This window comes from Dactylosporangium sp. NPDC006015, assembly GCF_040614215.1.
Taxonomy (GTDB): Bacteria; Actinomycetota; Actinomycetes; order Mycobacteriales; family Micromonosporaceae; genus Dactylosporangium; species Dactylosporangium maewongense.
On the sequence record NZ_JBEXUD010000025.1, the window covers coordinates 1 to 57,671 of the forward strand.

A 57,671-nucleotide genomic window follows, 5' to 3' on the forward strand; every position below is an offset into this window, starting at 1 on the left:
GAAGTCTTGTAGTTGAACGCGTTCGGCCCCCACTGGTAGGCCAGCACCCAGACGTTCTTCGGCGCGAAGTAGAACAGCGTCGGCGCCACCGTGCCCTGGCTCATCCCGGTCTGGGTGGCCGAACCCATGTCCGACCAGTTGGTGAAGAGGCCGAAGCTCATCGAGCCGTACGAGCCTCCACTGGAGACGTTCGACGCGTAGACCAGGTGCTTGCCGTTGTAGACGACATTGGTGAAGTCCTTCAGCGACACCCACCCGTTCTGCGGGTTGGTGAGGGCGCCCGTCGACGTCCACCGGTACGACGACGGCAGCGAGCACGACCCGCCCGGCGACTGCGACGGCGAGGACGGCGGCGGCGAGGTCGGGCCGCCGAGCGAGACGAGCTTGAACTGCTGGTTGGCCTGGCCGTGGCAGTCGTACAGCTGCACCTGCTGACCGTTGCCGGTGCCCCACACGTCCAGGCAGCGCCCGGACTGCACGCCGCTGATCGTGCCGTTGGCGTTGACGTTCCACTGCTGGTTGGTCCCGCCGTTGCAGTCCCAGATGATGATGGCGGTGCCGTTGGCGGTGCCGTTGGCGTTGGCGTCCAGGCACTTGTTGCCGTACACCTGCAGCGCCTTGCCCGACGTGTACGTCCATTGCTGGTTGGACTGGCCGTGGCAGTCGTACAGCTGCACCCGGGTGCCGTTGGTCTGCGTGGCGTTGGGGACGTCGAAGCACCTGCCGGACTGCGTGCCGACGATCTCGTTGGTGCCGCCCGGCGTGCCGGGCGGGGTGCTCCCGGTCGGCGAGGAGGTCGGGCTCGCCGTCGGCGAGGTGGTCGGGCCGGCGGCGTTGAGGGCGTTGAGGACCGAGGTGTAGGCGGCCTTCTTGTTGCCGCCGCCGTCGAACAGCAGCGGGCTCTCGTTGGACCGCCACGAGTCGCTGTCCCGCACGCCCCAGACGGTGATGCCGACGCAGCGGGGCACGTTCATGCATGCCTGGGTCAGCCCGCCGTACTGCGACGTCGAGGAGTTCGTGACGTCGACCTCGGTCAGCGCCACGTCCACCCCGAGCGCCGCGAAGCTCGACAGCGTCGTCTGGAAGTTCCCCGGCAGCGAGCTACCGCCGGTGAAGTGGGTCTGCAGCCCGACACAGTCGATCGGCACCCCCCGGGACTTGAAGTCCTGGATCATCCGGTAGACGCCCTGCGTCTTGCCGTAGGACCAGTTCTCGATGTTGTAGTCGTTGTAGCAGAGCTTGACGGACGGGTCGGCGTTGCGCGCAGTGCGGAACGCCACCTCGATCCAGTCGTTGCCGGTGCCCTGCAGGTTGGACTGCCGGCGGCTGCCGTCCTCGTTGAAGGCCTCGTTCACCACGTCCCAGTAGGCGAGCTTGCCCTTGTAGTGGCCCATCACCCCGTTGATGTGGTCGATCATCGCCTGCCGCAGGTTGCTGCCGGACAGGCTCTGCATCCACCCCGGCTGCTGCCCGTGCCACGCCAGGGTGTGCCCGCGCACCTTCATCCCCCGCTGGGTCGCCCAGTTGTAGATCTGGTCGCCCGAGCTGAAGTTGAACTGCCCCCGCTGCGGCTCCGTCGCATCGGGCTTCATCTCGTTCTCGGCCGTGATCATGTTGAACTCACGGCCGGCGATCGTCGTGTACGTCGAGTCGCCCAGCCGACCGGCCGCGACCGCCGTGCCGAAATACCGGCCCGACTGCGCCGCCGCCGCACCCAGCGTGCTCGCCGCCGCGTCCGCCGCCGGCATCATCACCGCGGCCACGGCGACGGCCACGACACCGACCACACCAGCGGTCAGCGCTCTGATGGCGGACGATCTCTTCCGCCGGCTTCCAGCCACCTCGGTCTCCCTTGCTTCCGGTAATCGATGCACCGCGTGAGCGCTAACATCCCAGACCGGGCGTGACCTTGGCGCCAGCAGCGCCGGCCAATCAGCGAGCGCCTGGCGGAACGTTCGCACCTGAGACCGCGACGCTGCCAGAATCGCCGGCAACATTCAAGTCGAACGACTGCAGAATCGTACCCGAAAATACATATCCCCAGTTGGGACGACCTGCCTGTCGATCCACAGATTGCGTAATTTTCGGCGACGACCCGGCCGCATGGTCACGAATAACAGTTTTCCGGAGCCAATTCCGGGGACCCGAACAGCGGCCACGGTTTTCGAAACAATTGACCCGCCAGACGCATGCACGCAGAATTAAGCAATCGATCAATATCGAATTCCAAGGAGCGCCATGACCGACTCGCACATCGCACCCGGCGGTCGCAGACGACCGGCCGTCGCGGCCGGCGCCCTCGCGGTGGCCGCGGCGCTCGCCGGCACGGTCGTGGCCGCCCGCACCCCGGCTCTCGCGGCGCCGATCATGCCGGGGCAGAGCACACCCATCGTCGGCGCCCAGTCGGGACGGTGCCTGGACGTCAACGGCGCCTCGACCGCCAACGGTGCACAGACGCAGCTGTGGGACTGCACCGGCCGCACCAACCAGCGGTGGACGTACACCTCGGGCAGGCAGCTGACGGTGTTCGGCACCAAGTGCCTGGACGCCTACGGGCGCGGCACCACCAACGGCACGGGGCGACCCACGACCAGCGCAGCGTCTCCGCCTTCAGCCTGGCCGACCGCTCCCGCACGACGGTCGCCGCCGACTACGACGGGCGGCTGTTCAACTCACCCAACGACCTCACCGTCGCCGCCGACGGCACCGTCTACTTCACCGACCCGACCTACCAGCGCGGCAACCGGCCCGATGCCATGAACGGCGTGACCGGCGTCTACCGCGTGCGCGGCGGCCGCGTCGAGCTCGTCGACGGCGGCCTGCGACAGCCCAACGGCATCGCCCTCGCACCGGACGGCCGCACCCTGTACGTCGCCGCCATGGGCACCAACCAGATCTTCCGGTACCCCGTCGGCGCCGACGGCAGCATCGGCGCGCGCACTCTGTTCGCGTCGATGAACGGCCCGGACGGGGTGACGATCGACTGCGCCGGCAACCTCTACTGGGCGTCGAACCCCGACGGCACCGTCCAGGTGTACGCCCCGAGCGGCACGCGGCTGGGCACCATCACCGTCGGCCGCGGCACCACCAACGCGGCCTTCGGCGGCCCCGACGGCCGCACCCTGTTCATCACCTCCGGCACGCCCTCGTCGGGCTCCGGCATCTTCAGCGTGCGCCTCAACCTGCCCGGCAATCCGTACTGACCCGGGCCGCGCCACACGTCACCCAGCGCCGCCCGCGACGTCCGCCAACGCCGCGGGCGGCGGGGCGCCGCACGGCCGACCGGTGGACCCGGCCGGCCGTGCGACCCAGGCAGCGAAAGCCCTCAGCCGCGCAGGCTCCACTGCTGGTTGCTGCCGCCGTTGCAGGACCACAGGATGATCTTCGTGCCGTTGCCGGTGCCGGCCCCGTTGGCGTCCAGGCACAGGCCGGACTGCACGCCGGTGATGGTGCCGTTGGCGTTGAGGTTCCACTGCTGGTTGGCCTGACCGTTGCAGTCCCAGATCACCACGGCCGTGCCGTTGGTCGTGCCCCGGCCGCTGGCGTCCAGGCACTTGGTGCCGAACACCGTCAGCTGCTTGCCCGAGGTGGCGGTGAACCGCTGGTTGGTCCCGCCGTGGCAGTCCCACAGCTGCGCCTGGGTGCCGTTGGCGGGGTTCGTGCCACCGATGTCGACGCACCGGCCGGACGCGCCCCCGGCCATCATCACGTTCTGCTGGCTGCTGCCGCCGCCCTGCTGCCGCACGAGCCACTTCGACTCGGCCGACCGGTTTCCCTGCGCGTCGAGCACGAAGAGCCGGTACTCCCCCGCCGACGCCGGCACGGCGATGGACGTCGCGGTGCCGCCCGCGCTGGTCATCGTCGGACCGGTGACGAAGCTGGTCGTGCCCGACGGGGCCAGCCAGACGGTCCTGGTCGCGTCGCCGGCACTGCGGATCGGGACGGTGGCCGTCGCGCCGGCGACGAAGGTGCTGGCCGGCAGCACGAGGTTCGCGGCCTGACCCGAGGCGACGATGTCGCGGTACGGCTCCTCGATCCCGGCGTTCACCGCGATGCCGTACGCGGCCGCCGGCCACACGTAGTCGGCGGAGACGACGATGTCCTGGACGGTGCTGTTCGGCAGCGTCTTGTTCGAGACCTTGTTGATGGCGCCGTACGTAGCAGTGATGCTCAGGTCGTGCTTGCGGCCCCAGTCGTCGGAGTTGATGAGCCACGTGACGTTCTTGTCGACGCTGAGCACGTTGTCCCTGAAGGTGATGTACGCCGATCCTTCGTCCGGGTGGAGTCCGTACTTGTGACCGGCCGGGACGCCCTCGAGGTAGTTGTTGGTGATGGTGGTGCCCGGCTGGCTGCCCAGCGTGTAGATCGGGGCCGTGTCGCTGAGGCGCTGCACGGTGTCGATGATGTGGTTGTAGCTGATGGTGTTGTTCCGCGCCGTGGTGGTCGGCCGGTTCGGCGCGATCGAGCCCGCCGACCCGTCGAAGTTCCACCAGCCCCAGCCGAGGGTGATGCCCGCCCAGGGCGCCTTCTCGATCCGGTTGTGCTGGATGCTCAGCGTGTCGGCGAAGTACGCGGAGACGGGGCTGTGCCCGTTGAACAGCACGGCGCTGTCGTAGAGGTAGTTGTTCTTGATCTCGATGTTCTTGCTCAGGCCCTCGACCTGGGCGGAGTACTTCTCGCGGTTCGTCGAGGTGCCGTCGCCGATGTACACGTGCTGCGGATGGCCCACCGTGACCGCGGAGCCGGCGATGTCGTTGGTGGCGTTCCCGATCAGCCGGCTGTTCTGCACGTCGTTGACCATGTTGACGCCGTCGGCGCCGGTGTGCTGGATGCGGTTGCGTTCCAGCACGATCCCGTCGGCGTTGTCGATCTGGACGGCACCGGGTGCGACGTCGACGTTGCGGTAGTAGTAGTCGTGGAAGTTGCCCTTCGCGTACGCGGAGGCACCGAGATTGCCCTGCTGCGCCTGCTTGAAGGCGGAGCCGGCGACGTTGAACAGGTTCCAGTCCGAGTGCTCGACGGTGAGCCCGGAGAAGGTGATGTTCCGGACGTGGCTGCTCGTGGACTGACCGGCGACCCGCAGCGCGGTGGTCACGTTGTTCGGCGCGTACACCGGCGCGGTCGTCATGTCCTCGGAACTCGACTTGTAGTAGTACAACACCCGGCTCGTCTTGTCGAAGAAGAACTCGCCGGGCGCGTCCAGGAACTCGTAGGCGTTCATCAGCTTGTGGCTGCCGCCGGCCTGGGCGTCGCCGTTGAACGAACCCTGGGCGATCGCCGCGCCGGGCTGCTGGAACAGCGCCACCCGGTTCGCGCCGTCCGCGCTCGTGGTGACCTGGCGGACCCCCACGATGGCGGTGGTCCAGGTCGTCGCCGTCTCGATCTCGATGTCGTCCTGGTTGCGGGCGACGGCGGGGAAGTCCGCGAGGCTGTACTTGGACCCGTCGCATTCCGAGCCGGACTCCCACGCCCAGGCAGCCTGTCCCGCGCTGACGGTGTAGGTGCCGTAGCACCCGGCCGAGTTGACGGTCTTGGTGGCCATGACCGCCCGCTTGCCGTTCACGTACAGCGACCGCAGCTTGTTGCTCCGGTTGAGCGGTGCCTTCCAGATGTTGCCGCTGTGCTGCGTCCAGCCGGTGACCTGAACGCCGGCCTCCAGCACGGGGCGCTCGTTCTGGTAGGCGGCGTACACGACGCGGTAGCCGTTCGTGCCGGAGTCGCTCGGCGCGAACTCGATGGTGCTGGAGATCGGATAGCTGCCGCCGCGGAGGTACACGTAGATGTCGCCGGTCATGTTCGCGTTGACGGTGCGGACGGCGTCCCGCGCGCGCTGCACGGTCTTGAACGGCGCCGCGATCGTGCCGGCATTGGTGTCGCTACCGTCGGGGGCGACGTAGAACGTCGCCTGCGTGGCGGCCGCGGCCGGTGGCGGGCTTGCGACGGCCGGCAGCAGCACGGCGGCGACGGACACCGCAACCGCCGTGAGCAACCTTCCAGCGGTGGAGAACGCTGACTTCACGTTTCGGTCCCTTCTTCTCTGCCCGTCGGCGGGGCTCGCCGGCCGTTCGTTCGGCGGTGAACGGCGCGCCGGCGGGTGATCGCGTCGGCTGGGGTGCCGGTCGGCGCAGGGCTCTCACAGGGCGGCCCGTCACCTCGGACCGGCGCGCCACCACGCAGAGAGTAAACATCATACGTATGAGGAGCAAGGTCTTGCATGTGTCGATGCTTCCCTCTGCGCGGAATGCGGCCGTGCGCGTCGAAGCCGCCGGGAAAGTTCCGGAACACCGCGCCGGCCCAGGACGGTGCCGCCGCCGGGAACGTCGGCTACGACGGCGGCATCGCACCGGTCCGCCGGGGAGCGCCCGGCACAGGTGACGCGCCCGGGTCATCGGCCGAGCCAGCCTCCGTCGACCGGGATGACGGCGCCGTGCACGTAGCTCGACGCGTCGGAGGCGAGGAACACCGTGACGCCGGCCAGGTCTTCGGCCCGGCCCCAGCGCCCGGCCGGGATCCGCTCCATGATGGCGCGGTTGCGGTCAGGCTGGTCCCGCAGCGCCTGGGTGTTGTCGGTGGCGATGTAGCCGGGTGCGATCGCGTTGACGTTGACGCCACGGCCGGCCCACTCGTTGGCCAGGGCGCGGGTCAGACCGGCGATGCCGGACTTCGCGGCAGCGTAGCCGGGCACCGTGACGCCGCCCTGGAAGCTCAGCATGGACGCGGTGAAGATGATCTTCCCGGCGCCGCGCCGCAGCATTCCCCGGCCGACGTCGCGGGCGAGCACGAACTGGGCGCTGAGATCGACCTCGAGGACGTGGTCCCAGTCCTCGTCGGTGTGCACCTCGGCCGGAGCCCGGCGGATCGTGCCCGCGTTGTTGACCAGGATGTCGACCGTGCAGGCCGGCCCGCTCAGCCACGCCGCGAGCTCGCGGACGGCACCGCGGTCGGACAGGTCGGCGCGGTACGGCGTGAACGACCGGCCTTGGCGCTCGACCCGTTCGGCGATCTCGCTGCCGGTGTCCTCCAGCGCGGCGCTGACGCCGATGATGTCCGCGCCGGCGCCGGCCAGCGCTTCCGCCATCGCCATGCCGATGCCGCGGCGGCATCCGGTCACCACGGCGAGCCTGCCGGTCAGGTCGAACGGGTTCGGGACCGACGGGCTCACGTGTCGCCTCCGCAGTCGACGAGCACCTTGACGTCGCCGCCGGCCTCGAGGGCCTGGAACGCGGCCGCCACGTGCTCCAGCGGCACGATGCGGGAGATGAGCCGTTCGGCCGGCACCTGCCCGCTGTACACGAGGCGGACGGCCTCGTCGTAGTCGTCGCGTTGGTAGACCCGGACGCCGATCATCTCCAGTTCGCGCCAGAAGACGCGGTGCAGGTCGACCTCGCGCGGGGCCGGGTGGATCGCGACGACGACGAGGCGCCCCCGCACGGCAAGGAGTTCCGTGGCCGTTCGTACTCCGGCAGCGGATCCGGACACCTCGAACACCACGTCGGCGCCCGCGCCGCCGGTGGCGTCCCGCACGTGGGCGGCGGGATCGAGCGCCACCGGGTCGACGGTCGGCAGGCCGAGGTCCGCGGCGACGGCACGGCGGTGCGGGTCGAGCTCCAGGACGGTGACCGCGGCGCCGGTGGTCTGGGCGACCTTGGCGATGAGCAGCCCGACCGGGCCGGCTCCGATGACGACCGCGTGCTCACCGGCGCGGAGCCGGGAGCGGCGCACGTCGTGCACCGCCACCGCGGTCGGCTCGATCAAGGCCGCGTGCCGCAGGGGCAGGTCCGCCGGGAGCGGCACCAGGATGCCGGCCGGCACGGTCCAGCACCGTTGCATCGATCCGGTCGAGTCGATGCCCACGAAGTCCAGCCGGTGGCAGATGTGGGTGTGCCCGGCGGCGCACGCGGGGCAGTTCCCGCACCAGTTCAGCGGCATGACCGTCACCGGATCGCCGACGGCGTGCCCGGTGACGCCCTCGCCGAGCGCTGCGATGCGGCCGGACATCTCGTGCCCGATGACCGCGGGCAGGCGCACCCGGTGGTCCATGGCGCCGTGCAGGATGTGCAGGTCGGTGCCGCAGATGCCGGTGTACGCCACGTCGATGCGCACCTGCCCCGGACCGGGTGGCACCGCATCGATGTCCTCGACGACGAACGTGCGGTCGCCCACGTAGCGGGCACTGGGGTTCATGCGTCCTCCTCGCTCAGGTGCCACACCTCGCGCATCGGGGCCCACCAGTGCCCGGAGCCGGGCTCGGCGAGGGATTCCTGACACGGGTCGGTGAGGGTCCACCACTGCTGGGTCTGCGGGTCCGCGGCGATCCTGGCCTGGTCGGCGGCGTGGTCGGCGCCGACGTACTCGTAGTAGCCGAACAGCAGATCGCCGTGCAGGAAGATCGTGTAGTTGCGGATGTTCGCCTGTCGCAGCGTCCGCTGGACGCTGGGCCACACGGCGGCGTGCAGCCGCAGGTACTCGTCCCGGTACTCCGGCCGGAGCCGGATCACGGAGCCGTAGCGTTGCATCTGGGTCCTCTTTCGGATGCGGTGTCGTTGTCCTCGCCGGAGCCGGCACGGCCGGGGTGTCCGACCGCGGCAAACATCTGATGTATCTATAGTGGAGGTCCGCCGGGACGCCTCCCGTGCCGGCGGGTCCAGGACCGGCTCGGAGGAGACGCGGTGGCACTGACCGACGAGGCGATCACCAGGATCCGCACCATGATCCAGAGTGGTGAGCTGCCGCCGGGTTCGCGGCTGCCCCCGGAGCAGCAGCTCGCCGCACAGATGGGGCTGTCGCGCAGCGGGGTGCGGGAGGCGGTGAAGGTGCTCGAGTCGGCCCGCGTGCTCGACGTGCGCCGCGGGGACGGCACCTACGTGACGAGCCTCGCGCCGCGGCTGCTGCTGGAGGGTCTCGGCGTCGCGGTCGAACTGCTGCGCGACGACACCCTGCTGGAGGTCATGGAGGTGCGGCGCATGCTGGAGCCGGTGGCGACCGGTATGGCGGCATTGCGCATGTCCGAGGATGACCTCGACGAGCTCGCGCAGATCCTCGAGGACATGCGCGGCGCCGCCGGCGACGCGGAGAAGCTCATCGGGTTCGACACGGCGTTCCACCGCACCGTGGTCGCGGCGACCGGCAACGAGACGCTGACCTCGCTGCTGGACGGGCTGTCGAGCCGCACCCTGCGGGCCCGGGTGTGGCGCGGGCTGATCGAGGGTAACTCGGCGCACAAGACGATCGACGAGCATCACGCCATCTACCTCGCGCTGCGGTCCCGGGATCAGCTGCTCGCCCACGCCAGCGCGTTGCTGCACGTCAACACCTCCGAGGCGTGGCTGCGCGCGGTGCTGTCCGCTCCGATCGGCGACGGCCGGTAGCAGGACGCGGCGCGGCAGGCGGCCCGCGACGGCGCCGCGGGTCATGCCGGCGCGCCGGACCGCCGTGCGGGCCGCAGCCGCCCGGCCAGTCCGTAGGTTCGCATCGCCGTCCCGGCGAAGATCTCGGCGTGGTCCCCCGGCGACAGCGCAGGCAACGCTTCGCGGAGGGCGGCGAGCACGCCGCGGTAGTCGGCGACCAGCAGGCACACCGGCCAGTCCGAGCCGAACATCAGCCGCCCGGGGCCGAAGCGCTCCACCGCGACGGCGACGAACGGGCGCAGCGCCTCGACCTTCCACCCGGGCCCGGCCTCGGTGACCATCCCCGACAGCTTGCAGGTGACATTGGGATTGGCAGCCAGGGCAGCGAACGGTCCCCGCCACCGCCGCAGTCCCTCCGCACCGTCGTCGATGCGCGGCTTACCCAAGTGGTCGAGCACGAAGCGGAGCTGTGGCACCGCTCGCGCCGCGCGTGCGGCGCTCGGCAGTTGGTCGGCCCGGATCACCAGGTCGAAGACCAGACCCGCCGCGCCTATCTGGGCAAGGCCGCGCCGCACGGCGGGCCGGTCGAGGTAGTCGGGGTCGTCCTCACCCTGCACCTGCGCGCGCAGCCCGACCAGCAGCTCGCCGCCACGCAGCCGGCGGTACCGCCGGATGGTCGCCGCCACACCGGTTGCCGCCACGTCGATCCACGCCACGACCCCGGCGATCGCCGGGGTGTCGGCGGCGTGTCCCAGGAACTGCGCGGCCTCGCCGGGGTGGCAACGGCCGCCCTCGACGAGGACGGTGCCGGCGACACCGGCCGCGGCGAGCTCGGCGGTCAGGTCGGCGGGTGTGAACGGCCGCCGGATGGCTTCCAGGCCCGGCTCGTCGAGCCAGTGATAGCCCTGTTCGGGCTGCCACAAGTGGTGGTGGGCGTCGAGGATCACGTCGCCTCCGTGGTCGTGGTGGATGCGGGCGTCAGGCGACGGTGGTAAGCGGCTGCGCCTCCGCGGCCCATTCCGGGCCGTCCGGGAAGCGGAACGCGGCCAGCGACGCGGGGACGATCTGCGCGCTCATGCCCGGCGCCGTCGGTGCCAGGTAACGGCCGCCGCTGATGCGCACCGGGTCGACGAAGTGCTCGTGCAGGTGGTCCACGTACTCGATGGCCCTGTCCTCGGTGCTGCCGCTGACGGCGACGAAGTCGAACATCGCCAGGTGCTGCACCAGCTCGCACAGTCCCACGCCGCCGGCGTGCGGGCAGACCGGCACCCCGAACTTCTGCGCGAGCAGCAGGATCGCCAGGTTCTCGTTGACGCCGGCGACCCGGCACGCGTCGATCTGCACCACGTCGATCGCGCCGGCCTGCAGCAGCTGCTTGAACATCACGGCGTTGTGGCCGTGTTCGCCGGTGGCGACCTTGACCGGCGCGACCGCTCTGCGGACCGCGGCGTGGCCCAGCACGTCGTCCGGTGACGTCGGCTCCTCGATCCAGTACGGGTCGAAGGCGCTGAGCTCGCGCATCCATCCGATGGCGTCGGGCACGCCCCAGATCTGGTTGGCGTCCACCGCGATGCGGATCTCCGGACCGACGGCCTGCCGGGCGATGCCCATCCGGCGCACGTCGTCGGCCAGGTTGCCGCCGACCTTCAGCTTGATCAGGTGATAGCCGGCGTCGACGGCCTCCCGGCACAGCCGGGCGAGCTTCTCGTCGTCGTAGCCGAGCCAGCCCGGGGTCGTGGTGTAGGCCGGATAGCCGCGCTCCAACAGGATCCGCTCCCGGTCCGCCCGGCCACCGGCGGCGCCCCGCAGCAGCGCGAGCGCCTCGTCCTCGGTGAGCGCGTCGCGCAGGTAGCGGAAGTCGATCTGGGCCACCAGCTGCTCGGGGGTGAGGTCGGCCAGCAGCTTCCACAGCGGCTTGCCGGCCCGCCGGGCGGCGAGGTCCCACACGGCGTTGACCAGCCCGCCGGCAGCCATGTGCACGACGCCTTTCTCCGGGCCGAGCCAGCGGATCTGGCTGTCCCCGGTGAGGCGCCGGGCAACGGCGCCCGGGTCGGCGAGCAGCTCCTCGACGGGCTGCCCGACGACCATGCCGGCGAGAGACCGCATCGCCGCGACCGCGATCTCGGTCCCCCGGCCGACGGTGAACACGAGCCCGTGGCCTTCCGCGCCCGAGGTGGTGCGCAGCACCACGTAGGCGGCGGAGTAGTCCGGGAACGGGTTCATCGCGTCGGACCCGTCCCGGTGACGGGAGGTGGGGAATCGGACGTCGACGGTGTCCACGGACGAGATGCGCTCAGTCACCAATGCTCCTTGGAGGGTCGTGGGGTCTCGGCGCTGCACGGCAGCACCGGGCGATCGCGGGCCGGCTTACGTTTGGGCCTTGCCCCCGGTGATCCGGGACAGCACCAGCGCGACGAGGATGACGGCGCCGTTGAGGAAGTTCGTCCACTGGGCAGGCACGCCGGCCAGCGTCAACACATTTATGATCATGAACAGCAGCAGGACTCCGGTGAACGCACCGAACACGGTGCCCTTGCCGCCGTTGAGGCTGACGCCGCCGATGACCGCCGCGGCGAAGACCTGGAAGATGGCGCCGTTGCCCTGCGCGGCGGGCACGGCGGCGAGCCGGCCGCTCATCATCAGGCCCGCGAGCGCCGCCAGCGCACTGGCGACGATCAGCGTGGTCCACAGGATCCGGTCGGTGCGGATGCCGGCCGCGCGGGCCGCGTCGACGTTGCCGCCGATCGCGTAGAGCGCGCGGCCGGCGCGGGTGTAGCCGAGCACGACGATCCCGGCCGCGAACAGCAGCAGCGAGATCCAGACCGATGCGGGAACCCCGAGCCAGGCGGTGGAGCCGAGGTAGGTCATCGACGTCGGCAGGGCGAAGAAGGTCTTGCCGCCGGAGATCCCGGTCAGCAGGCCGCGCAGGACGATGAGCATGCCGAGGGTGACGATGAACCCGTTGAGGCCGAAGCGGACGATGAGCAGACCGTTGAAGGCACCGACCAGAACGCCGACGAGCAGCACGACCGGGATGGCCAGGGCCGGCGGCAGGACGTGGACGCCGAGCCCGTGGGTGACGGCCGGGTCGATGATCAGCCAGGCGGCGATGCCGGGGGCGAGCCCGAACGTCGACTCCAGCGACAGGTCCATCTTGCCGGTGATCAGCACCATGGTCTGGGCGAGCACCAGCACGGAGATCTCCGACATGCTCTGCAGCACGTTGACGATGTTGTCCGACTGCAGGAACACCGGATTGACGATGTATCCGACGACGGCGACGGCGACGATCGCCGGCACCAGCGCCAGGTCCCGAAGCCGCGCGAAGGCCAGACTCCGGCGTACCTCGGACGGCGCGGACACCGCGGTCTCGGGCAACGTGTCAGTCATGGTCGACATCGACCCCCTCCATGGCGGCTACCAGTTCGTTGTCGGTCCAGCCGTGCGCCTTCTCCCCGACCACCCGGCCCCGGAACATCACCAGCACCCGGTCGCACTGGCGCAGGTCGTCCAGCTCGTCGGAGACGATGAGCACGGCGGTGCCTTGACGACGCACCTTTTCCACGACGCCGAGCAGCGTCTGTTTGGAGCGCACGTCGACGCCGGCGGTCGGCGTGATGAGCACGAGCAGCTTCGGGTCGCCGGCCAGGGCGCGACCCATCACGACCTTCTGCTGGTTTCCGCCGGAGAGCTCGGAGACCGGCACATGCGGACCGGGTGCCTTGACGGCGAGGTCGGCGATCGCGGCACGGGCGAAGACGTCGCGGCGGGCCGGGGAGATGAACCCGTTGCGTCCGATGCGATGCGGGACGGTCATCGTGACGTTCTCCCCGATGGACAGCTGCGGCACCAGGCCCTCCCGGTGCCGGTCCTGTGGCACCAGGCCGACGCCGGCGTCGAGCGCGTCCGGCACGTCGCCCGGGCGCAGCACCCGGCCGTCGAGCACGACCGTCCCGGCCGCAGGGCGGGACAGGCCGACGATCGCCTCGGCGACCTCGACCTTGCCGCTGCCTCCGCCGCCGGCGATGCCGACGACCTCTCCCGCCCTCGCGTCCATCGACAGCTCGGCGCCGGAGCGGGTGGCCAGCCCGCGGACGGACAGCAGCACCGGAGCGTCGGCCGCCAGCGGCCGGTGGGTGGCCTCGGGCATGCTCACGTCCTCGCCGGTCATCGCGGCCACCAGCGCCTGGCGGCTCAGGTCCGCCACCGGCGCGGTGAGGATGTGCCGGGCGTCGCGGAAGACCGTCACCTGATCGCAGATCTCGTAGATCTCCTGCAGGTGATGGCTGATGAACAGGAAGGTGACCCCTTGCGCCCGCAGGTCGCGGATCCGTCCGAACAGCCGGTTGATGCCGGCGGCGTCCAGCTGCGCGGTCGGCTCGTCGAGGATGATGAACCGCGCACCGAACGACAGGGCCCGCGCGATCTCCACGAACTGCCGCTGCTCCACGGACAGCGTTGAGGCCGGCTGGCGTACGTCGACGTCGACCGCCCAGGTGGCGAGCAGTTGCTCGGCCTCACGCCGCAGCGCGGACCAGCGGATCAGCCGGCCCGGCCCGCGTGCGTGCCGGTTGAGGAAGAGGTTCTCCGCCACGGTCAGCGCCGGGATGATGGTCGACTTCTGGTACACGCACGCCACGCGCCGCCGCCACCCGTCTCGATCGCCGAGCGACGGCGCCGGCGTGCCGTCGAAGGCGACGGCGCCGTCGTCGGGCGCCTGCAGGCCGGTGAGGATGCTGACGAGGGTCGACTTGCCGGCGCCGTTGCGCCCGACCAGGGCGTGGGTCTCGCCCTGGTGCACCACGATGCCGGCCTCGGACAGCGCGACGGTCGAGCCGAACCGCTTGGTGATGTTCACGGCCTCGACGACGGGCCGGCCGCTGGGGACCGGCCCGTCGGTCGTGCCTTGCCGGGTGGAGCTCATACGCTGTTGCCCCACAGGGACTTGTCGTCGAACTTGAGGCTGGGCTGGCCGCCGATGGTGGCCCCGTCCTGGGTCACCAGCGGCGCGGCGAGCTGGTCCTCGAGCAGGCCGTCGCGGACCTGGATGATGGTGCTGCCGTGGTCGGTCGGGCCGGGCTGGAACGTCTTGCCGTCGATCGCCGCCTTGACGTAGTAGAGCCCGTACTTGGCGTAGAGGTCGGCCGGCTGGCTGACGGTCGCGTCCATGGCGCCGCTGCCGATGTTCTTGAGTTCTTCGGGGATCCCGTCGTTGGAGACGATGAAGACGTGCTTCGGGTCCGACGGCGGGACCTGCATGCCCTTCTGCTTGAGGATCTGCAGCGTGCCCGACAGCGCGAACGACGACTGCATGTAGATGCCCTTGACGTCCGGGTCGGACGCGAACCGGGTCTGCAGCTTCGCCGCGGCGACGTCGGCCTTCCAGTCGGTGGCCTCGCCGAAGACGGTGATGCCGGGGAAGTCCTTCTTCATGCACTCGTTGAAGGCTTCGGTGCGGTCCCGGCCGTTGATCGAGGCGAGGTCGCCCTGCAGCATGACGACCTTGCCCTTGCCGCCGAGCTTCGTGCCCAGGAACTGGCACGCCTTGGTGCCGTAGGCGCGGTTGTCGGCCCGCACCACCATGAACACCTTGCCGGTGTCGGGCCTCGTGTCGATGGTGACGACCGGGATCTTCTTCGCCTCGAACTGGCCCAGGGTCGGGGCGATCGCCGCGGTGTCCTGCGGCGCCATCACCACACCCTTCACGCCCTGACTGATGAACGTCTGCGCGTTGGAGATGAGGTTCGCGATGTCGTTCTGCGAGTTGGTGGCCTTGAGCTCGACACCCAGCTCCTTGGCGAACTGCGGCGCGTACTTGATGTAGGAGTTCCAGAAGTCGGTGTCCGAACGCGGGTAGTCGACCCCGACCAGCGGCGCCGCACCTCCCGTGGTGCCAGTGCCGGACTTGCCGTCATCGCCGCAGCCAGTGGTGAGCATGGCCGCGCCGAGCGCGACAGCCAGACCGCAGCCGAGCAGAGCTTTACGGTGCACCGGTCTCCTTCCGTGGTGCGCTTCGATATGGGTGCGCGCCGCGAAGCGCAGGTCGGCACGGTCGACCGCCGCTACCCGCGGACGCGGGAGCGTGGACCGGATGTCGGGGTGTGGGTGGCGCAGGCGGCGCGCGAGGGGGTGTTGTGCGGGGCGTACAGCGGACCTGACTGACGAGGAATCCGCCAGACATCAGATGTATTTATAGACCAGGCCCTGGAGACTGTCCATAGCCCTGCGCTGATGACCCACCGTCACCGACACTACCGACGCTTTTCGACTGGAACATCTGATGTTCCTGCCATCGGCGCCGGCGGTCAGACCGCGGTGACGGTCCACTGCAGGTTGGTGCTGGAGCCCGCCGCCCACAGCTTCACCCGCGACCCGACGGTGGTGTCGCCGCCGCTGTCCAGGACGGTGCCGGTGCCGCGGTTGACGATCTGGTAGCGGCCGTTGCCCATGCTGTCGAGCCGCCACTGCTGGTTGTTGCCGCCGTTCCACGGCGCCTGCCGCGCGGTCGCGCCGTTCGCGGTGTCGCCCCAGCTGTCGGCGACCATCCCGTTGGTACGGTTCACGATGCGGTACCAGCCGCTTCCGGCGTCGACCAGCTGCCACTGCAGGTTCGCGCTGCCGTCCCAGCTCCACTGCTTGAGCTGCGATCCGGACGCGACGCTGCCGCCGCTGTCCAGCGCCAGGCCCGTCGCGACGTTGGAGATCCTGGCCCAACCGGTGGGGACACCGGTGCCGCCGCCGAGCGCCGGGATGGAGCCGGAGAAGGTCAGCTTCACCACGTACGCAGGAGCGCTGTACGGCGCCGTGCCCGACGGCATGGTGATCCGCAGGCCGCTGCCGTCCTGGGTCCGGGTGGGCAGGTTGATGTACGTCCCGGCGGTGGAGCCCAGCAGTTGCACGGAGGTCAGCGTGCCGAGGTTGATCCGGCCCGCGGACAGGGTGGTGATGTTGACCGTACTGCCGGGCCAGCCGAGGATCGTCGCGTACAGCACCCGGTTGTCCTTGCTGCGGGTGAACCGGATGTCCTGCGCGGTGCCGGTCCGCGGCGTCTGGAACGTCCCGCCGCCCATCTGCGTCGGCCCCTCGCCGTAGGCGCTCCAGGCCCGGGTGCTGTAGACGGACTCGCCGAAGCGGCGCAGGTAGTCGCCGATGCTCAGCAGGACGGTGCGCTGGCCCGACGGGATGGTGCCGTCGGCCATCGGCGCGATGTTGAGCACCATGTTGCCGTTCTTGCTGACCCGGTCGATCAGCGCGTGCAGCAGCGCGTTGGCCGAGTAGTAGCCGATGCCGACCGTGTAGCACCAGCTCGAGCTGGAGATGCTGTCGTCGGTGAGCCAGTACGGGCTCTGGATGCCGGCCGGCCCGCCGCGCTCGAAGTCGAAGACCTCGCCCCTGGTGTTGAAGCCGTCCTTGTAGGTGGCGACGACCTCCTTGTTCCAGGCGACCGCGCGGTTGTAGTAGTACGACAGGAAGTCCAGCCGCCGCGACTCCGGCAGCTGCGACAGGTTGAAGTCCTGCCACAGGATGTCGGGCTGGTACCCGTCGATCACCTCGCGCAGTTTGTCGTACCACAGCTGCTGCTCAGCGGCGGCGCCGAGCTGGCCGTAGAGCTTGCGCAGGCTCGCGTCGGACTGCGCCGGCACCCACTGGTAGAAGCCGGTGAAGTTGTACGCGTGATGCATCGCGACGAGCAGCTTCAGGCCCTTGCCACGGATCGCGTCGGCGTGCAGCCGCAGCAGGTCGAGCCGCGGTCCCCTGCTGACCGAGTTCCACTCGTTGACGGTGCTGTTCCACATGGAGAAGCCGTCGTGGTGCTCGGCCACCGGCCCGGCGAACTTCGCGCCGGCGTCGAGGAACAGCTGCGCCCACTCGTCCGGGTCGAAGTTCCCGCCGGCGGAGCGCAGCTTGGGCGCGAACTGCACGAAGTTGCCGGCCTTGTCCCGGGCACCGTCGATGAAGTTGTGGTACGGCCACACCGACGGATCGCCGTACACGCTCTTGTGATGGTTGTTCTCGTTCGAGCCGCTGTTGTACATGTTGCGCGGGTACCACTCGTTGGCGTACGCGGGCACGCTGAACACGCCCCAGTGGTAGTAGATGCCGAACTTCGCGTCCTGGAACCACTCAGCGGCGGGTGGATGCTGGTCGACCGACGCCCACGTGGCGGAGTAGCTCGCCGGCCCGGGGATGGCGGCCGCCGCGGGCAGGGCGCGGATGAGCTCCGCGCCGCCGGCGGCCACCGCCGCGCCGGTAGCGCCGAGCACGGTCAGGAACCGGCGGCGGGAGAACGGGGATCGAGGCATGTGATCCTCCAAGAGACGGTTGCAGCACACACCTGCCGGACGCACGTCTCTGGCCGGTGCGCGGCAACGGATGCCGTTGTGAGCGCTCACACGCAAGGCGGTGCGGTGCAGCGGATCAACGACGGCTTCGGCGGAATCGCTCGGATCGAGCGTCCACTGACAGTGCCAGAATGTCGCGCGGGCTTCAAGGGGTGAACAGCAGCGGAACAGCGCGCGGTCCACATCGGCACGACTCGGCGAGGAGGCGTCAGATAACGCTTTCCTCGCGGCCTGCACATCCACCTCGGCTGATGTTTGCGTTCTCACGCACGGCATTGACGAGAGACATCAGATGTTTGTAGCCTGGCCGCCGCAAGGGCCCATCGGCTTTGGAGACCCAGATGCCTGAAGTTTCACGACGGCACGTGCTGATGTTCGGAGCGGCCGGAGCCGGCGCCGCACTCCTGCCGTGGACAGCCGACCCGTCGGCGGCCGCGGCGCCCCCCGAGGTGCGCGCCGCCGGCGACCTCGCGTTGTGGTACGACCGTAGTGCCGGCACCGACTGGCTGCGCGCGTTGCCGATCGGCAACGGCCGCCTCGGTGCCATGGTGTTCGGCAACTCCGATGTGGAACGGCTCCAGCTCAACGAGGACACCGTCTGGGCCGGCGGGCCGTACGACCAGAGCAACCCCCGCGGCGCCGGGTCCCTCGCCCAGATCCGCCAGCTGGTCTTCGCCAACCAGTGGAGCCAGGCACAGAGCCTGATCGACCAGAACATGCTCGGCATCCCAGCCGCCCAGCTCGCCTACCAGACGGTCGGCAACCTGCGGCTCACGTTCCCCAGCACCGCGGGGGTCTCGGAGTACTCCCGCTACCTCGACCTGACCACCGCCACCACCGCGGTGTCCTATCTGCAGAACGGCGTACGGTTCCGGCGAGAGGTCCTCGCCAGCGCGCCGGACCAGGTGATCGCGATGCGCCTGACCGCCGACAGGTCCGGCTCCGTCACGTTCTCCGCCCGGTTCGACAGCCCTCAGCGCACGACGCTGTCCAGCCCCGACAGCTCGGCCGTGGCCGTCGACGGCATCTCCGGCGACCAGCGCGGCCTCGCCGGCAAGGTCAGGTTCTACGGACTGGCCCGGGCGATCACCGACGGCGGCACCGTCAGCAGCTCCGGCGGCACCCTGCAGGTGACGGGCGCCAACAGCGTGACCCTGCTGATCTCCATCGGCTCCAGCTACGTCAACTACCGCGACGTCTCCGGCGACTACCAGGGCATCGCCCGGCGCCACCTCGACGCGGCCCGCACGCGGACCTGGGACGACCTGCGCGGCCGGCACGTGACCGACTACCAGCGGCTGTTCGCCCGCACGACGCTCGACCTCGGCCGCACGGCCGCGGCCGACCAGCCCACCGACGTGCGGATCACGCAGCACGCCACCGTCAACGACCCGCAGTTCTCGGCGCTGCTGTTCCAGTTCGGCCGGTACCTGCTGATCTCCTCCTCGCGGCCGGGCACCCAGCCGGCCAACCTGCAGGGCATCTGGAACGACTCGCTGAGCCCCTCGTGGGACTCCAAGTACACGATCAACGCCAACCTGCCGATGAACTACTGGCCGGCCGACACGACCAACCTCCCGGAATGCTACGAACCCGTGTTCAAGATGATCGGTGAGCTCGCGGTCACCGGCGCCCGCACGGCGCAGGTGCAGTACGGCGCCGGTGGCTGGGTGACCCACCACAACACCGACGCCTGGCGGGGCTCATCCGTCGTCGACGGGGCCCTATGGGGCATGTGGCAGACCGGTGGGGCATGGCTGGCCACCATGATCTGGGATCACTACCGCTTCACCGGCGACGTCGCGTTCCTCCAGGCCAATTATCCGGCGCTGAAGGGCGCCGCCCAGTTCTTCCTCGACACCCTCGTGCAGGAACCTGCGCTGGGATATCTGGTCACCAACCCGTCCAACTCCCCGGAGCTGGCGCACCACTCCGGCGTCAGCGTGTGCGCCGGACCGACGATGGACAACCAGATCGTGCGGGACCTGTTCACCGCCGTCTCCCAGGCCGCCCAGGTGCTCGGCGTCGACACGGACTTCAGGACCCGCGTGCTGGCCGCACAGGACCGGCTCCCCCCGATGAAGGTCGGCTCACGCGGCAACATCCAGGAGTGGCTCTACGACTGGGTCGAGCCCGAGCGCACCCACCGGCACATCTCCCATCTGTACGGCCTGCACCCCAGCAACCAGATCACCAAGCGTGGCACGCCCACGCTGTACACCGCCGCGCGACGCACCCTCGAGCTGCGCGGGGACGACGGCACCGGCTGGTCCCTCGCCTGGAAAATCAACTACTGGGCGCGGATGGAGGAGGGCACCCGCGCCCACGACCTCATCCGCATCCTCGCCACCCCGGCCAAGCTCGCACCGAACATGTTCGACCTGCACCCGCCGTTCCAGATCGACGGCAACTTCGGCGCCACCTCCGGCATCGCCGAGATGCTGCTGCACAGCCATGCCGGTGAACTGCACATCCTGCCGGCGCTGCCGGCCGCCTGGCCGAGCGGCAAGGTCCAGGGGCTGCGCGGCCGCGGCGGCTACACCGTGGGCGCGACCTGGAGCAACGGCCAGGCCACCGAGATCACCATTCGGTTCGACCGCGACGGCACGGCCAAGGTGCGGTGCCGGGCCTTCACCGGCACCGTCACGGTCACCGACACCACCACCGGCGGCACCGTCACCGTGACCCGGCCGGAGACCGACGTCGTGCAGCTGCCGGGCCTGTCCGGACGCACCTACCGCCTCACGGTCCAGACGCAGGTCCAGGGGTACGTGCGGATCGCCAACGCCACCACGGGCCTGGTGCTGGACAGCGGCGGGAACGTCGCCTCCGGCAGCGGCGTCAAACAGTGGAACTGGGACGGCAGCACCAACCTGCAGTGGCAGATCATCGACCTCGGCAGCGGCTGGTGCCGCATCGTCAACCGCACCAACGGCCTGGTCCTGGACAGCCAGGGCAACACCGCCAACGGCGCCCCGTGCCGGCAGGCGGCGTGGAGCGGCGGCGACAACCAGCAGTGGCGCCTCGACGACGCCGGCAGCGGCCGCCGGCGGATCGTCAACCGTGGCACCGGAACCGCGCTGGACGGCATGGGCAGCACCACCGCCGGCTCCGCCGTGGCGCTGTGGGCACCCAACAGCAACACGAACAACCTCTGGATCGTCACAACGCTGTGATGCCACGCCACCCGGCACCGGGCGCCGACGGTGCGTGGCGTCAGCCGGACCCGCGGCACCGACCAGCGCCGCGGGTCCGGATCGTCCGGTTGCAGGTCGCCGGTGCGGACGGCAGGAATGGATGGTGCGCGGCTCGCCCGCCGGGTCAGTCCGCCGCCAACGGCAGGCCGACGTGAACAACGAACCTCCCGGTGATCATGCCGGCCGTGAACCGGCCGCCGGCCGACTCGGCGCGTTCCCGCATGCCGATCATGCCGTGCCCCGTGCCCGGTCCTTGCACGCCCGGCTGCGCCGGATTGGCGAGCATGATGTCGAGTGTGTCCTCGCTGTACCTGACGTCCAGGTCCACGGCTCCCCCGCCACCGTGCTTGCGGGCGTTGGTCAGTGCCTCCTGCACGATCCGGTAGGCGGCGAGGTCGGCGGTGCCGGTGAGCGGTCGCGGGGCGCCGGCGCGGGTCAGGCGGACTTCGAGCCCGGCCTGGCGGAACCCGTCCAGCAACGCGTCGAGCCCGGCGAAGGTGGGTGCCGGTTGCCGGTCGTCCGGCTCGTCGTCGGCCCGCAGCAGGCCGACCGTCGCCCGTAGCTCGTCCAGGGCCGCGCGGCTGGTCTCCTTGATGCCGGCGAGGGCCTGGTAGGCGCGGTCCGGATCGGTGCGCAGCAGGTGGTGTGCGACGCCGGCCTGTGCGTTGACCAGGGTGATGTGGTGAGCGACGACGTCGTGGAGGTCGCGGGCGATACGGACGCGCTCCTCGCGCACCTGCCGGCGGGCCTCCGTTTCGCGGTCCCGTTCGGCCTCTGCAGCCCGGCGGCGTTCCTGGGCCAGGAGCGTGCGCTGGTTGCGCACCGAGTCGCCGATCGCGACCGCGGCAGCGATGTAGTTCAGTGGCAGGAGGTTGCGGATGTCGAAGAGATGCCCCGGAAGCCACCACATGGAGCTGCCGGTGAGCAGCAGCACGGCGACGGCACCGTACGCCGCCGCGGTGCGCCGTCCGGCCCGCAGCGCGAGGGTGTACAACGCCACCATGGTCGGCACGTCCGCCAGCACGAGGTGCGGCGGGAACGCCGGCAGGGCCGCCCCGCACAGCACCGTGACGACCACGACCGCGCGAGGGTGGCGCTGCCGCAGCAGCAGCGCCCCGGCCCCAACCAGCACGAGCACGAGCTGGGGAATCGTCGGCTTGAACAACCCGGGGCCGTGGCCGTAGGCGATCTGCGCCAGACCGATCAGCACGACCACCAGCGAGAGCCCGCCGGCCCGCAACCCGCGCACGGTCAGCTCCGTCCCGGTGTGACGAGGCCCGTCTCGTAGGCGAACACCACGAGCTGGGCGCGGTCGCGCGCGCCGATCTTCATCATGGCGCGGTTGACGTGTGTCTTGGCGGTCGCGGCGCTGATCGACAGCCGCCGGCCGATCTCGTCGTTCGACAGTCCCGTGCCGGCCAGCGCGACGATTTCCCGCTCTCTCGTGGTGAGCTCGTCCAAGCGAGCGTCGGCGCCGGCGGTGGCCTGGTCCGGCATCGTGAGGAACCGGCCGATCAGCGCGGTCGTCGCGGCCGGCGACAGCAACGACTCACCCGCGGCGACAGTGCGGATCGCCTGCAGGAGGTCGGCGGGGTCGACCCCCTTGCCGAGAAAGCCGCTGGCCCCGGCGCGCAGCGCGGCAAGGACGTGCTCGTCGGTCTCGAACGTGGTGAGGATGAGTACCCGGGTGCCGGTCAGGCTCTGCGCCCCGGCGATCCGACCGGTGGCGGCGATGCCGTCGCTGCCGGGCATCCGGATGTCCATCAGGACGACGTCAGGGCCGGTCTGCAACGCCTTCGCGACGGCCTCGTCGCCCGTGGAGGCCTCGGCGACGACCTCGATGTCCGCGGCGGCGTCCAGCAGCAGCCGGAAGGTGGCCCGTAGCAGCGCCTGGTCGTCGGCGAGGAGGACGCGGATCGTCACGTGCAATGCCTTCCCTGGTCATTCGGTCGGTTCCATCATCCGCTGACGGTGGGGTGCCCGGACACGGGACGCATGTCCGGGCACCCCGTACTGCACTCATCCGACGGCGGCCGGCTCCCGTTCTTGTGCCGGCTGCGCCTCCGGGGTGCCCTCGACCGCCACATGCGGCGTGACCTTCTCCGCCCAGCGCGGATACCACCAGTTGTATCGGCCGAGCACCGTCATCAGCGCCGGGACGAGGGTCATCCGCACGACGAAGGCGTCGATCAGCACGGCGACCGCCAGGCCGACGCCGATCGCAGCGACGATCCGCTGGCCACCGAACGCGAAGGAGGCGAACACACCGACCATGATCAGCGCAGCGGTGGCGATGACCCGGCCGGTCTCGCTCACGCCGACCCGCACGGCCCGGCGGTTGTCGCCGGTGTGCCTCCACTCCTCATGCATCCGGCTGACCAGGAACACCTGATAGTCCATCGACAGACCGAACACGATCCCGACGATCATCACGGGGACGATGTACATGATCGGCCCACCGGAGCCGACCCGCATCAGCTCGCTGCCCCAGCCGAACTGGAACACGGCCGTGATGGCGCCGAGGCCGACCAGGATGCTCGTGATGTTGCTCAACGCCCCCACCAGCGGCACCAGGAAGCTGCGGTACGCCACCGCCAGCAGCAGGAACCCGAGAACCGCGATGATGCCCAGGTACAGCGGAAGCCTGCCCATCAGCGCGTCGGCCAGGTCCTGACTCGAGGCCGCCTTCCCACCGACGTAGACGCGCAGGCCGGTCCCGGCTTCCGCTGACGGGATGACGTCACCACGCAGACGCTCGATGAGGTCCGCCGTCTCCGCGGCCTGCGCGCTGCCGGCGGGGACGATCGTCGCCATACCGGCCGTGCCGTCCGCCGACGCGCTCACCGGAGTCACCGAGACCACACCGGGCACCCCGGCGAGCCGGTCGGCCAGCTGCGCGAACGCCTGCTTCGACCGGGCGTCGGGAGTGCTCGCCGCGACGACGAGCGGGTTGTCGAAGCCCGCGCCGAACGCGGTCGACGTCATCACGGCGTACCGGTGCGACCGCGACCCGGACGGGTCGCTGCTCGCGTCGGTGTCACCGACGCGCATCTGCAGGACCGGCGCCGCGAGCACCACGACCGCCACCAGCGCGAGCGGAACCACCAGCCACGGCGCCCGCTGGACCAGACGGGCCCACCCGGCGGCGAGCCCGCCCGGCCGGTGGTCCTCGACGACACCCTCGGCCAGCCGCGCGCGCTGCCGCTTCGACAGCACCTTCACCCCCAGCGTGCCCAGCAACGCCGGCAGCAACGTCAAGGCGGCCAGCACCGTGCACGCCACCGTCACCGCGGCCGCCTCGCCCATGCCGGTGAGCACCCCCATGCCGACGACCCGGATCCCGGCCAGCGCCACGATGACCGTCAGCCCGGCGAAGACCACCGCCCGGCCGGAGGTGTCGGCCGCCCGGACCACCGCATCCGCGACCGAATGACCGGCGAGCAGCCCTTTGCGGGTGCGGTTGACGATGAACAGCGCATAGTCGATGCCGACGGCCAGACCCATCATCGACGCCATGGTGATCGACGTCGCATCCAGCGTGACGACGTGCGAGGCGACCACGACGAGCAGCAGCGACACGACCACGCCGGCGATCCCGGTGATGAGAGGCAGCCACGACGCCCACCACGACCGGAACATCAGCATCAGCAGCACCAGCGCCACGACCAGGCCGACGGCCTCACCGCCGTGGCTCGGCTGCGGCTGGTGGTCGAACGCGGTGCCGCCGTAGGTCAGCTCCACTCCCTTGAGCGCAGCCCGGTCCAGGACCTGCTCGACGCCGGCGACGTCTGCGTCGGAGCGCAGGATCACCTGGGCATACGCCGTGTTCGCGGACGGTGCCACCTGTCGAGCGCCGGCCTCGCCGTACGGACTCACCACGGAGACCACGCCCGGCTGCCTACCGACCTCGTCCAGCAGACCATCGATCTGCTGTCGCACCTGCGCCGACGTCACCGAACCAGCCGTCGCGTGCCATGCGACCCTGCCTGCGGTCGTCGCCTCGCCCGCGCCGCCGGACACCCGAGCGAGCAGCGCATACGCCTTCGACCACTGGCTGTCGGGCATCTCGGCAGAGGTCTTGAACGCCGTCCCGCCGACGATCACCAGCGCGAGCAGGCCCACCACCACCAGCAGCCAGCCGGCGAAGACGGTCTTGCGGTGCCTGACGCACCAGCGTGCCAGCACAGACATGGAGCAGGTCCCTTCGTCACCACGGTGGAGCAGAACGCCTCCACTGTCGCGACCAGACCCGTCCCACGTCGTCGGCCGACCACGGTGATCGCACATACCGCGGTCGCCGCAGCCGGGCCCTGCGTACCGCCGATGCGGTATCCGGCGAGCCCGGGCAGCATCGACGACGTCAACCCGCCGCGGCTACTTGACCGCGCCCATGGTCAGACCCGAGGACAGCAGCCGGAGGCTGGCCACGTACACCACGAGCACAGGCACCGCGGAGACGACGGCGAACGCCATCATCGCCGGCCAGTCCGCGCCGTAAGCGCCGGACTGCACCGCGATCAGCGACGACAGAGGGTACTTCTCGGGCGAGAGCATGAACGTCATGCCATAGAGGAACTCGCCCCACGAGACGAGGAAGATCACCGAGGACACGGTGAGGATCCCGTTCCGGGCGAGCGGCAGCGCCACCGACCAGAACGTGCGGATCGTGGAGCCACCGTCGACGCGTGCGGCCTCTTCGATGGCGGTCGGGATCTGCCCGAAGAACGGGCGCAGCAGCAGGATCGCCCACGGAAGGAACATGGCCGCGTCCGCGAGCACGAGGCCGAGCGTCGTGTCGAGCAGTCCCCACTTCGACAGCAGCCAGAACAGCGGGATGAGATTCGCGGTCTGCGGCACCATCTGGAGGACGACGAGAAGGACGAGCGCCGGCACGACGATCGCGCTTCGCGCTCTGGCGAGCGCGTACGCGGCGGGCGTCGCGAACGCGAGGCACACGGCCGTCGTGCCGATCGCCACGGTCGCCGACTGACGTACAGCGGCACCGAGCGCCGGATCAGCGATGGCGGCGCGGTACGCGTCGAGCGTCGGATGGAACATGATCGAGGCCTGACTCGACAGCACCTCGCCCTGGCTCTTGAGCGACGTGAGGACGATCCACAGCAACGGAAGCCCGTAGAGCACATAGAGCACGGAGCGGAACGAGAAGGCGACCGGCTCGCGGCGGCGGATCATGCCTCCCCCTCGGTTCGGCGGACGTCGCGGGAGTAGATCAGCGCGAGCACGACGACAACGGCGAGCGCGATGAGCGCCGTCGCGGCCCCCCGTCCGTAGTCGAGCGTCAAGAACGCTTCGGAGTACGCGAGAAACGGCAGCGTCGTGGATGCCGTTCCCGGTCCGCCGGACGTCATGACGTAGATGAAGTCGAAGCTGCGGAAGGCGTACACGATCGTCAGGATCGTGAGTACGGTCGCCGCGGTGCGTCCCGCGGGCATCAGCACATGCCATACCCGCTTCCACGGCCGCGCCCCATCGAGCTCCGCGGCCTCGAGCACCTGCGGGTCGACGCCGAGCAGTGCCGCGCGCAGAACCAGTGCGTTGAACGGCACGACTGCCCAGGCATTGACCAGCGCGACCGACCACAGGGCGAGATCGGAGTCGTAGAGGAACCCCACCCCGTGACCGCCGAGGGTTCGGAGGATCTGGTTGACCAGGCCCTGGTCAGCCAGGAGGAACTTCCAGATCGATCCGTTGACGACCGGTGGCAACGCCCAGACGAACACCATCAGACCGAGCAGGAAGGAGCCACCGCGGGTCGACGACAAGACGGCGACCGCGACCATGAAGCCGCCGACCATCCCGATCGCGGTCACGATGATGACGAACGCCAACGTGTTGGCCAGGACCTGACCGAAGTCACGCTCGCGCAGCATCGCCGCGTAGTTGTCGAGACCGACGAGGTCCCAGTTGGAGTTGAGGGTCGCCGCACTCACCGCGTGCAGGCTCATGCTGCCGAGCTGTACGAGCGGCCAGACAGCCAGCGCGAGCAACAGGGCGCCTGCGGGAGTCGCCAGGGCGATACGACGGTCGACGGTGCGGCCGTGGCGCCGGCCTCTCCGCGCCCGTGCGGGTGCGGAGAGACCGGCGGCGGTCGTGCTCGTCGGCGTGGGCACCGGGGGCACGCTCGAACTCATCCGACCTCAGCCCTTCAACAGGGGCGTGAGCTGGTCGATCAGCTCGTTGGCGAGTTGTTCCGGCTTGCCCTGACCCGAGATCGCCTTCGACCAGGAGTTGCCGACAAGCGTCTCAACCTTGTCGACGTTCTTGGACGGCACCTGTGGGCTCGGCGACGGGCGCCCCTGCTGCTGCACGATCTTGCCGAACACGCTGAGGACTGGGTCACTGCTGATCTTCGCGGACGCCGCGGCGTCCGCTCGCGCCGGGATCGAGCCGAACGCGTCGAGCAGCGTGAGCTCGCCGTCGACCGAGAAGAACGCGTCCTCGAGGAACTGCTTCGCCAGGTCGGGGTGCTTCGAGAACGCCCCGACGTTCTGCACCTCGCCGCCCAGCAGGACGCCGCCCTGCGAGGTGATCGGCAGAGGTGCGACGCCGTACTTGAACTTGGCCTGGGCCGCGGCGGCGATCTGCCAGTTGCCGTTGACCGCGAACACCGACGAGCCGCCGGCGAACTGCTGGAACGGGACCACCTGGTCCCACGCCGCCGCCTCTTTGGACAGGTATCCCTTGGCGGTCCAGTCCTGGAGCATCGTGTATGTCTGCGCCATGGGCGCGGCTTGAGCGTTGCCGTAGGTGAACCCGTTCGACGTGAACCAGGGGAAGCCCTGCCACTGGCTCTCGAGGCCCGGCTTGCCGGTGAGCGTTATTCCCTGCTTGCCGGCCTTGACGGCCTTCGCCATCACGCCCTCGAGCTCGGGAATCGTGGTGGGGACCTGGGCGCCGAGCTGGTCGAGCAGGTCCTTGTTGTACCAGAGGCCGAGCAGGTTGACGTAGCCCTGGACGCCGTACAGCTTCCCGTCGACCTTCTGCAGCACGCCGTCGGGGAACTGCTTGGCGTCGGAGTAGGTGGACCACCAGTCGTCCATCGGCTTGATCGCGCCGGCCTGTGCCAGCGGGTAGGTGCCCGAGGCACCGAAGACCAGCACGTCGGGGCCCGTCTTGGCGCCCGCGGCGGTGACCGCCTTCGTCGTCATCTGCTCGACCGGCACGTACTGGAACTGGACGTGCACGCCGGGGTGTTTGGCCTCGAACGCGGTCGCAAGCCGCTGCAGGCCCTGCACCTGTCCGTCGGTGTTGTAGTAGTGCCAGACCGTCAGCGTGGTCGAGCCCTCACTGCTCGGACTGCCGGACGAGCAGGCCGCCAGGCCGAGCGTTGCGGCCCCGACCAGCGCGACGAGCGCGCGGGCGAGGCGTGCGTTTCTCATGAGCTGTCTTCCTCCTGTCGCCATGGACCGTGCGGCGATGCCGCCGAACCCCAGGTTTGTTTCATCGATGAATCGGCCCTGTTAGGGCAGTGACTTTGCACGCCGAAAAGCTTTTCGTCAAGCGTCCACGGCAAAATGCCGCTTGGTCAGCGGTCACGTTGACGCTGCAACTTCTGTCGCCTAATTTCATCGATGAACAACCGAGAGAGGTAGATCGTCGACGTGGATGACCACACCCCCGCCGTGCCCGTGAGGCTCCGGCTGGCCCGCCGGATCGGCACTGCGAACCCGCGCCTGTTCGGCTCGTTCGTCGAGCACCTGGGCCGCGGTGTCTACGGCGGGCTGTTCGCCCCCGACGACCCGTCCGCGACGCCTGAAGGCTTCCGCGGCGACGTGCTCGAGCTCGTCCGCGAGCTCGGCGTCACCGTGGTGCGCTATCCCGGCGGGAACTTCGTCTCCGGCTACGACTGGCGCGACGGCATCGGCCCGCGAGACGCCCGCCCACGCCGCCTCGACCTCGCCTGGAAGACCATCGAGCCGAACATCTTCGGCACCGACGAGTTCGTGGCATGGTGCCGGCACGCCGGCGTCGAGCCGATGCTCGCGCTCAACCTCGGCCTCGGCGACACACGCTCGGCGCTCGACCTGCTCGAATACGCCAACTACCCGGGCGGCACGACGCTCTCCGACGCGCGCGTCACGAACGGCTCACCCGAGCCGCACGACGTGCGCCTGTGGTGCCTCGGCAACGAGGCCGACGGCCGGTGGCAGCTCGGCCACCGCTCCGCAGCCGCCTACGCTGAGCACGCGGCCGTCACCGCCGCCGCGATGCGCCGGTTCGACCCCGCGCTCGAACTCGTCGTGGTCGGCAGCTCGCACGAGCGGATGCCCACGTTCGGCGCGTGGGAGCGGGAAGTGTTGACCCGCACGATCGACCTCGTCGATCACCTGTCGTGCCACATCTACTTCTACGACGAGGGCGACCGCGCACGGTTCCTGCGCTCGTCGGACGTGCTGGACCGGTTCCTCGACGACGTCGCCGCGACCATCGCGCACGTGCGGGCCGCGACGCGCAGCGAGCGCGACATCCGCATCAGCCTCGACGAGTGGAACGTGTGGAACTACACGTCGTACGACGAGATCGAGCCACACCGCGTGTTCGAGGAGGCGCCGCGCATCCTCGAGGAGACGTACACGCTCGCCGACGCGGTCGTGGTCGGCACGTTGCTGCAGAGCATCCTGCGCCACGCCGACGTCGTCGCCGTCGCCGCGATGGCACAGCTCGTCAACGTGATCGGCCCGATCCGCGCCGAGCCCGGCCGGCCAGCCTGGCGGCAGACCACCTTCCACCCGTTCGCCGCCGTCGCCCGCAGCGCGGGCCACACCGTGCTGGACACCCTGCCGGACACCCTGCTGGACACCGCCGCGGACGCGACGGGCGGCGCCGACGCGACCTGCGTCGTGACCGTCTCCCCAGGCGGCGACCACGCGCTCGTCCATCTGGCCAACCGTTCGACGAGCACGGTCACCGACATCGCGCTCGACCTGTGCGAGCTGGCCCCGCGCGTCGTCGAGCACGCCGAGCTGTTGTGGGCGCCGGACCCCACGGCGACGAACACGGCCGACGACCCCGACGCCGTCGTGCCGCGACCGCTGGACACGCGGCTCGACGACGGGACGCTCGCCCTTCGGCTGCCGCCTGTATCGTGGGCCACCGTCCGCATCGGCTGCGCAACCGGAAGTGGGTGAGCAGATGGCACGCAAGGACGAGAGCGTCACGATGGCCGACGTCGGCGCCCGCGCCGGTGTCACGGCCCGGACCGTGTCCAACGTGCTCTCCGGGCACACGTCGGTGCGGCCCGAGACGCGTGACCGCGTGCTGCGCGCCGTCGACGAACTCGGCTACCGCCTGAACACGTCAGCGCGCAGCTTGCGCACCGGGCGAACCGGCACGATCACGCTCGCCATCCCTGACCTGACGATCGACTACTTCACCGACCTCGCCGGGCGCATCATGACCGAGGCCGAGCGGCACGACTGGACCGTCGTCATCCAGCAGACCGGTGCACGCCGCGACATCGAGATCGCGATCCTCTCCGGCGCACGCCGCCAGCACTCCGACGGCCTGATCTTCCAGCCCCACGCGCTCGGGCCCGGCGACGAGCGGTACCTCACGGGCAACGACCGGCTCGTCATCCTCGGCGAGCGGATCTTCCGCGGACCCGTCGACCACGTCACCATGGCCAACACCGAGGCGGCCCGGCTCGCCACGCAGTACCTCATCGACCGCGGCCACCGCCGCATCGCCGCGATCGGCGCGAACCCGCGGGTCGCCACCACGTCGGCCGCGTCGCTGCGCCTCGATGCGTTTCGCGACACGCTCGCCAAGAACGGCCTTTCGCTGCCCGCCGAGCACGTCGTCACCGCCGAGGAGTGGCACCTGCGCGACGGTGCCGCCGGGATGGCGCGCCTCCTCGGCCTGCCCCAGCCGCCAGATGCGGTCTTCTGCTTCAACGACACGATGGCGTTCGGCGCGCTCCACACGCTCGCGGCCCGCGGCGTACGCGTGCCCGACGACGTGGCCGTCATCGGATTCGACAACGTGGCGATGGCGGAGTTCACCACGCCGCCGCTCACCACGATCGAGCCGGGCACCGCGCAGGTCGCCAAGCAGGCCGTCGACATGCTCGCAGCACGCGTCGCCGGCCGTGGCACACCGCCGACCGAGGTGCTCACGGACTACTCGCTCGTGGTGCGCAGGTCGGCCTGACCGCGCTGAGTCCAGGTGCGGGGCGGGGCGGACTGGTTGCCCTTGACCTGGACCGGCAGGTCCGCACCCCGGGGCGCCTGCGACTGCGGCCCCGGGGTGCGGAAGATCGCATCAGCTGTACGAGGCGGAGAACTCCGCCGTCACCGCCTGCCCATCGATGATGCCGGTGGCCTTGACGGTCACGGTGCCGGCCGGGATCGACGCGGCCCGCGAGTTGAACGACTGGTACGCCGACTTGCCGGGCGCCACCCCGGCGACCGTCCGCGAACCGTACGCCGTGATCAGCTCGATGGTGAGCGACACGCTGTCGTCGTTGCGCGCACTGACCGAGACGTACCTGGTCGCGCCGATCGTCTGCGTGCGGGCCTCGACGGCGACGCTGAGCGACGGCCCGGTCGCGAGCTCGTGCTCGGCCGCGACCGCCGCGGCCACCACCGCGTCCTTCTCGGCCCCCGTGTACAGCTGGGCCGCGAGGTCGTTGACCGCCGCCATGAACTGGCCGTGGGTCGCGAACGGCGCCCGGTCCCACAGCAGGTCCAGGAACGTCGGGCCGTCCGTGCCCGGGGACGTGACGCCGGTGACGGGGACGTCGTAGTTCGGCAGCCCGTCGTTGCGTTTGCGGTTGGGCACCCCGGAGTCGATCGAGCCGAAGACGACGGTCGGCTCGACCCGGCGGAAGTACGACGAGGCGGCCTGGGTGTCACTGATGTAGTACGGCCGCAGCGTGAACCCGCCCGCGGTGAACGTCTGGTCGCCGGCGGCCGTGACCGCCCCGGCCGTGACCGCCGCGCGCGAGTAGTCGCCGTCGCGCTTCAGGAAGCGGTACAGCGACAGCTCCCGCCAGGCACCGCTGCCCGGGTTGCCCATGATCTGCAGCAGCACCGGACCCCAGAAGATCGCCTGGGTGTCAGGGCGGTCGATGGCCCGCTCGATGTGGATGCTGAACGGAATCTTGATCTCGACGACGTCGCCGCGGCTCCAGCTGCGGCTGAGCGTCACGTACGAGCCCGGCTGCGCGTTCAGGTTCTGTGCGACGCCGTTGACCGTGACGGCGAAGCCGCGCCGGCACCACCCGGGCACGCGCAGCTTCAGATCGAGCGGGCCGGTGCCGTCGATCGTGAGCTTCGTCTGGTCCGCGCGCGGGTACGTCGTCGCCTGCGTGACGGTGAAGCCCTTCTCGGCCCAGGTCAGCGTTGACGGCAGGTAGAGGTTGACCCACAGCGTGGTGTCGTCGTCGGACTTGAGGTAGATGGTCTCCTGGTACTTCGTGTGGTTCTCCAGCCCGGTGCCGCCGCAGCAGGTGCCGGTGTTGCCGTAGCTGCGCACGGTCCCCGGCGCCAGCGGCTGGAAGTACGTCACCTGGGGGTCGCCGGTGGAGGCGGTGTCGGCCCGCGACCCAGGGATCATGTTGAGCAGGCCGCGCTCGTAGTAGTCCATGTACGCCGGGTCGTGCTCGTGCAGGAAGAGGTTGCGGGCCAGCTTCATGACGTTGTACGTGGTGCAGGTCTCCGCGCCGCTGGTCGGCACCGAGTTGGCGATGTTGTCGCGGTTCTGGAACAGCTCGAGGTTGTTGTTGGAGCCGGGGTAGTTGCCGCCCGTGCCGCCGTGGGCGAACATGCGGTGCGGCACCATCATGCCGTAGAAGTTCTTCGCGGCGGCGAAGTACTCCTGTCCGCCGCCGTGCTCGAAGACGCGCAGGTATCCGATGAACTGCGGCACGTGGGTGTTGGCGTGCAGCCGCTCGCCACGGCGCCGGCCGGGCCGGTTCTGCGGGGTGACCACGAGGATGTCGCGGTTCTCCACGCAGGCACCGAAGAGCGACTCGCGGTTGTCGAAGGCCTTGGCGGTCTCCAGGTGCTTCGCCTCGCCGGTGAGCGCGTAGATCTCCGGGAAGATCTCGTTCGCGCCGCCGAACTCGCCGCCGATGTAGAGGTCCCACATGTAGTTGAGGTCGTCGCGGGTCAGCGGGCCCTTGTAGTCGGGGTGGTTCTTGTCGCCGATGGTGAGCGCCAGGTGGGCCCAGTCCGCCATCTTCGTGGCGACCTCGAGGGCCTGGGCGTTGTCGGTGTTGTAGTACGCGTCGAGCAGCCCGCGCATGATCTTGTGCTGCGTGTACCACGGCGCCCAGGTGTTGGTCTGGGCGTTGCCGCCGTAGACCGCCCAGCGCGGCGGGCCGAGGCGCAGCACGGCGTCCTCCGGGATGGCGCCGAGGTAGCCCGGGAACGTGGGGATCCAGTCGGCCGGCCCGGCCGTGGAGGCGGCCACGATGCCCGCGTCGCGGCCGTTGGGCGAGGAGTCCTTGAGCGCGGTGCCGTCGGCCTCGTCGAACTTGTACCACGCGATGTTGCCGCCCCCGGTGCTCCCGGCCGGGGAGTCCAGCATCGACAGCAGCTCGGTCTGGCTCAGCGCCCGGTCGAAGATGTGGAACTCGTCGATCGCCGCGTCCAGGAACGGGTCGCCGTACTGCGACCGCCCGATCCACCGGTTGCCGGGGTTGCCGAGGTTGGACGGGTTCAGCGTCATGTTGGCGTTGGTGCCGGCCGGCTGGGCGTTGACGTACAGCGTCCCCGTCTTGCCGGACAGCGTGACCGCGATGTGCACCCACTGGTTGGTGGGCAACGCCGAGCTGCCGTTGATCTGCTGCTCCTGACCGGACCCGCCGACGGTGATGGCGAAGCGCGGCACGTTGCCGGTCACGCCGGCCCGCGGGGTCAGGAACATGTTGACGGTCGTGGACTGGCCGAAGTCGAACAGCCGGGTCCAACTGGTCGTGGACGCGAGGTTGATCCAGGTCGCGATGGTGAAGTCGGTGAGCTGGTTGATGGCCTCCTGGGGCAGCGTGCAGTACTGCGCCTTGCTGGTGCCGTTGAGCTTCAGCGCGTTGCCGAAGCGGCCCGGCACGCGGCCGATCTGCGGGGCGGGCTGCTCCCCGCCGCCGGTGCCGCCGGTGCTCATCCGGGCCGTGATGGCGGCCTGGCACGCGGCCAGCTCCCCCACCATCCAGTCGAGCTTGGACTTGTAGACCGCCTCGCCCTGGTCGGCGTACGCCTGTGCGAGGGCGGTCATGTGGTGCCCGGCCCAGTGGCCGCTGAGCAGCCCACCGTCCTCCCAGCCGCCCGGGACGTTGACCCCGGACGGGTTCGACCGGCCGGCCTGGTTGTTGAACAGCACCAGGAAGCGGCGCTCGTCGTAGGCGCGCAGGAACGCCTTGGTCCGGTCCCGCTTCTCCTGCAGCACGCCGCTGCCGAGCCGCACGTCGCGCAGCTGGAAGGGGCGGACGGGCGCGGTCCCGCCCGGGCCGGGCTGGGGCGGGGCGGCGGCCGCCGTGGTGACGGCCGCGGCGGCGGAGGCAGGGTCGAGCAGGCCCGCGCCGGCGATGGTCGCGGCGCCGAGCGCGGAGGCCTGCAGAATCTGACGTCGATTGGCCACTGAAGGTCATTCCTTCCCGAGGGGTGTACTGCATCCCATTGTTAGCGCTCACTTCGGATTGGGTCAATAACCCGTTTGAGGTGCGACCTCCTCAATTGTTAGCGCTAACAATACTCACTTCACCGCGAGTGCCGAGGCCCGTCCTTCCCGCCGCGCCTCGTCCAGCAGGCGGGTCAGGCGACGGCGCCGGGTGCGCCGGAGGGTGCGCTGGACGAAGAAGAGCGCCACGAGCACCACCAGCACGAAGAGCTGCGGCCAGGGCACGATCCAGGCCGTCACCTCCGCCGTCGCCGGGCTCGCCCGCGTGCCCGCCCCGGCATCGCCGAGCACCGACGGGGTGAGCACCACCGTGGTTCGCACGCGGACCAGGCCCCACACGCCGCCGATGCGGGTGTCGGCCTCGCGGCCGCCGCCGGGCAACAGCTCCCCCGTCTCCACGCCTGCGTCGCGGCGGTGCGCGCCGAACAGCTCGGCGACGGAGGCGCCGGCGCGGGCGTCGACCCGCACGTTGCCGGTGTTGACCAGCGTGTAGGTGACATGGACCGCGCCGGGGCGAAGCGGGTTCCACGAGCGCTCATAGCGGGCGGTGAGGCCCCGCGCGGCCAGGGCGGCCTGCACGCTGCCGCTGGCGCGCAGCATCACCCGGAACCCGACCCGGCTCTCGACCTGGACGGTGCCGTTGCTGCTGAGCACCGAGGCGGCGATGCCGGCCGGGTGGTCGCCCGGGGCGGCGTCGCGCGGGACGGTGATGGTGAACGGCACGACCTTGGTCTCGTTCGCGCCGACGGTGATCTGCGGCTGCACCGCGATCCAGGTGCCACCGTCCTTGGAGGGCTGGTCGGCGGGCAGCATGTTGAAGCGGCCCTTGTCGGTGAGGTAACCGTCGGCGGCCGACAGGACGAAGACCGCCGGGATCTTGCCGAGGTTGCGCACGGCCATGTGCTCGGTGACGACCTGACCCGGGTCGAGGGTGCGCTCGACCCAGCGGCGGCCGTCCGGCCCGCTCTCGGTGGCGGGCTGGACGGTCCAGGTGAGCTTGCCGGCGGGGCTCGGGCTCGGGTCCGCGACGGCTGGGGTGGGGGCGAGGGGGGCGGCCAGGACCGCGGTGAGCACCATCACCGCGGTCCGGGCCGAGCGGGACAGGATCATTACTCGAACAGCGAGATCGTCAGGGTGGCGTGGTAGGAGCCGGCCGCGACGTCGGCGGGGGTGCGCAGGAACAGGTCGGCGTTCACGTCGTACGAGCCGCCGGCCACCGCCGCCGAGTCGTACGTGGAGACCAGCAGCTCCTGGTCCTTGAGGCCGACGTTGTTGCCCGGCTGCGTCGGGTCGTCGAGCACCGTCACGACCTCCTCACCCTCGCTCACCTGGCCGGTCTCGCCGCCGTCGATCAGGCGCGGCTTCCAGCCGAGGTGGTCGGCGGTGATGGCGGGCTGCCCCGCGGTGCCGGTGAAGTTGCTGGACGTGCCGAGCACAGCCCACGCGGCCCCGGGCGGGACCTCCTCCGCGGTGCGGGTGTCGGTGACGGTGACCGTCGGCAGGGTGCCGGTGAACTGGCGCACCAGGGCGGTCGAGCCGTTCTCCGTCAGGTTCACCGCGTTGGCGGCGACGCTCAGGGCCAGGACGCCGGGCTGGTGGATCGCGGGGATGTCGACGGTCACGTTGACATCGCTGGAGTCCCCGGGGTCGGCGGCCGCGACGCCCGCGAAGGCGGTGCTACCCGCCAGCACGGCCGTGGCGGTGGCCAGGTGAAGTCGAGCGCGTGTGTTCATGCTGCTCCTAACAGGTGAGGGTGCCGTAGTCGGCGGTGATGGGGGTGGTGACGTTCTTGCCGCCGACGGTGCCGGTGGCACGGACGGTGACGGTGCCGGCCGGGATCGACCCGGCACGGACCGCGAAGGACTGGTAGGCGTTGGCGCCGGGGGCGACGGCGGCGAAGGCCCGGTCGCCGTAGGCGGTCTCGACGGCGATGTCGACCGCCGAGTCGTGGTCGTTGCGGGCCTGCACGGCGAGGTACGCCTTGCCGGCGATGCAGCGCGGCTGGACGGTCACCGTGACGGGCACGGTGGCCGGGACGGTGCCGGGGTCGTCGGCGAAGACCCGCCACTCGGTGACGGCGACCGCCGAGTAGGTGGTGCCGTTGCCGTTGGCGTTGACGGTCGCCCGCAGCCGGCTGGTCGTCACCGGGGTGAACGACACGGTGTTGAACGCCGTCGTGGACGTGCCGTAGGGACCGGCGGCGGCGACGTCGAGCCAGGCGGCGCCGTCCCAGTACTGCAGCTTCCACCCGTCGGGTTCGGCGACGCCGTCGCCGGTGCCACGGTTGGAGTCCTTCCAGAACTTGAGCTCGGCGCCGGTGAGCCGGATCGGCCGCGCCCAGTCGTACTGCACCCACTGCGTCGCCGGCCGGGTGCCGGACCACGTGCCCCAGATCTGGGCCTGGGCCGGGTTGGCGGGGTCGGCGTTGTCGTTGAGCGCGGTGACGCTGTTCCAGGAGGCGGTGTACGACGCCGTCGGGGTCGCGATCGGCCCGACGTTGCCCGACATCGGACCGGACAGGTCGGCGGCGATCGTGGCCGTCCTCGCCGTCTCGAGGTTGCCGGCGTTGTCCAGCGCCCGGAACGACACCGTGTGCTTGTTCGAGTCCGGCGCCGCGATCGCCCCGGTGTACGTGGCCCACGCCCCGGTGTCGACTGCGTACTCGATACGGGCCACGCCCGAGGTGGCGTCGCTCGCCGTGACGCTGACCCTTCTCGCGGCGGCGTCGACCGTGCCCGTGCTGACGGGCGCCGTCGCGTCGATGCGCACCGGCAGCGTGGCCGCGGCCGAGGTGTTGCCGGCCCGGTCCGTCGCCGTGGCGCTCACGGTGTGCTGCCCGTCGCCGGAGACGGTGACGTCGGTGTACCGCACCGGCGACGCACTGGCCGCCGCACCACCGTCCACCTTGGACTCGATCGTCATCCGCCCGCCGCGGTCGTCGACCGCCGCGACCCGGACCTTGACCGTGGAGCGGAACCAGCCACCGGTGCCCGCGCTGCCGCTCGGGGTGAGCGTCAGGGTCGGCGCGGTCACGTCGCCGGCGGTGTCGCCGGGCGAGACCACGGTCACCGGGGCCGAGACCTGGCCGGCCGCGTAGCCGAGCACGGATCCCTTGACGGTGAACTGGTGCGGCTCGGCGACGTCGGCCGCGGTGACCGGGTCCCAGTAGACCGGCACCTGCAGCGTCTCGGCGCCGAACGTGACCGGCACCGTGCCGGGCAGATCGGTCTCGCCGACCTCCACGGTGATCGCCGGGGCGGTGACGGACGCCGGCTGCGCGGCGAGGACCTTCCACTCCTCGACGGCGACGGCCGAATAGGTGCTGCCGTTGGTCGAGGCGTCGAACGTGGCCCGCACCTGCGTGGTGGTGACCGGATCGAAGGTGGTGTTCTGGAAGCCGGCGGTCGCCGTCGGGTACCCGCTCGGGTTGGGCACGTCGGCCCACTGCCCCGTGCCGAGGTTCCAGTACTGGATCTTCCACTTGGCCGGCGCGGCGACGCCGACGCCGCTGCCCTGCGGCTGGTCGTTCCAGAAGTCGATCTGCGAGCCGCTGACCCGCATCGGCTGGTCCCAGGTGTACTGGACCCACTGCTGCGCCGGGTTGTTCCCGGTCCACGTGCCCCACATGTCCGGCGGGAGCGGGTTGGCGCGCACGATCTCGTCGTTGAGCGACTTCACCCAGTACTGCGTCGGCACGGGGTCGTTGGAGACGGTGACCTTCGCCTCCTGGGCGACGTTCGCCCGCGGGGTGCGGTCGCGCTGCTTCACCGGCGTCTGCACGACCATCTTCATCCGCGGCGGCGACTGGGTGTCGTCCCACTCCACCTTGTCGATCGCGACCGAGCGGCGGAAGTGCCCGCCGCCGACCGCGTCGGCCGTGTGGTACGTGATGTACCACTGCCCGTTGAACTGGATGATGCCCGGGTGGCTGGTGGTCGACGACACCGGCGTGAGCACGGTGCCGCGGTAGGTCCACGGGCCGGTCGGCGAGGACGACGTCGCGTAGGCGATGCAGGCGTGGTAGTTCGCCGGGGTGCACGACGAGGTCGGGCCGGCGTTGTTGCCCGCGTACGCCAGGTAGTACGTGCCGTTGCGGGCGAACAGCCACGGCGCCTCGAAGAACCCGGTGAGGCCCGTGACGGACTTCTGGGTGCCGACCGGCGTCTTCATGTCCGGCTGGTACTCGAGCACCCGCAGCTGACCGAAGGTGCCCCAGTAGACGTAGACGTGGCCGTTCTCGACGAGGACGGTCGGGTCGATGTTCTGGATGTCGTTGGCCGCCGGCACCCGCTGCGAGATCAGCGGGCCGCCGATGTGGTCGGTCCACGGCCCGGTCGGGCTGTCTGACACGGCTAGGCCGATGGCGAACTTGTCGGCGGCGGTGCTGTTGCGCTCGCTGACCGGCAGGTACCAGTAGTAGCGCCCGTCAGGGCCCTGGACCACCTGGCCCGCGTAGGCGCGACCGGCCGTGGCCCAGCTGAACAGGGTCTCGGGGCGGGCCAGCGACGGGAAGTGGGTCCACTGTCCACTCTGGACGTCGCCGGTGCGCAGCGTGCCCCACTCGTTCATCTGGAAGTCGTTGGTGGTGGGGCCGGCCTGGTCGTGGCCGGTGTAGATGTACAGCTGGTCGCCGGCGACGAGCGGGGCCGGGTCGGCCGAGTAGTAGCTGCCGTCGGCGAGGATCGGGTTGCCCTGGTGGGTGAAGGTGTACGAATCCGCGGCGTGGGCCGGACCGGCCGGGCTGACGAGCAGCCCGGCCAGCACCAGACCGGCGACCGCGATCATGCGGAGCGGTCTCAAGGTTTGCCTTCCTAGCAGCTGGAAGCGGTGTAGGGGGCAGTGATCTCCATGCTTCCGCCGGTGCCGGTGACCTTCACCGTGGCCGTCCCGGCCGCCACGGCGGCGGAGCGGGTGGTGAAGGACTGGTACGCGGTCTTGCCCGGGGCGACCCCGGTCACCGTCCGCGACCCGTACGGCGTGACCAGCTCGATGGTGAGCGTCTGGTCGTCGGCGTTGCGGACGTTGACCGACACGTACGCGGTGCCGGCGATGCACTGCGTCTTGGCCTGGACCTCGACGTGGAACTTCGGCGCCGGGTTGCCCGGCACGTCGTACACCTCCCACTCCTGCACGCCGGGTGCGCCCTTGCCCTCCTCGGTCCCGCTCGCGGTGAGCAGCGCCCGCAGCTTCGTGGTCGTGACCGCCTTGAACGTCACGGTGTTCCACTCGGTGGCGGAGGTGCCGTAGGCGCCGGGCTGCTCGACGTCGGCCCAGGTGCCGGCGCTGGTCCAGTACTGCAGCTTCCAGGTCTTCGGCGGCGCGACCCCGGCTCCGGAGTCGTCGACGTCCTGGGTGAACCAGATCCGGCTACGGTCGACGGTGACCGGCGAGGCCCAGTCCAGCTGGATCCACTGCTCGCCCACCTGCGGCCAGGTGTTCCACACGTCGGTGTTCGGCCCGACCGGCCCGGTCGGCTGGACGCCGTCGTTGAGGTTGTCCGCGGTGACCCAGGCCGGGGTGTAGGACGCGGAGGCGGTGGCCGTGCGGGCCACGTTCACCGGCGCCTGACCCGCCGCGACCGGCAGCGAGCCGGTGGCGGAGGTGTTGCCGGCCTTGTCCACGGCCCGGTAGTCGACGATCGTCGCCGCCGAGCCGATCGGCACCGCGCCGTTGGCCGTCGTCCAGTCCTGGGTGACCACGCCGCCGACGGTGAGGCGATACTGCACCGCCCCGATGCCCGACAGCGCGTCGGTGCCGGTGATGGTCACCGAGCGGCTGGCGGCGTCGAGTGCCGCCGTGGCCGTCGGCGCGGTGCGGTCGATGCCGATGGTGCGCTCGGTCACCGGCGAGACGTTGCCCGCCTTGTCGGTGGCCCGGGCCTTCACCGGCGTCGAGCCCTCCGCGGAGATGGTGACCGGTCCGGTGTACGCCTGGAAGGCCCCCGTCCCGACCGCGATCTCGAGCTTCGGCGCCGGGTCGGCGTTGTCGGTCGCCGTCGCGGTGACGGTGACGTTCGACGTCGTCCAGCCGCTGGCCGGCGCCGGGTCGGCGGCAAGGACCGCGACCGGCGGGGCGGTGTCGCTCGGGCCGCCGTCGCCGACGGTGACCGTCGCGGTGGCCGTCTTGTCGGTGCCGGCCACCTGGCCGCTCACCTCGAAGGTGCTCGCCGACGCGTACTTGGCCGGGTCGATCGCCGCCCAGGTGACCGCGATGCCGCTCTGCCGGGACCCGTCGTTGTACCCGACGGTCACCCCGGTGGGCAGCTTCGGCGCGACGCCGACCTTCGTGGCGACCGCCACCGGGTCGATCGTGTTGATCTGCACCGGGTCTGGGCCGCGCACCCACACGTGGGCGGTGGCGGTGAGCGTGGTGCCGGTGACGAAGCCGGAGACCGTGAAGTCGCCGACCGCGGCCACCTTCGCCGGGTCGATCGCGCCCCAGGCCACCGCGACCGGCAGCGTGGTGCCGTCGGCGTAGGTGACGTCCACAGTGGACGGCAGGGTGGGCACGACGCCGACCTGGGTCCGCGCGTCCACGCCCTTGACGGAGCTCGCGGCGGCGGCGAAGACCCGCCACTCGGAGACGCCGACCGCCGAGTACGCGGTGCCGGCGGCGTTGGGCAGCGCGTTGAGCGTGGCCCGCAGCCGGGTGGTGGTGACCGCGTCGAACGTCACCTGGTTGGTGCGCCCGCGCACCGCCGGGTCGAAGCCGGCCGCGTTGGTCACGTCCTGCCAGGCCGTGCCGTTCCACCACTGCAGCTTCCACGACTTGGGCACCGCGACGCCGCTGCCGCCCGTGGTGCTGTCCGACCAGAAGTCGATCGAGGCGTGGTCCACGCGCACCGCCGACGGGAAGTCGTACTGCAGCCAGCGGGTGGCCGGCTCGCTGCCGGTCCACGTGCCCCACAGGTCGGTCTGCACGCCGCCGCTGAACAGCGCGGGCTTGCCGTCGTTGACGGCGTTGACGTTGTTCCAGCCGGCCGTGAAGCTCGCCGACGCCGTCGCCGTGCTCGCCACGTTGATCTCGCCCTCGGCCAGCGCGGTCGCGTTGACCACGAGGTCCTTGGTCGAGGTCGCCTGGCCGTTGGAGACGCTCAGGCGCAGGGTGTACCGGCCGGACTTGGTGAACCGGGCCACCGTGCTCGGCGCGTTGGCCGGGTCGAAGGCGGCCGAACCGCCGTCGGGCGCGTCGACGACCGTCCATGCCGAGCTGAGCGCCGCGCCCGGGTCACCGTCGTCCTGGGCGAGGCCGATGATGCGGGCCGAGCCGGCCTGGCTGTAGGACGAGTCGAGCCACGCGTCGGCCAGCGGCGGGTTGTTCACCGCCGCTGGGGCGGCCGCGCCGGTGCCGAACGCCTGGACCTCCTTGACGCCGGTCTTCGCGCCCGGCGCGTGCTGCACGGTGATGCGCAGCTTCTTCGCCTTGACCGCGGGGAACCGGACCTGGTTGAGGTTGCCGCGCGGGTACGCGGGCGCCCGGAACTCGCTCGGGACCAGCTTCCAGCCGGAGCCGTCGTCGTAGGAGACCGTGAACTGGGCCGGCGGCGCGTAGCCGGCGACCGTCGCGGTCGTGGTGGTGTTGTAGAAGTACACCCGCACGTCGTCGATCGACCGCTCGCCCTGCAGATCGATGTCGATCGAGTCGCTGGTGTTGGGCGATCCGGCGGTGCCCCAGAAGGGCTCGTTGATCGTCGTGCCGTTGACGGCGCCGGCCGGGGCGCGCCCCGCCGCCGAGAACGTCGCGGTGGCCGGGCGGCCCTGGGCGAAGTTCTCCGAGCCGGTGCTGGCCGGGGCGATGTCGGCGCCCGCCTTGGCCATCACGTCGACGACGCGGTCGCCGGCGGCGTAGGTGACGTCCTGCGGCGCCTTCACCGCGATCGCGGTGTGGGTCAGCACCTGCACGCCGGGTGCGGCCTCGACCGTGCCGGTGGCCGGGTCGTAGACCAGCTTGCCGAGCTTGTCCGCGGTGAACGCGAGCTGCCCGTCGAGGTAGACGGAGTAGCCCTCCGGGACGCCGGTGCCGTAGTACCGCGTGCCGCCGGGCGCGTCCCAGACGATGCTGAGGTCGCGGTCGCGGTAGCGGATGTTGTTGGCGGTGAAGTGGTCCCAGCCGATGTCGATCGGGTCGAGCTCCACCTTCGCGTCGGCGCGCGGGCGCAGGCCCATCGCGTCCTCGATGACGGTGAAGTTGGTGGCGCCCAGGATCGTGTGGTGGATCCAGGAGCGGTAGCCGATCGTCCCGGCCGTCGCGGAGCCGTCGGCCCAGAACTCGTTCTGGTCCGGGTACCGGTTGTCGCCGTTGTTCTGGTACTGCGCCCAGGCGTTCCAGTACAGCAGCTTCTTGTACCACTCGGCGTCGATGTAGCTCGTCGGGTAGTTGCGCAGCACCGACGACAGCATCCGGAACGTCACCGTGGAGTTGATGATGGAGAAGTTGTTGCTGCCCGGGTAGCCCGCCGCCGCGGCCGCGGCCTTGTCGGCCTGGTTCGCGGTGGTGAACGGGAAGATCGGGTACTGGGAGCTGTCCGCGAACAGCCGCAGCGCCTCGACGTAGGGCTGGGTGTAGTCGGCGTCGCCCGGCTTCGGCATCAGCCCGACCGAGAACGGGTAGTAGTTGTTGATCTCCTTCCACGGCACGAGCTGGTTGCCGGAGACCAGGCGGTGCTTGAGCAGGTTGCCGTAGAGCCCCATCTGGTCCGGGGTGCTGCGGGCGGGCTCCCACAGGTACTGCAGCACGGCCGCCTTGATCCGTGCGGCGAACGCCTCCATCTCGTCGGCCTTGGCCGTGTCACCGGCGGTGCGGTACGCGGCCGCGGCGGCCTTGGCATTGGAGTACAGGTACGCGTTCTCGGCGCGGTCCATGTAGCCGGACTTCCAGTCGAACGACACCGCGTCGGCGTCGTTGCCGGTCATGGCGCCCCAGTTGTACTCGATGAGGCCGTTGCCGTCGAAGTCGTACGCCTGCTGCAGCCCCTTCACGTCGTTCTCGGCGTACCCGGCGAGGTTGCGGGCGATCGCCTTCGGCCCCCCGTGCAGCTGGTACGAACGCCAGGCGGCCTCGGAGATGTACTCGGTGTAGGAGTTGGACCAGTTGGCCGGGTCTCCGGGGTTGTCGACGTACTTCGAGCTCTTCGACACCTCGCCGGCCGACACCCACGGGCCGTAGGAGTAGACGGGGTCACGGAAGTACTTGAGGTCGTCGACGAACATGCCGGCGGTCAGCACGATCGCGTTGTTGTAGCCGAGCACGCCCTCCATCGACGTCGGGAACTGGTAGTCGTTGCCCGGCAGGTCGGCGTCGAGGAAGTTGTACCGCATGAGCCACCAGCGGTAGAACAGCGTCTTGTCGATGTTGTTCTCGGGCGTGTCCAGGTAGGGCACGTTGTCGGCCCACCATCGGTTGTAGGCGGTGACGTGCTCCTTGTAGGCCGCGGCCGGGGTCAGGCCCCGGTAGCGGGTGTACTCCGTCTCCGCGGCCGGCTGCTCCTTGGTGATGAAGCCCAGCTGCACCTTCGTCGTCACCGCGCCGGACGCCGGCACGCTCAGGGTCTGGCGCAGCGTGCCGTCAACGGGCGCGAAGCCGTCGCCGGAGAAGCGCGGGAAGAGCGTGGTGAGCTGGTTGAACGCGCGCACGGCGCCGGTCAGCTCGCCGTTGTCGCCCGCGACGGTCTTGGCGAACGCCGAGCTCGCGGTGAGCGTGACGCTCTTGGCCGCGCCGTTGGTGCTGGCGACGTCCACCGAGGTCACTGCGACATTGGCGTCGGTGATGTACTTGGTCTCGGTGATGCGCAGCCCGCTCGCGGTGTTGTTGAAGACGGTGCGGAAGTAGCTCGGGGTCTGCTTGCGCTGGTTCACGTCCTCGGTGAGCGCGACGTCGGCGCCGTTGACGGAGGCGGTGATGGTGTACGCGCCCTGGCCGCCCGCGATCGACTCGATGTAGGCGACCTCGCCGCCGAAGCCGAGCACGTTCGGGGTGTGCGTCTTCATGAACACGGCGCGGCCGCGGCTGAAGAGGTACTGGTTCGCGTCGCCGTTCGACCCGCCCGGCTGGTTGCCGGTGCGGGCGAGCATGCGGTCGATCCAGAAGTCGTTGTCCGGACCCGTTCCGGCGCCGGCGGTGACGTCGGCGTCGAAGATGGCCTGGAGCTGGTTGCGGGGGTGGTAGCCGGTGCGCTCGTCCGGCACGGGGTTGGCGCCGCCGGTGAACGTCGGATAGGGGGTGGCGGTGTTGGGTGCGGCATGAGCCGGCACGGGGGTCAGGGTGGTCAGCAGCAGGCCGGCGACCGCGGCAGCGGCCGCGACGCGTGGCCGGACTGTTCTCACGAACGGGCACCTTTCTCGGTGGGGGTGAATTCGTTCGTCTTCAGGTCGGCCCGCGCGACCTCGTCCCCGTTGCGGGCGAGCACTTGCACCTGGGCCTCGTCGGAGAGCACCCAGGCGATGAAGTTCCACGCCTGGTCCGCCTTCTTCGAGTCGCGGGAGATGCCGATGCCGTCGCCGCCGTCCTTCGCGAGCACGAACGGCACCGCGTGCTTGGCGCCGTCCCTGGTCCCGGCCTGGATCGACGGCTGGTCGAGCTGAGCGGCGAAGGACAGGCGCGCGACTCGCCCGGTGATGTCCTGGTAGAGCCCGCGCCCGGTCCACCCGGGCACATCCGCCAGGCCGCCGGCGAGCAGGTCGGGCAGGGCCCCGGCCTGCGCGGCGCCGTCGATGCGAACGTTCACATCGGCGCCGTTCACCAGCGCCAGCTCGACCTGGTTGGTATGGGTCGCGTTGTACGCGTCAACGAGCAGGGTCGCCTGGACCTCGAGTTGGGACCGGGTCCACAGGACGAGCCGGCCGCCGCTGTCGGCCCCGTCGACGGGCGGCGGCGGTGCGGACTTCGGCGACCCGGAGCACCCTGCGAGGACCACGACCGCGGCGACGGCGACGAGCGTGCGACGAAGCATGAACACCTCCCTCGAAAACCTTTTCGGAAAGAGTGGCAACACGTTACGGCCATGTCAACGGTTGATTTCCGCCGTTCTACGGGTTGTTACAACTGAGACAGTCGCCGTTTGGGTCCTTACAAACCGAAACGTTTTCGGTTCGAAGCGCCCACCTGCCTGGAAGTGCTCCCACCAGCGCGATCGCCGACAAGGAACGCAAATGTATGAATGTGACGAGTTGTCGACGCCCTCCTTACCGGCAATTCGGAAAGGTCGGGCCAATCGGACGCAGCCCTGCTCCACGATGGTGGCGGTGAAGGCTGGAGAACTCGCCCGGGCGAAGCCCGGCAGCCCCGCACGCAGCGGCGATCCCGTCGCAATTCCTACCGGCTGCGCCGCGTTCCCGAGCCGGCATCCGGGTCGTCGACATGGCGGCGCGGCGCAGCCGGCCGATCAGCCGCGCAGTGCCGAACTCCCCCGGTTCGGCAGGGCGCCCGGCCCCGAGTCAGCCCGCATCGCCGCACGCCGCACGGTGATGACCATCCGGCCATGCGGCAGCGAACAGGTGGCAACGGACGCCTGGTGGACGAGCCGATGTACGGCGGGTGGTCGAGTGCCCCGGGAGTCAGCCGCGCACTGCGCCCGACATGAAACCACGAACGTAGCTGCGCTGCAGAACGAGGAACAGCACCAGACAGGGCACCGCCATGAATGTCACGCCGGCCTCCAGCGCGGCGTAGTCGATGGCGCCGAACGTGGCGGTGCGCATGTTCACCACGGTGAGCATCATGGTGAACTTGTCGGTCGAGTTGAGCAGAATCAACGGGGCGAAGAACTCGCTCCACGAGGTGAGGAAGGCGAAGAGCCCGACGGTGATGAGGCCCGGCTTCACCGCGGGCAGCATGATGCGGGTCAGCGCCCGGAAGCTGCCGCAGCCGTCGAGCAACGCGGCCTCCTCGAGCTCCTTGGGCACGGCCTCGAAGGAGTTGCGCATCATGAACACGGAGAAGGGCAGCTGGAACATGATGAGCACGAGACTCAGGCCGATGAGCGAGTCCTGCAGACCGATCCAGCCCAGCAGGACGTACAGCGCGATGAGGATGGTCGCGTAGGGCACCATGAGGATCGCGAGGGTGAGCAGGAACAGCGCGTCGCGGCCGGGAAAGGTGAACCGGCCGAACGCGTAGCCGCCGAGGGTGCTCACGACCAGGGTGCCGCCGACGGTGAGGACGCTGACGGCGACGGAGTTGAACACCTGCTCGAAGTGGATGCCGTTGTCGGCGTTGAACAGCCGTGCGTAGTTCTCCAGCCCGAACCCGCTCGGCGTGCGCACCGAGGCGAACGCGCTCCAGGCGAGCGGGAACAGGAACAGGATGGCCAGGGCGGCGCCGGTGAGCCGTCGCATGTCAGCCCTTTCTGCGCAGCATGCCGAGCTGCACCACGTTGAACAGAACCAGGACGACGAGGAGCACGACGGAGATGGCCGCGGCGGATCCGAGGTCGAGCTCGATGAAGGCCTTGCGGTAGATGATCATCACCAGCGAGGTGGTGGAGTTGTCGGGCCCGCCGCGGGTGAGGATCCAGAACTGGTCGAAGGCGAGGAGGGAGCCGGTGACCATGAGCGTGAGGACGAGGGCGAGGGTGGGGCGCATCAGCGGCACCGTGATCCGCCGGAATGTCGCCCAGCGGGAGGCGCCGTCGAGGCGGGCGGCCTCGTACACCTCGACAGGAATCGCTTGCAGGCCGGTGAGCAGGATGAGCATGTTGAACCCGGCGAAGCGCCACAGCACGAGCCCGACCGCGGAGCCCAGCGCGCTGCCGGGGCTGCCGCTGGTCCATGACACGTAGCCGTGCAGCAGACCCAGCGACTCGAGGATCCGGTTGACCGGGCCGATCTCGTCGCTGAGCAGGCCCAGGAACAGCAGGGAGGCGCTGGCGAAGCCGACCGCGGCCGGGATGAAGTACGCGGTGCGCAGCAGCCCGACACCCCGGCCCGGGTGCTGCACGAGCAGCGCCAGCCCGAAGGAGAGCCCGAAGAGCAACACCGTGACCACGACGGTGTACTTGAGGGTGAACCAGGCCGCGGTGGCGAGCAGCTCGTCGTCGGCCATGCCGGCGTAGTTCTCCGGCGCGTTGAGCTCTGGCGCGCCGAGCAACGGCCAGTGGTGCAGCGACATGTACGCCACGAGGCCGAGCGGGACGAGGAAGAACATGCCGACCATGAAGGCGGTGGGTGCGGCGTACAGGGCGCCCACCCACCGGCGGGTGCGTCGGGTGCGGGGCCGGGCGGCCGGCGGGGAGACCGCCGGCCGCTCGTCGACGAGCAGGGTCATCGGTCTCTACTTCACTTCTTCAGGGAGGCGGTGAGCGCGGTCGCGCCGTCGTCGAGGGACTTCTGGGCGTCGCCGAACAGCGCACCCCGGAACGCGGTCACCCACGGGCTCTGCGGGTCGTTGTAGGTGACGTTGAAGTTCTTCGCGTACGGCGTGCGGCCCTTGGCCATGAGATTGTTGATGGTGACGGTCCGCGGGTCGGCGGAGGAGTACTTGTTGGCGGCCAGGTCCGTGCGCACCGGCACGCCCTTGTTCTTGGCCACGACCTCCACCTGGGCCTCGTCGCCGAGGGTCCAGGCCAGGAAGTCCCACGCCTCGGCGGCGTGCTTGCTGGTGGCACCGATGCCGATCGCGTCGCCGCCGACGAACGTCGACTCACCCCCGTCGATGCCGCTGATCGGGGCGATCCCGAGCTTGAACGTCGCCTTCTCCTCGATCAGGCCGAGCCAGGCCGCCGGGCCGGGCGCGATGCCGATCTTGCCGCTCTGCAGCGCGCCGAGCCACGTCGGGCCGGCCTCGTCCTTCGACGCCGGCGCGGCCACGCCCTCGTCGTAGAGCTTGCGGTACAGCGCGAAGACGTCGGCCATCGCCTTGCCGTTGACGGTGCTCTCGGTGCCCTCGGCGTTCATCACGTCACCGCCGGCGGCCCACACCGACGGCCACAGGGTGAACACGTTGCAGCCACCGCAGTTGCCGCCGAAGTAGGTGCCGTTGACGTCGCCGCCGAGCTTGTCCACGGCGCGGGCGGCATCGGCGAACTCCTGCAGGGTCGTCGGTGGCTTCTCCGGGTCGAGGCCGGCCTTGGCGAAGAGGTCCTTGTTGTACAGCATGACCGACATGTCGATGGTGTGCGGGACCGCGTAGTTCTTCTTGTTCCAGGTGCCGTTGCGCACGTGCGCGGGGGCGACCTTGTCCTTGACCGGCAGGGCGTTGAACTTGTCGGTGATGTCCAGCCACAGCCCCTGCGAGGCGTACTGCGGCGCGAACACCACGTCGGAGGCGAACAGGTCCGGCAAGGCCTTGGCGCCGGCGGCGGACGCGAGCTTGGCCGGATACTCCTCGTTCGGGTACGCGGTGACCTCGACCTGGTTCTTGTGGGTGGCGTTGTACGCGGCCGCGTAGGCCTTGGACTGCGATTCGGTGGCGGCCCGTGTCCACAGCTTGAGCGTGGTGCCACTGTCCGCGTCGGCCGGGGTGCCGGCCTTGGTGTCGTCACCGCACGCGGCGGCGCCCAACAGTAACGTCGCAGCGACGATGCTGCCCATCCAGCGTTTCACGATCGTTTCCTTTCCCAGGTGATCCATTGTTTGTGAGCGTTCTCAAAGTGCAAGGGGTGTCGCCGTGGAACTGCGCACGATCAGGCTCGGCGCGGAGCGGAACTCCCCGCCCCGCCGCGAGCCCGTCGAGATCTGGTCGACGAGCAGGTCCAGGCTGCGCCTGCCCAGCTCGGCGAAGTCCTGCCGGACCGTGGTGAGCGGCGGCAGGAGGTACGGGGCCTCGGGCATGTCGTCGAAGCCCACGACGCTGACGGCGTGCGGCACCGAGCGGCCGGCCTCGTACAAGGCGCGCAGGACACCGACGGCCACCTGATCGTTGGCGCAGAAGACCGCGGTCACCTCCGGCCGCTCCGCCAGGGTCCGGCCGGCGGTGTAGCCGGCCGCGGCGCTCCAGTCGCTCGTGAGGGGCGCCGGGGCCGGGCGTCCCGCGTCCTCCAGCGCTGTCCGCCAGCCGGCCATCCGCTCTCTGGCCTCCGGCCAGTTCGCCGGTCCCGCGACATGGTGGACGGTGCGATGGCCGAGTTCGAGCAGATGCCGGGTGGCCAGGGCCGCCCCGGCGGCGTTGTCGATCGCCACCATGGGGACCTCGGAGTCGTCGCCGGCCTCGGCAGTGATGCCGAGGCCGACGATCGGCACGTCCAGGGGCACCTGCCGCAGCGCCGTCCAGGCCGCCGCGACCGGCGCGAGCGTGACGATGCCCTCGACGGCCTGCTCGCGCAGGCGCCGCACGGCGTCGCGGACCTGTGGCACGTCGGGCTCCCGGGCGCTGGCGATGCTGACGAAGTAGCCGGCCTCCCGGGCCGCCCGCTCGATGGCGTGGACCATGAACGAGGGCCCGAAGAGGGTCGTGTCGAAGGTGACGAGGCCGACCGTCTGGGACCGGTTGGTGGCCAGGGTCCGGGCCGCGATGTTGGGCTGATAGTCCAACGCCCGCATCGCGGCCAGGACCCTGGCCCGGGTCTGTGACCGGACGTTGGGGTGGTCGTTGATCACCCGCGAGACGGTCTGGTGCGAGACCCCGGCGAGGTGAGCGACGTCCCGCATCGCCGGGGGCCTTCGGGCGGTGTGCATGCTCAGCCGAACGCCTTGACCTCGATCGGCCCCGCCGAGGCCGATCGTCTGGGGCCCTTGGTCGCTGCTGGCGGAGGCATGACGGCGGCGGGAGCGGTAGTCAACGCGAGTGCCGGCCGAGACTTCCGGCGGGGGTGTGGCATCGCGTCACCTCCTTGTCAGGACGGGATGATGGGAAGCCAGACGCGCATCGTGGATGGGCCGCGGCGGGCCCAGCGGTGATACGGGACGAGCGGAACGAGGACTGGCTGCACATTCCCGGCCGGCACGGGCCGGTCACCGTACGGCCACCTGGCCTTACCCGGGTCGGCGGTGCGCCCCTTCACCGCGCTCTCCTCGGGCGCGACGCCGGTGTCGACCTGCAGCTCATCGAGGTCGACGCCGTCCTCCTGGTCGATCGACTCGGCGCACATCACGATCGGACCCGCCTCCACGGCGGCGCAGCCGCGCACCGCGTCCACGCGCGGGTCCGGGAACGTCCATCGAGGCCGCACGGACAGGTCCAGTCGGATCTGCTCGCCGGGAACGAAGACGCGGCGCTCGACCCGGGTCCCGCCACCTGCCCAGTCCGGCACCCGCAGCGTGATCGTCCGCTCCTGAGCGGGTGCTTCGGCCACGGTGACGATGACGGTGCCGTTGTCCGGGTACGCCGTGTCGACCTCAAGTCGCATGCCCGCGGCCTGGACGGTCATGGGAGCGAACTGGTGAATCTGCACACCGGCGTCGTTGCCGGACTCGGTCGCGGTCACGAAGTAGGTGCCCAGGGAGGCGACGAGCCGGGACACGTTGGTCAGGCAACAGGACACCTCGAACCACGGCGCACGCTGGCCACCGCCGAAGCGCAGCTGCTCATGCTCGGCCGAGGGAGTCTCGGGCCGGGTGCGCTGGTGCAGGGTGTGGGCGTAGAAAAAGGAGCGGCCGTCGTCGGCCACCGCGGCGGCGATCACGTTGTGCAGCACCCGATCGACGATGTCGCCGTAGCGGGTGTCGCCGGTGGCCAGCAGCAGCCGGTGGGCGAGCATGACGGTGGCCACGCCGGCGCAGGTCTCGGAGTAGGCCCGGTCCGGCGGAAGCACGAAGTCGTCGCCGAAGGACTCGTCGAGATGGCGCGAGCCCATCCCGCCGGTGATGTAGGTGCGCCGGGCGACGGTGTGGTCGAACTGCCGCACGACCGCCGCGAGCAGCTCGTCGTCGCCGGTCTCCACGGCCACGTCCACGGCGCCGCAGGCCAGGTACAGGGCGCGCACGGCGTGGCCGCCGAACGCCTCCGCCGCACGGATCGGGGTCTCGTCCTGGAAGTACCGCCATCCGAACTCGTGCTCCGGCAGGCTGCGGTGCCCGCGCCGGCCGATGAACGCGACGGCCGTGTCGAGGTACCTGCGCTCGCCGGTGAGCCGATAGAGCTCGACGAGCCCGGGCTCGATCTCGGGGTGCCCGCAGAAGCCCTCCTGGGCGAAGCGCTCGCAGACGTGGTCGGCGACGCGGCGGGCGACCTGCAGCAGCTCGGGAGCGGCGCCGGTGCGGTGCGCGGCCACCGCGGCCTGCAGGAGATGACCGGCGCAGTAGAGCTCGTGACCGAAATTGAAGTCGCTGTACCGCTCCGGCTGGCCGGGCCGCCCGTAGCCTGTGTGCAGGTAGCCGTCGGCGGCCTGGGCGCCCGCGGCGAGCGCGACCAGCTCGGACAGCAGCCCGGTGTGATCGGTGCCGCCGGCCCGGCCGGTCTCCCAGCTGGCCGCCTCGGCGAGCTTGTACACCTCGGAATCGGAGAACTCACGCCCGCGGCGGCGCAGCGCAGCGTCGGGGTCGCGGAAGTTGCCCGTCCAGCCGAGCCGGTCCAGCCACTCGCGGCAATGCTCAATGGTGGCGGTGCCGATGACCGCCTGACGCTTCCCCCAATACCCACCGGTGAGCTGCACCTGGTGCAGTCCGACGGGGTGCAGCTCCCCGCTCGAGGGCACAACGGGTCCTGGGACGGCCGCCACCGTCACCACCTTTCCGAAATGTTACGAAAACCTTTTCGGGAATCTTGGCAGCGCGAGACGCACCTGTCAACGGCTGTTTTGCAGCCATCGCGCAGCACCTGTCGTTGCGAGGTTCATCCACAAGCTATGCTCGCCGAAACGTTTTCGAGAGGACTGAACCGGTGGGCAGAACACGCGCGCGGGCGACCCTGACCGACGTTGCCAAGCGGGCAGGGGTCTCCGTCGCCACCGCCTCGAAGGCACTCAACTCGCGCGACGAGGTGGCCCCCGCGACCCGTCGACGGGTGCAGCAGGCCGCGGAGGAATTGGCTTTCTACCCCAACGTGTTGGCTCGGGGACTCGTCTCCGGTAACACCCGAACCATCGGTTTGCTCACTGACGAGCTGACCAGCGCCCGCTTTGCGATTCCGGTGCTGCTCGGCGCCGAGAACGCCCTGGGCAACGAACAGATGAGCGTCCTGCTGTGCGATGCCCGCGGCGATGCCATCCGCCGGCGCCACTACATTCAAACGTTGCTGGCCCGCCAGGTCGACGGGTTCATCATCCTCGGCGACGCCAACGACCTGCGCCAATCACTCACGCGCGACATCCCGATTCCGGTCGTCTATGCCTACTGCGAGTCCGACAACCCCGCCGACCTGTCTGTCATCGCCGACGACGCCGGCGGCGCCCGCCTTGCCGCCGAGCATCTCGTCGCGCTCGGCCGCAAGCGCATCGCCCACATCACCGGCGACGACACCTACCGGGCCGCCCGCGACCGAGCCGCCGCATTACGGGAGGTCCTCGACAGCGCCGGCCTGCCACTCATCGGCGATCCGCTCTTCGGCCAGTGGTCGCAACGCTGGGGACGGCACGCCGCCGCCCGGCTCCTGAGCGCACACCCCGACATCGATGCGATCTTCTGCGGCAACGACCAGATCGCCTCGGGGGCGGCCGACACCTTACGCGAACTCGGCCGCCATGTACCCGACGACGTCGCGCTGGTCGGCTACGACAACTGGGAGGTCTTCGCCACCGAGTGCCGACCCCCGCTGACGACCGTCGACCTCAACCTCGAGCAGCTGGGCGCGACCGCGGTCGGACAACTCTTCGCGATCCTGGATGGCGAGACCCGCTCTGGCGTCGTCCGTCAGCCCGGTCGCCTCGTCGTCCGAGGATCAACAGTCCCATAGACGAGCCGCACGTCCGCAACCCATCGACTACGGGCAATGCGAGGGTCATCGGAACGCCGGGATACCGGTCATCAACTGCCCCAGAACAAGGGTGTGCATCTCCACCGTTCCCTCGTAGGTCAGCACCGACTCCAGGTTGGCGGCGTGCCGGATGACCGGATACTCCAGCGAGACGCCATTGGCGCCGAGCAGGGTCCGGGCCGTCCTGCAGATGTCCAGGGCCTCTCGCACGTTGTTGAGCTTGCCGAGGCTGACCTGCGCCGGGGTCAGCACGCCGGAATCCTTGCGGCGGCCGAGATGCCAGGCGAGCAGCACGCCCTTGGCGTACTCGACGTTCATCTCGACGAGCTTGTGCTGAGTGAGCTGGAACGCGGCCAGCGGACGGCCGAACTGTTCGCGCTGGCGGGTGTAGTCCAGCGCGACCTGCAGGCAACTGCGGGCTGCCCCCATGGCTCCCCAGGTGATGCCGTACCTCGCCTCGTTCAGGCAGCTCAGGGGACCCTTCAGCCCGCGCACGTCGGGGAAGGCGAACTCGTCCGGGATCCGCACGCCGTCCAGGACCAGTTCGCTGGTCACCGAGGCCCGCAACGATCCCTTGTGCTTGATCTCCGGAGCCGAGAAGCCCGGACTGTCCGTCGGCACGGCGAAGCCTCGCACCCCTTCGTCCGTGACGGCCCACACCACGGCCACGTCGGCCACGGACCCGTTGGTGATCCACATCTTGCGCCCGTCGAGGATCCAGTCGCTCCCGTGACGGCGCGCGCGGGTGCGCATCGAACCGGGATCGGAGCCGTGATCCGGCTCGGTCAGGCCGAAGCAGCCGATCGCCTGGCCACTGGCCATGCGAGGGAGCCACTGCTGTTTGGTCTCCTCGCGGCCCCACCTCCAGATGGCGTACATGGCCAACGAGCCCTGGACCGACACCAGCGAGCGCAGCCCCGAGTCCGTCGCCTCGAGTTCGAGGCACGCCAGACCGTACGCGACGGCGCTCAGTCCGGCGCAACCGTAGCCCTCCAGGTGCATGCCCAGCAGTCCCATGTCCCCGAGCGCGACCGTCAGCTCCCGAACCTGAGGCACCCGCCCGTGCTCGTACCATTCGGCGACGTGCGGTTCGACGAGGTCGTCGCACAGGCGACGGACCGCGTCCCGGACCGCTCGCTCGTCATCGGTGAGGAAATCCTCGAGGTCGAGCAGGTCCAAGGGGTCGGGCTGGCGCGTTGCCGAAGTGGTCACGTGCTCCTCCTGGAGGCATAGGTGGTGCGGACAAGGGCGTTGTGCTCGCCCAGCCGCGGCGGTCGCCGGTACTCCCGCACCGGAGTGCGCGAGTAGGTCACGGGATGCCGGACCTGGTCCATCGCGTCGTCGCCCAGCGAGACCCGGGGTTGCAGGCCGAGCCGGGCCGCGAGCTCGAAGGCGGAACCCACGTCGCCCACCCGCCCGGCCGGTACGCCGGCGCGCTCCAGTACGCCGACCCACTCGTCGACGCCGGCACGGCGCAGCGCCGGCTCCAGCTCCCGCACCAGCTCGGCCCGGTGGGCCACCCTGGCCGGGTTGGTGCGGAACCGGTCGTCCTCCGGCAGCGTGGGCAGCCCGAGGGCCTCCGCGAGCCGCCGGAACTGGGCGTCGTTGCCGCACGCGACGGCGAGCTGCCCGTCTGCGCACTCCAGCGTCTCGTACGGGGCGATCGATGGATGCTGGTTGCCGAGACGACCCGGAGACGTGCCGGTCGCCAGGTAGGTCGCCGCCTGGTTGGCCAGCGAGCCGAGGAGGCTCGACAGCAGGTCGACGCGCACGTGCTGGCCGCGCCCGGAGGTGGCGCGTTCGAGGAGGGCGGCCAGGATGCCCCCTACGGCGTCCTTGGAGGTCAGCACGTCGACGAGGGCGACGCCGACCTTCACCGGACGTGCCTGCGGGTCGCCGGTGATGCTCATGAGCCCGCCGACGGCCTGCACCAGGAAGTCGTACCCCGGCAGCGACGAGTCCGGGCCGAAGCCCGAGATCGAGCAGTAGACGACGCTGGGGTTGCGTTCGGCGACGGCGTCGTACCCGAGGCCGCGCGCGTCCAGGGCACCCGTGCGGAAGTTCTCCACCACGACGTCCGCGCCGGCCGCCAGGTTGACGGCGACCTCGAGATCCCGGGGGTCGTCGAGGTCGAGCTCGACACTCAGCTTGGACCGGTTCGCCGCCTCGAAGTAGGCGCTGGTCGCCGCGGTCCACGGCGGTCCCCACTGGCGGGTGTCGTCCCCGACGCCCGGCCGTTCGACCTTGATCACGGTCGCGCCGAGGTCGGCCAGCATGACGGTGGCGAGCGGCCCGGCGAGCACCCTGCTGAAGTCGGCCACGACGACCCCGTCGAGCACCGGCCTCATGATGCCCCGGCCCGGATCCAGTCCCCGCCGACCCGGCAGGGAAGCAACCACGGGTTGCTCCGCCGCGCGACCGGCGGCAGCAGCTCGTCGCGGAATCCCTGGAAGGCGACCGGGCGGACGAAGCGTTCCAAGGCGCGAGCCCCGATCGACGTGGCCGTCGGTTGCGTCGTCGAGGGCCAGGGCCCTCCGTGCTGCTGGGCGCGTGCGAGCGGCGCCCCCGTCGTCCAGTCGTCGAGGACGACCCGCCCGACCTTGCCGCTCAGCGTCTCCAGCCATCGAACCGCCCACGGATCCTCGCCGGGTCCGGCGAACAGGGTCGCGGCCAGCGCTCCCGGCAGCTGCGTCAGCGTCGCGAGGACCTGCTCGGGCGCGTCGTATTCGGCGACCGCGACCACGGCCCCGAAGACCTCTTCCAGCAGCCTGCTCCCCGCCCGCACCTCCGCCAGCGGCGCCTCGAGGACGGCGGCGGGCGCCGACCAGCCGGGACCGTCGCCGCCGAGCTGCACGGCGACCGTGGCGCCGGCGTCCCGCATGGCCTCGACGCCGGACCGGACGCCGTCGGCGATGCGGCGGGTGAGCATCACGGGCTCGGGCGCGAGCCGCTCCAGCTCGCCCGCGACGCGGGCCGCGAGGCCGCTGCCCTTCGGGGCGAGGACGAGGCCCGGCTTGGTGCAGTATTGCCCGTGCCCGAGCGTGAAGGAGGCGACCAGCCCGCGGGCCACCTCCTCGATCCGCGTCGCACCCAGCGGTGTGACGACGACCGGGTTGACGGTGCCCATCTCGGCGAAGACCGGGATGACCACCGGCCGTTCGTTGGCCAGCCGCCACAGTGCCATCCCACCGGTCTGGGAGCCGGTGAACGCGACCGCGGCCAGGTCGGTGTGCTTGACCAGCTCGACGCCGGTCTCGAAGCCGTGGACGATGCCGAGGGCACCGTCCGGGGCTCCCGCGGCCGCGAGGGCGGCCCTGGCGAGCCCGAACAGCTTGCCGCTCACCCCGAGGTGTGCCGGGTGCGCCTTCACCACCACCGGGCACCCGGCAGCCAATGCGGACGCGGCGTCGTGGCCCAGCACCCCGAACGCGAAGGGGAAGTTGCTGGCGCCGAAGACGGCGACCGGCCCCAGTGGCACGTTCACACGGGTCAGGCTCGGGGTCTGCCCGTCGGCGGTGTCGTGCTCGACCCGCAGGAAGTAGCCGGCCGCGGCCTCGTCGGCGTAGAACCTGATCTGGGCAACGGTCCTGGTCAGCTCCCCCTGCAGCCGCGTGGTGCCCAGCGCGGTCTCCCAATCGGCCAGGCGGACGAGATCGCCTCGCGCGCCCTCGACCGCATCGGCGACCGTGTGCAGCCACCGGGCCCGGTCGCGCGGTGCCGCGCGGGACAATGTGGGAGCCGCGGCTACCGCCCGCGCCATGGTCCTCTCCAGCTCGGCGCGGCTGGTCGGGCGAGCTGTCGTGGTCGGCAGACCCGTGCGCGGGTCGTGGCTGGTCTCGGGCGACGTCGGCGTCATCGGGCCCTCACCGCCTCCTCGATCACGCTCAGTGCGTCGTCAAGAAGTTGGGGTTCGATGACGAGGGGCGGCAACAGCCGGAGCACGTTGCCGTAGGTGCCGCAGACGAGCACCAGCACGCCCTGCCGGTGGCAGGCGGCCGCGACGGCTCGGGCCGCCTCCGGGTTCGGGGTCCGGCTGCCCGGCCGCACGAACTCGACGGCCAGCATCGCGCCCCGGCCCCGCGCCTCGCCGACGCACGACTGTGGGCCGGCCAGGGCGCGCAACCGCGGGAGGGCGAGCGCCTCGATGTCGCGGGCCCGCTCGACCAGCCGCTCCTGCTCGATGACCTCCAGCGTGGCCAGTGCGGCGGCGCAGGACACCGGGTTTCCCGCGAACGTACCGCCGAGCCCACCCGGGGGCACCGCGTCCATCACCTCGGCGGATCCGGTCACCGCGGCGATGGGCATGCCGCCGCCGAGGGCCTTGGCCGTGGTGATCAGGTCCGGGACGACGCCTTCCCGGTCGC

The 57,671-nt window shown here is 70.5% G+C and carries 38 protein-coding genes and 1 pseudogene (1 of these 39 running past the window's edge); 7 read left to right on the forward strand and 32 right to left on the reverse strand.

The genetic code is table 11. The annotated features are described in order from the left end of the window. Positions 1-1,775: non-reducing end alpha-L-arabinofuranosidase family hydrolase (locus ABZ321_RS34820; RefSeq protein ID WP_354899266.1), on the reverse strand; the 1,775-nt coding region annotated here is incomplete at its 3' end. A 592-nt stretch (positions 1,776-2,367) separates the two neighbouring features. On the opposite strand from ABZ321_RS34820, the pseudogene ABZ321_RS34825 reads away from it, so the two are divergent. Further along, positions 2,368-2,517: pseudogene (locus ABZ321_RS34825) on the forward strand (RICIN domain-containing protein); the annotation flags it as partial. A gap of 20 nt (positions 2,518-2,537) precedes the next feature. Further along, the gene (locus ABZ321_RS34830; RefSeq protein ID WP_354899269.1) at positions 2,538-3,203 is read left to right on the forward strand and encodes an SMP-30/gluconolactonase/LRE family protein; all 666 of its coding nucleotides are present in this window, start codon (positions 2,538-2,540) and stop codon (positions 3,201-3,203) included. A 122-nt stretch (positions 3,204-3,325) separates the two neighbouring features. On the opposite strand, the gene ABZ321_RS34835 is transcribed toward ABZ321_RS34830, so the two are convergent. The 4 genes from ABZ321_RS34835 to ABZ321_RS34850 form a co-directional block, all read right to left on the reverse strand. Beyond that, complete coding sequence (locus ABZ321_RS34835; protein ID WP_354899272.1) at positions 3,326-6,019, reverse strand: ricin-type beta-trefoil lectin domain protein; 2,694 nt, start codon at positions 6,017-6,019, stop codon at positions 3,326-3,328. 366 nt (positions 6,020-6,385) lie between these two features. Beyond that, entirely contained in the window at positions 6,386-7,162 is a 777-nt protein-coding gene (locus tag ABZ321_RS34840) for an SDR family oxidoreductase (RefSeq protein WP_344511357.1), read from the reverse strand. Next, positions 7,159-8,184: an alcohol dehydrogenase catalytic domain-containing protein gene (locus ABZ321_RS34845; protein WP_354899275.1), complete on the reverse strand. Its 1,026-nt coding sequence runs from the start codon at positions 8,182-8,184 to the stop codon at positions 7,159-7,161. The genes ABZ321_RS34840 and ABZ321_RS34845 overlap by 4 nt, the downstream gene beginning before the upstream one ends. Further along, the gene (locus ABZ321_RS34850; RefSeq protein WP_354899278.1) at positions 8,181-8,516 is read right to left on the reverse strand and encodes an L-rhamnose mutarotase; all 336 of its coding nucleotides are present in this window, start codon (positions 8,514-8,516) and stop codon (positions 8,181-8,183) included. Before ABZ321_RS34850 ends, ABZ321_RS34845 begins: the two co-directional genes overlap by 4 nt. Before the next feature lie 153 nt (positions 8,517-8,669). Here ABZ321_RS34850 and ABZ321_RS34855 point away from each other — a divergent pair, with 153 nt between their 5' ends. Then, positions 8,670-9,368: a FadR/GntR family transcriptional regulator gene (locus ABZ321_RS34855; RefSeq protein WP_344511351.1), complete on the forward strand. Its 699-nt coding sequence runs from the start codon at positions 8,670-8,672 to the stop codon at positions 9,366-9,368. Between the two features lie 41 nt (positions 9,369-9,409). Here ABZ321_RS34855 and ABZ321_RS34860 read toward each other — a convergent pair whose 3' ends face one another. The 6 genes from ABZ321_RS34860 to ABZ321_RS34885 form a co-directional block, all read right to left on the reverse strand. After that, a complete protein-coding gene (locus tag ABZ321_RS34860; RefSeq protein WP_354899281.1) occupies positions 9,410-10,294 on the reverse strand; it encodes an amidohydrolase family protein in 885 nt (294 codons plus the stop codon). A 31-nt stretch (positions 10,295-10,325) separates the two neighbouring features. Next, positions 10,326-11,651 (reverse strand): enolase C-terminal domain-like protein, encoded by a 1,326-nt coding sequence (locus tag ABZ321_RS34865; protein WP_354899284.1) that lies wholly within the window; start codon positions 11,649-11,651, stop codon positions 10,326-10,328. 63 nt (positions 11,652-11,714) lie between these two features. Next, positions 11,715-12,737, reverse strand: coding sequence for an ABC transporter permease (locus tag ABZ321_RS34870; RefSeq protein WP_354899287.1), 1,023 nt, complete (start codon positions 12,735-12,737; stop codon positions 11,715-11,717). Next, positions 12,730-14,271: a sugar ABC transporter ATP-binding protein gene (locus ABZ321_RS34875; RefSeq protein ID WP_354899290.1), complete on the reverse strand. Its 1,542-nt coding sequence runs from the start codon at positions 14,269-14,271 to the stop codon at positions 12,730-12,732. Before ABZ321_RS34875 ends, ABZ321_RS34870 begins: the two co-directional genes overlap by 8 nt. Continuing rightward, positions 14,268-15,338: a sugar ABC transporter substrate-binding protein gene (locus ABZ321_RS34880; protein ID WP_354899292.1), complete on the reverse strand. Its 1,071-nt coding sequence runs from the start codon at positions 15,336-15,338 to the stop codon at positions 14,268-14,270. Before ABZ321_RS34880 ends, ABZ321_RS34875 begins: the two co-directional genes overlap by 4 nt. A gap of 314 nt (positions 15,339-15,652) precedes the next feature. Further along, positions 15,653-17,650 (reverse strand): alpha-L-fucosidase, encoded by a 1,998-nt coding sequence (locus ABZ321_RS34885; RefSeq protein ID WP_354899295.1) that lies wholly within the window; start codon positions 17,648-17,650, stop codon positions 15,653-15,655. Positions 17,651-18,030: 380 nt separating this feature from the next. On the opposite strand from ABZ321_RS34885, the gene ABZ321_RS34890 reads away from it, so the two are divergent. Next, positions 18,031-20,865 carry a glycoside hydrolase N-terminal domain-containing protein gene (locus ABZ321_RS34890; protein WP_354899298.1) on the forward strand — a complete coding sequence of 945 codons (2,835 nt, stop codon included), beginning with the start codon at positions 18,031-18,033 and terminating at the stop codon, positions 20,863-20,865. Between the two features lie 145 nt (positions 20,866-21,010). Here the strand turns inward: ABZ321_RS34890 and ABZ321_RS34895 are convergent, their stop codons facing one another. From ABZ321_RS34895 to ABZ321_RS34920, 6 genes are all read right to left on the reverse strand, one after another. Continuing rightward, positions 21,011-22,135: a histidine kinase gene (locus ABZ321_RS34895; RefSeq protein ID WP_354899300.1), complete on the reverse strand. Its 1,125-nt coding sequence runs from the start codon at positions 22,133-22,135 to the stop codon at positions 21,011-21,013. 2 nt (positions 22,136-22,137) lie between these two features. After that, the gene (locus tag ABZ321_RS34900) at positions 22,138-22,809 is read right to left on the reverse strand and encodes a response regulator transcription factor (protein ID WP_354899303.1); all 672 of its coding nucleotides are present in this window, start codon (positions 22,807-22,809) and stop codon (positions 22,138-22,140) included. 96 nt (positions 22,810-22,905) lie between these two features. Beyond that, complete coding sequence (locus ABZ321_RS34905; RefSeq protein WP_354899306.1) at positions 22,906-25,077, reverse strand: MMPL family transporter; 2,172 nt, start codon at positions 25,075-25,077, stop codon at positions 22,906-22,908. Between the two features lie 183 nt (positions 25,078-25,260). Beyond that, complete coding sequence (locus ABZ321_RS34910) at positions 25,261-26,079, reverse strand: carbohydrate ABC transporter permease (protein ID WP_344511329.1); 819 nt, start codon at positions 26,077-26,079, stop codon at positions 25,261-25,263. Further along, complete coding sequence (locus ABZ321_RS34915; RefSeq protein WP_354899309.1) at positions 26,076-27,017, reverse strand: sugar ABC transporter permease; 942 nt, start codon at positions 27,015-27,017, stop codon at positions 26,076-26,078. Before ABZ321_RS34915 ends, ABZ321_RS34910 begins: the two co-directional genes overlap by 4 nt. 27 nt (positions 27,018-27,044) lie before the next feature. Beyond that, entirely contained in the window at positions 27,045-28,286 is a 1,242-nt protein-coding gene (locus ABZ321_RS34920) for an extracellular solute-binding protein (protein WP_344511325.1), read from the reverse strand. 243 nt (positions 28,287-28,529) lie between these two features. Between ABZ321_RS34920 and ABZ321_RS34925 the strand changes: the two genes are divergently transcribed. Further along, the gene (locus tag ABZ321_RS34925) at positions 28,530-30,035 is read left to right on the forward strand and encodes an alpha-L-arabinofuranosidase C-terminal domain-containing protein (RefSeq protein ID WP_354899312.1); all 1,506 of its coding nucleotides are present in this window, start codon (positions 28,530-28,532) and stop codon (positions 30,033-30,035) included. A 4-nt stretch (positions 30,036-30,039) separates the two neighbouring features. Then, entirely contained in the window at positions 30,040-31,056 is a 1,017-nt protein-coding gene (locus ABZ321_RS34930) for a LacI family DNA-binding transcriptional regulator (protein ID WP_344511321.1), read from the forward strand. 111 nt (positions 31,057-31,167) lie between these two features. Here the strand turns inward: ABZ321_RS34930 and ABZ321_RS34935 are convergent, their stop codons facing one another. The 11 genes from ABZ321_RS34935 to ABZ321_RS34985 all read right to left on the reverse strand — a co-directional run bounded on the left by ABZ321_RS34935 (position 31,168) and on the right by ABZ321_RS34985 (position 52,114). Next, positions 31,168-34,485: a beta-L-arabinofuranosidase domain-containing protein gene (locus tag ABZ321_RS34935; protein WP_354899316.1), complete on the reverse strand. Its 3,318-nt coding sequence runs from the start codon at positions 34,483-34,485 to the stop codon at positions 31,168-31,170. Positions 34,486-34,599: 114 nt separating this feature from the next. Beyond that, positions 34,600-35,634 (reverse strand): hypothetical protein, encoded by a 1,035-nt coding sequence (locus ABZ321_RS34940; protein WP_354899319.1) that lies wholly within the window; start codon positions 35,632-35,634, stop codon positions 34,600-34,602. Beyond that, positions 35,634-36,257, reverse strand: a complete 624-nt coding sequence (locus ABZ321_RS34945) for a hypothetical protein (RefSeq protein WP_354899322.1) — start codon at positions 36,255-36,257, stop codon at positions 35,634-35,636. Before ABZ321_RS34945 ends, ABZ321_RS34940 begins: the two co-directional genes overlap by 1 nt. A gap of 7 nt (positions 36,258-36,264) precedes the next feature. Next, positions 36,265-39,324 carry a family 43 glycosylhydrolase gene (locus ABZ321_RS34950; RefSeq protein WP_354899325.1) on the reverse strand — a complete coding sequence of 1,020 codons (3,060 nt, stop codon included), beginning with the start codon at positions 39,322-39,324 and terminating at the stop codon, positions 36,265-36,267. 11 nt (positions 39,325-39,335) lie between these two features. Then, positions 39,336-44,846, reverse strand: a complete 5,511-nt coding sequence (locus ABZ321_RS34955; protein WP_354899328.1) for an Ig-like domain-containing protein — start codon at positions 44,844-44,846, stop codon at positions 39,336-39,338. Further along, positions 44,843-45,472 (reverse strand): hypothetical protein, encoded by a 630-nt coding sequence (locus ABZ321_RS34960; RefSeq protein WP_354899331.1) that lies wholly within the window; start codon positions 45,470-45,472, stop codon positions 44,843-44,845. The genes ABZ321_RS34955 and ABZ321_RS34960 overlap by 4 nt, the downstream gene beginning before the upstream one ends. Positions 45,473-46,076: 604 nt before the next feature. Further along, positions 46,077-46,856: a carbohydrate ABC transporter permease gene (locus ABZ321_RS34965; protein WP_354899334.1), complete on the reverse strand. Its 780-nt coding sequence runs from the start codon at positions 46,854-46,856 to the stop codon at positions 46,077-46,079. A gap of 1 nt (position 46,857) precedes the next feature. Beyond that, entirely contained in the window at positions 46,858-47,784 is a 927-nt protein-coding gene (locus tag ABZ321_RS34970) for a sugar ABC transporter permease (RefSeq protein ID WP_354899337.1), read from the reverse strand. A gap of 11 nt (positions 47,785-47,795) precedes the next feature. Further along, a complete protein-coding gene (locus tag ABZ321_RS34975) occupies positions 47,796-49,061 on the reverse strand; it encodes a sugar ABC transporter substrate-binding protein (protein WP_354899340.1) in 1,266 nt (421 codons plus the stop codon). Between the two features lie 42 nt (positions 49,062-49,103). Further along, entirely contained in the window at positions 49,104-50,105 is a 1,002-nt protein-coding gene (locus tag ABZ321_RS34980) for a LacI family DNA-binding transcriptional regulator (RefSeq protein WP_354899343.1), read from the reverse strand. A 185-nt stretch (positions 50,106-50,290) separates the two neighbouring features. Continuing rightward, entirely contained in the window at positions 50,291-52,114 is a 1,824-nt protein-coding gene (locus tag ABZ321_RS34985) for a beta-L-arabinofuranosidase domain-containing protein (protein WP_354899346.1), read from the reverse strand. A gap of 161 nt (positions 52,115-52,275) precedes the next feature. On the opposite strand from ABZ321_RS34985, the gene ABZ321_RS34990 reads away from it, so the two are divergent. Continuing rightward, a complete protein-coding gene (locus ABZ321_RS34990; protein WP_344511299.1) occupies positions 52,276-53,286 on the forward strand; it encodes a LacI family DNA-binding transcriptional regulator in 1,011 nt (336 codons plus the stop codon). 45 nt (positions 53,287-53,331) lie between these two features. Here ABZ321_RS34990 and ABZ321_RS34995 read toward each other — a convergent pair whose 3' ends face one another. The 4 genes in view from ABZ321_RS34995 to gabT are tightly spaced (each overlapping or abutting the next) and all read right to left on the reverse strand, a layout consistent with a single transcriptional unit that may run on beyond the window. Beyond that, on the reverse strand, positions 53,332-54,519 hold the full coding sequence (locus tag ABZ321_RS34995) for an acyl-CoA dehydrogenase family protein (RefSeq protein ID WP_344511298.1): 1,188 nt from the start codon (positions 54,517-54,519) through the stop codon (positions 53,332-53,334). Next, positions 54,516-55,655 (reverse strand): CoA transferase, encoded by a 1,140-nt coding sequence (locus tag ABZ321_RS35000; RefSeq protein ID WP_354899350.1) that lies wholly within the window; start codon positions 55,653-55,655, stop codon positions 54,516-54,518. Before ABZ321_RS35000 ends, ABZ321_RS34995 begins: the two co-directional genes overlap by 4 nt. Beyond that, entirely contained in the window at positions 55,652-57,163 is a 1,512-nt protein-coding gene (locus ABZ321_RS35005) for an aldehyde dehydrogenase family protein (RefSeq protein ID WP_354899353.1), read from the reverse strand. The genes ABZ321_RS35000 and ABZ321_RS35005 overlap by 4 nt, the downstream gene beginning before the upstream one ends. Further along, positions 57,160-57,671, reverse strand: the 3' portion of a protein-coding gene (gene gabT / locus ABZ321_RS35010; protein WP_344511292.1) for a 4-aminobutyrate--2-oxoglutarate transaminase. It continues 838 nt past the right edge of the window; only the last 512 of its 1,350 coding nucleotides appear in the window; its start codon lies off the right edge, out of view; its stop codon occupies positions 57,160-57,162. The genes ABZ321_RS35005 and gabT overlap by 4 nt, the downstream gene beginning before the upstream one ends.

What these genes read in the sequence shown, in the direction of transcription:
- ABZ321_RS34920 (WP_344511325.1), bottom strand. Translation starts at nt 28,286, where the DNA reads ATGAGAAACGCACGCCTCGCCCGCGCGCTCGTCGCGCTGGTCGGGGCC.
- ABZ321_RS34890 (WP_354899298.1), top strand. Translation starts at nt 18,031, where the DNA reads ATGCCTGAAGTTTCACGACGGCACGTGCTGATGTTCGGAGCGGCCGGA.
- ABZ321_RS34930 (WP_344511321.1), top strand. Translation starts at nt 30,040, where the DNA reads ATGGCACGCAAGGACGAGAGCGTCACGATGGCCGACGTCGGCGCCCGC.
- ABZ321_RS34870 (WP_354899287.1), bottom strand. Translation starts at nt 12,737, where the DNA reads ATGACTGACACGTTGCCCGAGACCGCGGTGTCCGCGCCGTCCGAGGTA.
- ABZ321_RS34960 (WP_354899331.1), bottom strand. Translation starts at nt 45,472, where the DNA reads ATGCTTCGTCGCACGCTCGTCGCCGTCGCCGCGGTCGTGGTCCTCGCA.
- ABZ321_RS34940 (WP_354899319.1), bottom strand. Translation starts at nt 35,634, where the DNA reads ATGATCCTGTCCCGCTCGGCCCGGACCGCGGTGATGGTGCTCACCGCG.
- ABZ321_RS34845 (WP_354899275.1), bottom strand. Translation starts at nt 8,184, where the DNA reads ATGAACCCCAGTGCCCGCTACGTGGGCGACCGCACGTTCGTCGTCGAG.
- ABZ321_RS34945 (WP_354899322.1), bottom strand. Translation starts at nt 36,257, where the DNA reads ATGAACACACGCGCTCGACTTCACCTGGCCACCGCCACGGCCGTGCTG.
- ABZ321_RS34885 (WP_354899295.1), bottom strand. Translation starts at nt 17,650, where the DNA reads ATGCCTCGATCCCCGTTCTCCCGCCGCCGGTTCCTGACCGTGCTCGGC.
- ABZ321_RS35005 (WP_354899353.1), bottom strand. Translation starts at nt 57,163, where the DNA reads ATGACGCCGACGTCGCCCGAGACCAGCCACGACCCGCGCACGGGTCTG.
- ABZ321_RS34905 (WP_354899306.1), bottom strand. Translation starts at nt 25,077, where the DNA reads ATGTCTGTGCTGGCACGCTGGTGCGTCAGGCACCGCAAGACCGTCTTC.
- ABZ321_RS34970 (WP_354899337.1), bottom strand. Translation starts at nt 47,784, where the DNA reads ATGACCCTGCTCGTCGACGAGCGGCCGGCGGTCTCCCCGCCGGCCGCC.
- ABZ321_RS35000 (WP_354899350.1), bottom strand. Translation starts at nt 55,655, where the DNA reads ATGAGGCCGGTGCTCGACGGGGTCGTCGTGGCCGACTTCAGCAGGGTG.
- ABZ321_RS34965 (WP_354899334.1), bottom strand. Translation starts at nt 46,856, where the DNA reads ATGCGACGGCTCACCGGCGCCGCCCTGGCCATCCTGTTCCTGTTCCCG.
- ABZ321_RS34875 (WP_354899290.1), bottom strand. Translation starts at nt 14,271, where the DNA reads ATGAGCTCCACCCGGCAAGGCACGACCGACGGGCCGGTCCCCAGCGGC.
- ABZ321_RS34910 (WP_344511329.1), bottom strand. Translation starts at nt 26,079, where the DNA reads ATGATCCGCCGCCGCGAGCCGGTCGCCTTCTCGTTCCGCTCCGTGCTC.
- ABZ321_RS34850 (WP_354899278.1), bottom strand. Translation starts at nt 8,516, where the DNA reads ATGCAACGCTACGGCTCCGTGATCCGGCTCCGGCCGGAGTACCGGGAC.
- ABZ321_RS34980 (WP_354899343.1), bottom strand. Translation starts at nt 50,105, where the DNA reads ATGCGGGACGTCGCTCACCTCGCCGGGGTCTCGCACCAGACCGTCTCG.